General features: G+C 42.8%; 57 protein-coding genes (2 of these 57 only partly in view). 18 read left to right on the top strand and 39 right to left on the bottom strand.

The features are described 5' to 3' along the window. The 17 genes from KQP93_RS01595 to KQP93_RS01515 all read right to left on the bottom strand — a co-directional run. On the bottom strand, nt 1-701 hold the 5' portion of the coding sequence (locus KQP93_RS01595) for a DNA-directed RNA polymerase subunit alpha (RefSeq protein ID WP_004589198.1). Its footprint begins 286 nt before the window's first position; 701 of the gene's 987 nt are visible here — the first part of the coding sequence; the start codon lies at nt 699-701; its stop codon lies beyond the left edge, outside the window. Nucleotides 702-725: 24 nt separating this feature from the next. After that, nucleotides 726-1,346, bottom strand: a complete 621-nt coding sequence (gene rpsD / locus KQP93_RS01590) for a 30S ribosomal protein S4 (protein WP_036974007.1) — start codon at nt 1,344-1,346, stop codon at nt 726-728. 21 nt (nt 1,347-1,367) lie between these two features. Continuing rightward, the gene (rpsK, locus tag KQP93_RS01585; protein ID WP_036974009.1) at nt 1,368-1,754 is read right to left on the bottom strand and encodes a 30S ribosomal protein S11; all 387 of its coding nucleotides are present in this window, start codon (nt 1,752-1,754) and stop codon (nt 1,368-1,370) included. A gap of 13 nt (nt 1,755-1,767) precedes the next feature. Further along, a complete protein-coding gene (gene rpsM / locus KQP93_RS01580) occupies nt 1,768-2,124 on the bottom strand; it encodes a 30S ribosomal protein S13 (RefSeq protein ID WP_036974011.1) in 357 nt (118 codons plus the stop codon). A gap of 128 nt (nt 2,125-2,252) precedes the next feature. Further along, a complete protein-coding gene (rpmJ, locus tag KQP93_RS01575; protein ID WP_002959476.1) occupies nt 2,253-2,366 on the bottom strand; it encodes a 50S ribosomal protein L36 in 114 nt (37 codons plus the stop codon). Between the two features lie 22 nt (nt 2,367-2,388). Beyond that, complete coding sequence (gene secY, locus KQP93_RS01570) at nt 2,389-3,717, bottom strand: preprotein translocase subunit SecY (RefSeq protein ID WP_036974013.1); 1,329 nt, start codon at nt 3,715-3,717, stop codon at nt 2,389-2,391. Nucleotides 3,718-3,727: 10 nt separating this feature from the next. Continuing rightward, entirely contained in the window at nt 3,728-4,162 is a 435-nt protein-coding gene (gene rplO / locus KQP93_RS01565; RefSeq protein WP_054554386.1) for a 50S ribosomal protein L15, read from the bottom strand. Nucleotides 4,163-4,166: 4 nt separating this feature from the next. After that, on the bottom strand, nt 4,167-4,349 hold the full coding sequence (gene rpmD, locus KQP93_RS01560) for a 50S ribosomal protein L30 (RefSeq protein ID WP_016710201.1): 183 nt from the start codon (nt 4,347-4,349) through the stop codon (nt 4,167-4,169). 3 nt (nt 4,350-4,352) lie between these two features. After that, nucleotides 4,353-4,859, bottom strand: a complete 507-nt coding sequence (rpsE, locus tag KQP93_RS01555; protein WP_036974018.1) for a 30S ribosomal protein S5 — start codon at nt 4,857-4,859, stop codon at nt 4,353-4,355. A 9-nt stretch (nt 4,860-4,868) separates the two neighbouring features. Beyond that, nucleotides 4,869-5,219 carry a 50S ribosomal protein L18 gene (gene rplR, locus KQP93_RS01550; RefSeq protein ID WP_036974021.1) on the bottom strand — a complete coding sequence of 117 codons (351 nt, stop codon included), beginning with the start codon at nt 5,217-5,219 and terminating at the stop codon, nt 4,869-4,871. Between the two features lie 9 nt (nt 5,220-5,228). Next, nucleotides 5,229-5,762: a 50S ribosomal protein L6 gene (gene rplF, locus KQP93_RS01545; protein WP_054554387.1), complete on the bottom strand. Its 534-nt coding sequence runs from the start codon at nt 5,760-5,762 to the stop codon at nt 5,229-5,231. A 13-nt stretch (nt 5,763-5,775) separates the two neighbouring features. Further along, entirely contained in the window at nt 5,776-6,168 is a 393-nt protein-coding gene (rpsH, locus tag KQP93_RS01540; protein ID WP_054554388.1) for a 30S ribosomal protein S8, read from the bottom strand. A 21-nt stretch (nt 6,169-6,189) separates the two neighbouring features. Beyond that, nucleotides 6,190-6,495 carry a 30S ribosomal protein S14 gene (gene rpsN / locus KQP93_RS01535; protein WP_054554389.1) on the bottom strand — a complete coding sequence of 102 codons (306 nt, stop codon included), beginning with the start codon at nt 6,493-6,495 and terminating at the stop codon, nt 6,190-6,192. 10 nt (nt 6,496-6,505) lie between these two features. Next, a complete protein-coding gene (gene rplE / locus KQP93_RS01530; RefSeq protein WP_054554390.1) occupies nt 6,506-7,045 on the bottom strand; it encodes a 50S ribosomal protein L5 in 540 nt (179 codons plus the stop codon). A 16-nt stretch (nt 7,046-7,061) separates the two neighbouring features. Further along, nucleotides 7,062-7,376: a 50S ribosomal protein L24 gene (gene rplX, locus KQP93_RS01525; RefSeq protein ID WP_054554391.1), complete on the bottom strand. Its 315-nt coding sequence runs from the start codon at nt 7,374-7,376 to the stop codon at nt 7,062-7,064. A 10-nt stretch (nt 7,377-7,386) separates the two neighbouring features. Beyond that, nucleotides 7,387-7,755 carry a 50S ribosomal protein L14 gene (rplN, locus tag KQP93_RS01520; protein WP_010378257.1) on the bottom strand — a complete coding sequence of 123 codons (369 nt, stop codon included), beginning with the start codon at nt 7,753-7,755 and terminating at the stop codon, nt 7,387-7,389. 275 nt (nt 7,756-8,030) lie between these two features. Then, nucleotides 8,031-9,974, bottom strand: coding sequence for an AsmA family protein (locus KQP93_RS01515; protein ID WP_217875589.1), 1,944 nt, complete (start codon nt 9,972-9,974; stop codon nt 8,031-8,033). 238 nt (nt 9,975-10,212) lie between these two features. Here KQP93_RS01515 and KQP93_RS01510 point away from each other — a divergent pair, with 238 nt between their 5' ends. The 4 genes from KQP93_RS01510 (at nt 10,213) to KQP93_RS01495 (ending at nt 13,130) form a co-directional block, all read left to right on the top strand. After that, the gene (locus KQP93_RS01510; RefSeq protein WP_217875588.1) at nt 10,213-10,638 is read left to right on the top strand and encodes a hypothetical protein; all 426 of its coding nucleotides are present in this window, start codon (nt 10,213-10,215) and stop codon (nt 10,636-10,638) included. Nucleotides 10,639-10,646: 8 nt separating this feature from the next. After that, the gene (locus KQP93_RS01505; RefSeq protein WP_217875587.1) at nt 10,647-10,847 is read left to right on the top strand and encodes a helix-turn-helix transcriptional regulator; all 201 of its coding nucleotides are present in this window, start codon (nt 10,647-10,649) and stop codon (nt 10,845-10,847) included. 151 nt (nt 10,848-10,998) lie between these two features. Continuing rightward, nucleotides 10,999-12,165 (top strand): hypothetical protein, encoded by a 1,167-nt coding sequence (locus tag KQP93_RS01500; protein WP_217875586.1) that lies wholly within the window; start codon nt 10,999-11,001, stop codon nt 12,163-12,165. Between the two features lie 287 nt (nt 12,166-12,452). Then, nucleotides 12,453-13,130 (top strand): TorF family putative porin, encoded by a 678-nt coding sequence (locus KQP93_RS01495; protein ID WP_058586183.1) that lies wholly within the window; start codon nt 12,453-12,455, stop codon nt 13,128-13,130. Nucleotides 13,131-13,194: 64 nt separating this feature from the next. Here KQP93_RS01495 and KQP93_RS01490 read toward each other — a convergent pair whose 3' ends face one another. Further along, complete coding sequence (locus tag KQP93_RS01490) at nt 13,195-14,091, bottom strand: aldo/keto reductase (RefSeq protein WP_217875585.1); 897 nt, start codon at nt 14,089-14,091, stop codon at nt 13,195-13,197. A 166-nt stretch (nt 14,092-14,257) separates the two neighbouring features. Here KQP93_RS01490 and KQP93_RS01485 point away from each other — a divergent pair, with 166 nt between their 5' ends. Genes KQP93_RS01485 through KQP93_RS01470 form a run of 4 tightly spaced genes read left to right on the top strand, consistent with a single transcriptional unit; the run spans nt 14,258 to nt 18,119 of the window. Continuing rightward, entirely contained in the window at nt 14,258-14,965 is a 708-nt protein-coding gene (locus KQP93_RS01485) for a YIP1 family protein (protein WP_217875584.1), read from the top strand. A 49-nt stretch (nt 14,966-15,014) separates the two neighbouring features. Next, entirely contained in the window at nt 15,015-16,181 is a 1,167-nt protein-coding gene (locus tag KQP93_RS01480; RefSeq protein ID WP_217875583.1) for an efflux RND transporter periplasmic adaptor subunit, read from the top strand. Continuing rightward, nucleotides 16,181-16,888 carry an ABC transporter ATP-binding protein gene (locus tag KQP93_RS01475; RefSeq protein WP_063702351.1) on the top strand — a complete coding sequence of 236 codons (708 nt, stop codon included), beginning with the start codon at nt 16,181-16,183 and terminating at the stop codon, nt 16,886-16,888. Before KQP93_RS01480 ends, KQP93_RS01475 begins: the two co-directional genes overlap by 1 nt. Further along, complete coding sequence (locus tag KQP93_RS01470; RefSeq protein WP_217875582.1) at nt 16,881-18,119, top strand: ABC transporter permease; 1,239 nt, start codon at nt 16,881-16,883, stop codon at nt 18,117-18,119. Before KQP93_RS01475 ends, KQP93_RS01470 begins: the two co-directional genes overlap by 8 nt. Here the strand turns inward: KQP93_RS01470 and KQP93_RS01465 are convergent, their stop codons facing one another. Together KQP93_RS01465 and KQP93_RS01460 are read right to left on the bottom strand one after the other, a co-directional pair. Continuing rightward, on the bottom strand, nt 18,120-18,443 hold the full coding sequence (locus tag KQP93_RS01465; RefSeq protein WP_217875581.1) for a Bor family protein: 324 nt from the start codon (nt 18,441-18,443) through the stop codon (nt 18,120-18,122). Continuing rightward, nucleotides 18,440-18,754, bottom strand: coding sequence for a Bor family protein (locus KQP93_RS01460; RefSeq protein WP_054554401.1), 315 nt, complete (start codon nt 18,752-18,754; stop codon nt 18,440-18,442). Before KQP93_RS01460 ends, KQP93_RS01465 begins: the two co-directional genes overlap by 4 nt. A 175-nt stretch (nt 18,755-18,929) precedes the next feature. On the opposite strand from KQP93_RS01460, the gene KQP93_RS01455 reads away from it, so the two are divergent. From KQP93_RS01455 to KQP93_RS01445, 3 genes are read left to right on the top strand one after another with little or no spacing between them, the layout of a single operon-like run. Next, nucleotides 18,930-19,784 (top strand): endonuclease/exonuclease/phosphatase family protein, encoded by an 855-nt coding sequence (locus tag KQP93_RS01455; RefSeq protein ID WP_217875580.1) that lies wholly within the window; start codon nt 18,930-18,932, stop codon nt 19,782-19,784. 8 nt (nt 19,785-19,792) lie between these two features. Then, entirely contained in the window at nt 19,793-20,155 is a 363-nt protein-coding gene (locus tag KQP93_RS01450; RefSeq protein WP_254907702.1) for a DUF5329 domain-containing protein, read from the top strand. A gap of 29 nt (nt 20,156-20,184) precedes the next feature. After that, nucleotides 20,185-20,862 carry a nitroreductase family protein gene (locus KQP93_RS01445; protein ID WP_217875578.1) on the top strand — a complete coding sequence of 226 codons (678 nt, stop codon included), beginning with the start codon at nt 20,185-20,187 and terminating at the stop codon, nt 20,860-20,862. Here the strand turns inward: KQP93_RS01445 and KQP93_RS01440 are convergent. The 3 genes from KQP93_RS01440 to KQP93_RS01430 are packed head-to-tail and all read right to left on the bottom strand — an operon-like array spanning nt 20,855 to nt 25,503. Continuing rightward, complete coding sequence (locus KQP93_RS01440; RefSeq protein ID WP_217875577.1) at nt 20,855-21,916, bottom strand: efflux RND transporter periplasmic adaptor subunit; 1,062 nt, start codon at nt 21,914-21,916, stop codon at nt 20,855-20,857. The genes KQP93_RS01445 and KQP93_RS01440 overlap by 8 nt on opposite strands. Then, nucleotides 21,906-25,193, bottom strand: coding sequence for an efflux RND transporter permease subunit (locus KQP93_RS01435; RefSeq protein WP_217875576.1), 3,288 nt, complete (start codon nt 25,191-25,193; stop codon nt 21,906-21,908). The genes KQP93_RS01440 and KQP93_RS01435 overlap by 11 nt, the downstream gene beginning before the upstream one ends. Before the next feature lie 7 nt (nt 25,194-25,200). Beyond that, nucleotides 25,201-25,503, bottom strand: a complete 303-nt coding sequence (locus tag KQP93_RS01430) for an ArsR/SmtB family transcription factor (RefSeq protein WP_217875575.1) — start codon at nt 25,501-25,503, stop codon at nt 25,201-25,203. A 133-nt stretch (nt 25,504-25,636) separates the two neighbouring features. On the opposite strand from KQP93_RS01430, the gene KQP93_RS01425 reads away from it, so the two are divergent. The 3 genes from KQP93_RS01425 to KQP93_RS01415 all read left to right on the top strand — a co-directional run bounded on the left by KQP93_RS01425 (nt 25,637) and on the right by KQP93_RS01415 (nt 28,024). Continuing rightward, on the top strand, nt 25,637-25,825 hold the full coding sequence (locus tag KQP93_RS01425) for a YgaP family membrane protein (RefSeq protein ID WP_054562832.1): 189 nt from the start codon (nt 25,637-25,639) through the stop codon (nt 25,823-25,825). A gap of 1 nt (nt 25,826) precedes the next feature. Then, nucleotides 25,827-26,171 carry a rhodanese-like domain-containing protein gene (locus KQP93_RS01420; RefSeq protein ID WP_217875574.1) on the top strand — a complete coding sequence of 115 codons (345 nt, stop codon included), beginning with the start codon at nt 25,827-25,829 and terminating at the stop codon, nt 26,169-26,171. A 62-nt stretch (nt 26,172-26,233) separates the two neighbouring features. Continuing rightward, entirely contained in the window at nt 26,234-28,024 is a 1,791-nt protein-coding gene (locus tag KQP93_RS01415) for an alkaline phosphatase D family protein (protein ID WP_217875573.1), read from the top strand. Here KQP93_RS01415 and KQP93_RS01410 read toward each other — a convergent pair. The 6 genes from KQP93_RS01410 to KQP93_RS01385 form a co-directional block, all read right to left on the bottom strand. After that, entirely contained in the window at nt 28,021-28,563 is a 543-nt protein-coding gene (locus KQP93_RS01410) for a PH domain-containing protein (RefSeq protein WP_217875572.1), read from the bottom strand. The genes KQP93_RS01415 and KQP93_RS01410 overlap by 4 nt on opposite strands. Before the next feature lie 99 nt (nt 28,564-28,662). Further along, nucleotides 28,663-32,979, bottom strand: coding sequence for an alpha-1,6-glucosidase domain-containing protein (locus KQP93_RS01405; RefSeq protein ID WP_217875571.1), 4,317 nt, complete (start codon nt 32,977-32,979; stop codon nt 28,663-28,665). A gap of 22 nt (nt 32,980-33,001) precedes the next feature. Continuing rightward, nucleotides 33,002-35,896: a TonB-dependent receptor gene (locus tag KQP93_RS01400; protein WP_217875570.1), complete on the bottom strand. Its 2,895-nt coding sequence runs from the start codon at nt 35,894-35,896 to the stop codon at nt 33,002-33,004. Between the two features lie 186 nt (nt 35,897-36,082). Then, nucleotides 36,083-36,700 (bottom strand): LysE family translocator, encoded by a 618-nt coding sequence (locus KQP93_RS01395; protein ID WP_063702377.1) that lies wholly within the window; start codon nt 36,698-36,700, stop codon nt 36,083-36,085. Further along, a complete protein-coding gene (locus KQP93_RS01390; RefSeq protein ID WP_217875569.1) occupies nt 36,700-36,879 on the bottom strand; it encodes a DUF4177 domain-containing protein in 180 nt (59 codons plus the stop codon). The genes KQP93_RS01395 and KQP93_RS01390 overlap by 1 nt, the downstream gene beginning before the upstream one ends. A 1-nt stretch (nt 36,880) precedes the next feature. After that, complete coding sequence (locus KQP93_RS01385; RefSeq protein ID WP_217875568.1) at nt 36,881-37,285, bottom strand: DUF3224 domain-containing protein; 405 nt, start codon at nt 37,283-37,285, stop codon at nt 36,881-36,883. 77 nt (nt 37,286-37,362) lie between these two features. Here KQP93_RS01385 and KQP93_RS01380 point away from each other — a divergent pair, with 77 nt between their 5' ends. Beyond that, entirely contained in the window at nt 37,363-39,135 is a 1,773-nt protein-coding gene (locus KQP93_RS01380) for an ABC transporter transmembrane domain-containing protein (RefSeq protein WP_217875567.1), read from the top strand. A 61-nt stretch (nt 39,136-39,196) separates the two neighbouring features. Here the strand turns inward: KQP93_RS01380 and KQP93_RS01375 are convergent, their stop codons facing one another. Then, complete coding sequence (locus KQP93_RS01375) at nt 39,197-39,829, bottom strand: OmpA family protein (protein WP_054562840.1); 633 nt, start codon at nt 39,827-39,829, stop codon at nt 39,197-39,199. 80 nt (nt 39,830-39,909) lie between these two features. Next, a complete protein-coding gene (locus KQP93_RS01370; RefSeq protein ID WP_217875566.1) occupies nt 39,910-40,689 on the bottom strand; it encodes a substrate-binding periplasmic protein in 780 nt (259 codons plus the stop codon). 122 nt (nt 40,690-40,811) lie between these two features. Here KQP93_RS01370 and chrA point away from each other — a divergent pair, with 122 nt between their 5' ends. Continuing rightward, on the top strand, nt 40,812-41,948 hold the full coding sequence (chrA, locus tag KQP93_RS01365; RefSeq protein ID WP_217875565.1) for a chromate efflux transporter: 1,137 nt from the start codon (nt 40,812-40,814) through the stop codon (nt 41,946-41,948). On the opposite strand, the gene KQP93_RS01360 is transcribed toward chrA, so the two are convergent. The 4 genes from KQP93_RS01360 to speA are packed head-to-tail and all read right to left on the bottom strand — an operon-like array spanning nt 41,945 to nt 46,924. Beyond that, a complete protein-coding gene (locus KQP93_RS01360; protein ID WP_217875564.1) occupies nt 41,945-43,195 on the bottom strand; it encodes a mechanosensitive ion channel family protein in 1,251 nt (416 codons plus the stop codon). The genes chrA and KQP93_RS01360 overlap by 4 nt on opposite strands. Further along, nucleotides 43,192-44,115 carry an acetyltransferase gene (locus tag KQP93_RS01355; protein WP_217875563.1) on the bottom strand — a complete coding sequence of 308 codons (924 nt, stop codon included), beginning with the start codon at nt 44,113-44,115 and terminating at the stop codon, nt 43,192-43,194. The genes KQP93_RS01360 and KQP93_RS01355 overlap by 4 nt, the downstream gene beginning before the upstream one ends. A gap of 28 nt (nt 44,116-44,143) precedes the next feature. Next, nucleotides 44,144-45,022: an acyltransferase gene (locus tag KQP93_RS01350; RefSeq protein WP_217875562.1), complete on the bottom strand. Its 879-nt coding sequence runs from the start codon at nt 45,020-45,022 to the stop codon at nt 44,144-44,146. A gap of 21 nt (nt 45,023-45,043) precedes the next feature. Next, a complete protein-coding gene (gene speA, locus KQP93_RS01345; RefSeq protein WP_175078909.1) occupies nt 45,044-46,924 on the bottom strand; it encodes a biosynthetic arginine decarboxylase in 1,881 nt (626 codons plus the stop codon). Nucleotides 46,925-47,122: 198 nt separating this feature from the next. Here speA and speE point away from each other — a divergent pair, with 198 nt between their 5' ends. After that, nucleotides 47,123-47,986 (top strand): polyamine aminopropyltransferase, encoded by an 864-nt coding sequence (speE, locus tag KQP93_RS01340; protein WP_217875561.1) that lies wholly within the window; start codon nt 47,123-47,125, stop codon nt 47,984-47,986. A 54-nt stretch (nt 47,987-48,040) separates the two neighbouring features. On the opposite strand, the gene KQP93_RS01335 is transcribed toward speE, so the two are convergent. From KQP93_RS01335 to KQP93_RS01325, 3 genes are all read right to left on the bottom strand, one after another. Then, nucleotides 48,041-49,642: a methyl-accepting chemotaxis protein gene (locus KQP93_RS01335; RefSeq protein ID WP_217875560.1), complete on the bottom strand. Its 1,602-nt coding sequence runs from the start codon at nt 49,640-49,642 to the stop codon at nt 48,041-48,043. Nucleotides 49,643-49,716: 74 nt separating this feature from the next. Further along, nucleotides 49,717-50,946, bottom strand: coding sequence for a hypothetical protein (locus KQP93_RS01330; RefSeq protein ID WP_217875559.1), 1,230 nt, complete (start codon nt 50,944-50,946; stop codon nt 49,717-49,719). Then, entirely contained in the window at nt 50,933-51,550 is a 618-nt protein-coding gene (locus KQP93_RS01325) for a methylamine utilization protein (protein WP_217875558.1), read from the bottom strand. The genes KQP93_RS01330 and KQP93_RS01325 overlap by 14 nt, the downstream gene beginning before the upstream one ends. Nucleotides 51,551-51,710: 160 nt before the next feature. On the opposite strand from KQP93_RS01325, the gene KQP93_RS01320 reads away from it, so the two are divergent. After that, nucleotides 51,711-53,753, top strand: a complete 2,043-nt coding sequence (locus tag KQP93_RS01320; protein WP_217875557.1) for a glycoside hydrolase family 97 protein — start codon at nt 51,711-51,713, stop codon at nt 53,751-53,753. Nucleotides 53,754-53,873: 120 nt separating this feature from the next. Here the strand turns inward: KQP93_RS01320 and KQP93_RS01315 are convergent, their stop codons facing one another. Next, nucleotides 53,874-54,315, bottom strand: partial view of a cysteine desulfurase-like protein gene (locus KQP93_RS01315; RefSeq protein ID WP_217875556.1) — the 3' portion only. Its footprint extends 797 nt past the window's final position; only the last 442 of its 1,239 coding nucleotides appear in the window; its start codon lies off the right edge, out of view — the gene reads right to left on this strand; its stop codon occupies nt 53,874-53,876.

The following is a 54,315-nucleotide window of genomic DNA, read 5'->3' as shown; positions in this document are numbered from 1 at the left end:
AAATCTACGAATGCATCTAATTGCTCAGCTAAGATAGTAGACGCACGGCGGATCGCTTCTTCAGGATCTAAAGTGCCGTTTGTTTCCATATCAATGATTAACTTGTCTAAGTCTGTACGTTGCTCAACACGGGCTGATTCAACCGAGTACGCAATACGTTCAACTGGGCTGAATGATGCATCAAGCAGCAGACGACCAATTGGACGCTCATCGTCATCAGAGGATAAACGACTAGATGCCGGCACATAACCGCGACCGCGCTCAACACGAATACGCATGCTGATCTCGCTGCTATCTGTCGTAAGGTGACAGATAACGTGATCTGGGTTGGCGATAGTTACATCACCATCGTGCTGAATATCAGCCGCAGTCACAGGGCCTACACCAGATTTAGTCAGGGTCAGAAAAACTTCATCTTTGCCTTCTAAAGTTACTGCTAGACCTTTAAGGTTTAACAGAATTTCAATGATGTCTTCTTGTACGCCCTCTTTCGCGCTGTACTCATGCAATACACCGTCGATTTCTACTTCAGTTACTGCACATCCAGGCATAGATGATAACAGTATACGGCGTAAGGCATTACCCAAAGTGTGACCGAAGCCACGCTCTAATGGTTCTAAAACTACTTTAGAACGCGTTGGGTTGATAGCGTCGATATCGACTAACCTTGGTTTTAGGAATTCGGTAACAGAACCCTGCATTTTATCCTCTCTTAACTCTTAACTTTACTTAGAGTAAAGTTCGACGATTAGTTGTTCGTTAATGTCCGCAGACAGATCTGAACGCTCAGGTAGGCGCTTGAAGCTGCCTTCCATTTTCTTACCGTCAACTTCAACCCAAGTCGGCTTTTCACGTTGCTCAGCCAACTCTAGAGCAGCGATGATACGTGCTTGTGTTTTTGACTTCTCACGAATTACAACAGTATCTTCTGGAGTAATTACGTATGAAGGAATGTTCACTACACGACCATTAACTAAAATCGCTTTGTGGCTTACTAACTGACGTGCTTCAGCGCGTGTGCTAGCAAAACCCATGCGATATACAACATTGTCTAAACGTTGCTCTAAAAGCTGTAACAAGTTTTCACCTGTATTACCTTTAAGGCGAGCAGCTTCTTTGTAGTAGTTACGGAATTGCTTTTCTAATACACCGTAGATACGACGTACTTTTTGCTTTTCACGTAGCTGTAAACCGTAATCAGATAAGCGACCTTTACGAGCGCCGTGCTGACCAGGTGCAGTCTCAAGTTTACACTTAGAGTCGATAGCTCTTACGCCGCTCTTAAGGAACAGGTCAGTACCTTCACGACGACTCAGCTTGAGCTTAGGGCCCAAATATCTTGCCATGTTATTTCTCCTAACCTATTGTTAAACGCGACGTTTCTTCGGTGGACGACAACCATTATGAGGGATTGGCGTCACGTCAGTGATGTTGGTGATACGGTAACCAGCAGCATTCAAAGCACGTACAGCAGATTCACGACCTGGACCTGGACCTTTGATGAAAACTTCTAGATTTTTTAAACCGTATTCTTGAGCAGCAGTACCTGCACGCTCTGCAGCAACCTGAGCCGCGAATGGAGTAGATTTACGTGAACCACGGAAACCTGAACCACCTGCTGTTGCCCAAGATAGTGCATTACCTTGACGGTCGGTAATTGTTACAATAGTGTTGTTGAAAGAAGCATGAACGTGAGCCATACCATCAGCAACTTGCTTTTTAACCTTCTTACGACGAATTGGTGCTTTAGCCATAATCTACCCCACCTTATTTCTTGATAGGCTTGCGAGGACCCTTACGAGTACGCGCGTTAGTCTTAGTACGTTGACCACGTAGTGGTAACGAACGACGGTGACGTAGGCCACGGAAACAACCAAGGTCCATAAGGCGCTTGATATTTAATGTAACTTCACGACGAAGGTCACCTTCTACAGTGTACTTGCCAACTGCTTCACGCAATACGTCAAGTGTTTCGTCTGAAAGTTCACCGATTTTTGTGGTCTCGGCGATACCAGTCGCTGCTAAGATAGCCTTAGAGCGAGTCTTACCTATGCCATAAATAGCAGTTAAACCGATAACTGCGTGTTTATGATCAGGGACGTTAATGCCAGCGATACGGGCCACTAACACATCTCCTATATTTGAATTTGGTAATCATCTGTTTGAAAAGCCCGTAAGGATACTCAAACGAAGACCAAATCACAACTAAAAACACAGGCCGAGTAAATAACTCAGCCTGCACGACTGTTTAATTAGCCTTGCCTTTGCTTGTGCTTAGGCTCACTGCAAATTACGCGTACTACACCAGCACGTTTAATAACTTTACAGTTACGGCATATTTTCTTAACGGAAGCACGTACTTTCATTGCTCAACTCCGTAAAATGACCTTATCGACCGTAGCCTTTAAGGTTTGCTTTTTTCAGCACAGAATCATACTGATGTGACATCAGATGCGTCTGTACTTGTGCCATAAAGTCCATGATTACAACAACGATAATCAAAATTGATGTACCGCCGAAATAGAATGGCGTTTGCCATGCCATAGTCATGAATTCGGGCACCAGACAGATAAAGGTTATATACAAAGCACCTGCCAATGTCAGGCGTGTCATCACTTTATCAATGTATTTAGATGTCTGCTCACCTGGACGAATACCTGGGATAAATGCGCCAGATTTTTTCAGGTTATCTGCTGTTTCACGCGGGTTAAATACCAACGCGGTGTAGAAAAAGCAGAAGAAGATAATAGCCGCAGCTAAAACCATCGCATATAAAGGTTGACCTGGAGTCAACGTTGTAGCGATTGCTTGTAGCACATCAGCGACCGGACCTTCACCCTGGCCGAACCAGCTTGCAATTGTACCAGGGAACAGAATTATACTGCTAGCAAAGATTGGTGGAATAACACCCGCCATGTTTACTTTCAGTGGTAAGTGCGTGCTTTGAGCAGCAAATACCTGACGACCTTGTTGACGCTTTGCATAGTTAACGACGATACGACGTTGACCACGTTCAAAGAATACAACTAGGTAAGTAACAGCGAATACGATTACAGCAATCAATAACAGTACAAGTACATTCAGATCACCTTGGCGCGCCATTTCGGCTGTCGAACCAATAGCAGACGGCAGGTTAGCTACGATACCAACAAAAATCAGAACTGAGATACCGTTACCGATACCACGTTCTGTAATTTGTTCGCCCAACCACATTAGGAACATAGTACCAGTTACTAAACTCACTACAGCAGTGAAGTAGAAACCGATACCTGGGTTAACAACTAACCCGTCCATCATGCCCGGTAAGCTGGTAGCAATACCGATTGATTGGATTGTAGCAAGCACAAGCGTGCCGTAGCGTGTGTACTGGCTAATTTTCTTACGCCCTTGCTCACCTTCTTTCTTAAGCTCTATAAACGGCGGATACATATGCGTTAATAGTTGCGTAATAATCGAAGCCGAGATGTACGGCATAATACCCAGTGCTAACACTGAAGCTCGCTCAAGCGCACCACCGCTGAACATGTTAAACATTTCAACAATGGTGCCCTTTTGTTGCTCGAAGAAATCGGCAAGTACAGCGGCGTCAATCCCAGGGATCGGCACGAATGAACCTAGACGGTAAATAATGATAGCACCTAATACAAATAGTAATCGACGCTTCAATTCCGAAAGCCCACTTTGTGCACTTTTCATATCTTGACCTGGTTTAGCCATTAGTACTTCCTTAGTCTTCTACCTTGCCTCCGGCAGCTTCGATAGCTTCGCGAGCACCTTTAGTCACTTTAAGACCTTTAACGGTAACTGCGCGTGAAACTTCGCCAGATTTAACTACTTTAACGAACTGGATGTTCTTTTTAACTAGACCAGCTGCTTGTAACGCGTTTACGTCTACTACATCGCCTTCAACTTTAGCGATTTCAAAAAGGTTAACTTCAGTAGATACTAATGATTTACGTGAAGTGAAACCAAATTTAGGTAGACGACGTTGCATAGGCATTTGACCGCCTTCGAAACCAACGCGAACTTTACCGCCAGAACGTGATTTTTGGCCTTTATGACCACGGCCACCAGTCTTACCAAGACCAGAACCAATACCACGACCTAGACGTTTCTTTTCAGTTTTTGCACCAGCAGCAGGTGAAAGTGTATTCAAATGCATCGAATTAACCCTCAACCTTTACCATGTAAGAAACTTGGTTAATCATACCACGCACACATGCTGTGTCTTCTAACTCAACAGTGTGATTGATACGACGTAGACCAAGACCGCGTAATGTAGCTTTATGCTTCGGTAAACGACCGATAGAGCTCTTTACTTGTGTTACTTTTACAGTTTTATTAGCCATGGTTTACCCCGTGATTTCGTCAACGCTAAGACCACGTTTAGCAGCGATTGACTCTGGAGAGTTCATGTTCTCAAGAGCAGCAATCGTTGCACGAACGATGTTGATCGGGTTAGTTGAACCGTATGCTTTTGACAATACGTTCTGTACACCAGTTACTTCTAGTACTGCACGCATCGCACCACCGGCGATGATACCTGTACCTTCTGAAGCAGGCTGCATGTATACTTTAGAACCCGCGTGGCGACCCTTGATTGGGTGCTGTAGCGTGTTACCGTTAAGGTCTACACTGATCATGTTGCGACGTGCTTTTTCCATTGCTTTTTGAATAGCAGCTGGAACTTCACGTGCTTTACCATAACCAAAACCTACTTTACCTGCGCCGTCACCAACTACTGTTAGTGCAGTGAAGCTAAAGATACGACCACCTTTAACCACTTTAGACACACGGTTTACCGCGATTAGCTTTTCAGCCAAATCAGGCTGTTGTTGCTTTGCTTCTACGTTAGCCATTGTCTACTCCTAGAATTGCAGACCGGCTTCACGCGCTGCATCAGCAAGCGCCTTCACACGGCCGTGATATTTAAAGCCACTGCGATCAAAAGCAATCTTTTCGATGCCTTTGTCAGCTGCACGTTCAGCAACCGCTTTACCAACTGCTTGAGCAGCTGCAACGTTACCTGTGCCTTTAACTGTTTCGCTAATTGCTTTTTCAACAGTAGAAGCAGCAGCCAGTACAGTACCCTCAGCAGTAACTACTTGAGCGTAAATGTGACGTGGCGTGCGGTGGATAACAAGACGCGTTGTGCCTTGTTCAATATAATTTCTACGAGTGCGTTTAGCACGACGTAGACGAGCTGTTTTTTTATCCATCGTCTTACCTTACTTCTTCTTAGCCTCTTTACGGCGTACATTCTCGTCCGCGTAACGAACACCTTTACCTTTATAAGGCTCAGGTTTACGGTATGCACGGATGTTAGCAGCTGTTTGACCAACTAACTGCTTGTCTACGCCCTTAACTAGAACTTCTGTTTGGCTTGGTGTTTCAATCGTAATACCTTCTGGTACTTCGAAATTCACTGGGTGTGAGAAACCAAGAGTTAAGTCTAATACTTTGCCCTTAGCTGCTGCACGGTAACCAACACCTACTAACTGAAGTTTCTTCTCGTAACCTTCATGCGTACCAACAACCATGTTGTTGATTAGAGCGCGAGCAGTACCTGCTTGTGCCCATGCATTAGCTACGCCTTCACGAGGTAAAGTTGTAATAACGTTGTCGTTAACTTGTACTTCAACAGCGTCGTTGATAGTACGAGTTAATTCACCGTTTTTGCCTTTAACTGTGATGTCCTGGCCTTTTAATGTAACTTCTACACCGGCAGGAACATTGATTGGTGCCTTTGCTATGCGAGACATAGTTCCCCTCCGATTAAGCTACAAAGCCAATGATCTCACCACCAACGCCGGCACTACGTGCTGCGCGGTCTGTCATTAGGCCTTTAGAAGTTGATACGATAGCGATACCAAGACCACCCATTACCTTTGGTAATTCGTCACGTTTCTTATAGATACGTAGACCAGGGCGGCTAACACGCTGGATATTTTCAATAACAGCTTTGCCTTCGAAATATTTTAAATCGATAGAAAGCTCAGGCTTCGCTTCACCGCTTACAGCGTAATCTGCGATATAACCTTCATCTTTTAATACTTTAGCTACTGCTACTTTCAGTTTTGAAGTTGGCATCGTTACTGATACTTTCTTCGCTGACTGACCGTTACGGATACGTGTAAACAAATCCGCAATAGGATCTTGCAAGCTCATAGTCTTACTCCCGTGATACTATTACCAGCTAGCCTTTTTAAGGCCAGGAATTTCACCGCGCATAGCTGCTTCGCGAACTTTGATACGGCTCATGCCGAATTTGCGAAGGTAACCATGTGGGCGGCCCGTAACGTTACAACGATTACGTTGACGTGAAGAGCTAGAATCACGTGGTAAAGCTTGTAGCTTTAATACCGCGTCCCAACGATCATCGTCAGATGTATTAACATCACTGATGATAGCTTTTAGTGCCGCACGCTTTTCAGCGAACTGAGCAACTAATTTCGCACGCTTTGCTTCGCGCGCTTTCATAGAATTCTTTGCCATAACCCTACCCTTATTTCTTGAATGGGAAGTTAAACGCTTCTAACAACGCACGGCCTTCATCATCTGTTTTCGCAGAAGTAGTGATTGTGATATCCATACCGCGAACACGGTCTACTTTATCATAATCGATTTCTGGGAAGATGATTTGCTCACGTACGCCCATGCTGTAGTTACCACGTCCATCAAAAGACTTAGCACTTACACCACGGAAGTCACGGATACGTGGGATAGCGATTGAAACCAAACGCTCAAAAAAGTCCCACATACGCTCGCCACGTAGGGTTACTTTACAACCAATTGGGTAACCTTCACGCACTTTGAAGCCTGCAACTGATTTGCGTGCTTTAGTGATTAGAGGTTTCTGACCAGAGATTGCTTCTAGATCCGCAACAGCGTTATCTAGGATCTTCTTGTCAGCTAGAGCTTCGCCCACACCCATGTTTAATGTGATCTTTTCGATCTGAGGGACTTGCATGACAGAGCTGAAACCAAACTTCTCTTGAAGTTCAGCAACTACTTTGTCTTTATATACTTCATGCAGTTTCGCCATCATTCTACTCCAACTATTAGATAGTTTTACCAGTAGATTTAAAGATACGTAATTTCTTACCATCTTCAATCTTGAAACCTACACGATCTGCTTTACCCGTTTCCGAGTTGTAGATCGCAACGTTTGATACGTCGATAGACGCTTCTTTCTCAACAATACCGCCAGCTTGGTTCAACTGAGGAACAGGCTTTTGGTGCTTCTTGATTAAGTTGATGCCTTCGACAAATACTCGACCAGATTCAGCAACAACTGAAAGCACTTTACCGCGCTTACCTTTGTCTTTGCCTGCTAGTACGATTACTTCGTCATCACGACGGATTTTTGCTGCCATGATAGACTCCTTATAGTACTTCTGGTGCTAGTGAAACGATTTTCATGAACTTTTCAGTACGAAGTTCACGAGTCACAGGGCCGAAGATACGAGTACCAATTGGCTGTAAGTTATCGTTTAAGATAACAGCCGCATTGCTATCGAAACGGATCAAAGAACCGTCCGGACGACGAACGCCTTTTTTAGTACGCACAACTACCGCGTTTTTAACATCACCTTTCTTCACTTTACCGCGAGGAATAGCTTCTTTTACAGAAACTTTGATGATATCGCCAACCGCTGCATAGCGACGGTGCGAACCGCCAAGGACTTTAATACACTGCACTTTGCGAGCGCCGCTGTTATCAGCAACGTCCAGCTGAGTTTGCATTTGGATCATGTTAATGACCTCCGGTGTAGAAATTACAACACGCCTTAATTTTGTTTAAAATCAAGACATTTCGGTTAAATTCCACTCAAAAAACAAGCAAGTTGTCTCTTAAGGGCGGGCAATTGTAGCAGCAATGGCAAGGAAGTGGTAGGTTATTTTTTAATTAATTTGGAATTAATCGCAATGCCTGCATTGAGGAATTACAGCAGCTTGCTGGTTTGTTATTGATTATAAAACAAACAGGGCGCAAATGCGCCCTGTTTTTGACTTTAATTAAATTTTTATTAATTACCAAATAGACCTTTTAATTTGTCTTTGATTTTATCTTTAGCTTTTTCTTTGACTTCTTCTTTAGCCGCATCACTGACATCTAAGCTATAACCAACATCATGGAATGGGCCTTTAATACGCAGTGGAATTTTAAAGCCGGTACTGTCATCGGTCGTGCCTTGCCCTTCGATTGAATCAACAACGCCTGTTACTAAGCGATAGTCTACATTCGTCATAGGTAAATCAACTTTACCTGAGCCTGTAATGCGAATAAGCGGGCTAAGTAGTGATAGGTCTTTATTTTCACCAACACCGTTAGTGAATACAAAACTGCCCTGCAATGCTGAGAAGTCTGTTTGCTGTGAGTTATCAAAACCAGTATCTAAACCTTCTGATACTGCGCTTAAGTTACCTTTGATAAGCTCTTTTGCTTTACGAACCATCTCTGCAATGTTGGCCCCTTTTACCGCACCATCAGCAAACTCAAAGCCTAACTTACCATTTAAAGCATTTATAAAGCTCTTTTGGCTTTGACCTGTGGTCGTTAGATCCCAATTTAGAGAGCCTTTACCCATTAACTTATCGAAACCAGCCGCATCAGTCAGTAATGGCTGCGCATCAATTGTATCTAAAGAAAAGTTAGTACTAATTTTATAAGGTGTTTGCTTGGCGTTAACGGTTATCACACCTTTACCATTGCCCTCATAAGCAACAAACTTGTCTAGACTGATTTTAGCCACGGCATTTTTTAGGTTCACCGTTAACTGGTTTTCACCAAGGGTAATATCATTGGCTTTTAATCCACTTGAACGCACGACTACATTTGCATCAAGTGCATTTAAGCCACTCATATCAATTGCAGTATCATCCCAAACAATTGGTTGTACTGGCGCATCTGCTGCAGGCTCTGCTTGTTCTTCTTTAGCTACGCCCTCTGGTAGGTAAGGGTTTAAATCAAGCATGCCTAAATCAATATCGGCATTCACAGCTAAACGGTCACCAAGCTTAATATCGCTTTTACCTTTAATTTGCAGCTCATCTAGGGTGGCAAGTAGCTCAGTAAGCTTAAACTGCTGTCCTTTTAGGTGCATCGAACCTTTTATATTAAAGGCATTAAACGCATTTTCTTTTGCATTAAGCTCAACACCTTGCCAGCTCGCAATGTTTTTAACAGAGTCACCACTGACAGAAAGAAGCCCTTGCACGTCATTACCCATTTCTGCAATTGCACCTTTAAAATTCAAATCGACTAAGCGTGAATCAACCTCAGCGCTTACATTAAAGGTTTCGCCTTCAATCGCTTTAACAGGTGTATCTAGCGTGACATCTAAATCAAAGCGCTCACCCATATAGGTAATACCGCCTTTTAATTCTAAAGTCTTGCGAAGAGAAGGTAATAAGATGGCTAATTCTAAATCGCTTATCTGTTGCTTTGCCCCGGTTTTACCATCTAGATAAGTGAAAGTACCACCGTAGATTGCCACTTCACCAAGTTCGATGTCAAAGTTATCTGGTAAGTTAACAGCGCCAGAACTCTTTTGCTGCTCTGTCTTTGGTTGCTCAGCAACCGCATCAAATAGTTGCCAGTTTGCTTTACCATTTTTATCGGTTTCTAACAAAATCGTTGGTTCGTTAATCACAAATTTATCAAGCTTAAACTCACCGCCAAATAACGACATCCACGGGATACGGATAGCAAGTTGCTGCATGCTTGCCATATCTTTTTGCGAGCCTGTTTGCATATTGGCAAAGTGCACATCATTCAATTCAAGTTTTAATGATGGAAATACCGACAGCTTTTTATCGCCATTAATAGTCAGACTACGACCTGTGGTTTGTTCTACTTGCTCCGATACTTTATTAAATATCGCGTCTGTAGGTATTAGGAATGGTGCAGCGACTACCAATGCAATCAGTAATACGAAAATGACACCAACGATTTTCAGTAAGGTTTTCATAATCATCCTTAAAAATGGGCAAACAATGTTCTTATCATAGCGGGAGTTAGGCGCAATTGCATTGCCCAACACATAAAAAGGTTTGTAAACAAGCTTAGGTACAAGAATATGAATCAGCGCTGAAACATTTTGATACCTATAGGTTACAAAAAGTTCTTGACCAAATGATACCCTAAGGTTACATTGATACCTAGAGGTTACAAGAATATAAGCTAAACACTTCCAGAGGATGGACTTTATGAAACAACTAGATATTAAAACTGAAGAAAAATTTATGAGTCAGAATATATGGCTTAGTTTAAGCACAGGCATGGTTTTTTTACTTCTAAGTATTAACTCACTATCTAAGCATGATGTAGAGGAGAGTCTATTTGTTGTAATGAGTGTTTTATTTTATGTGGTTTTAGTGATTATTTACCTCATTAAGAGTGGGTTTCCGTTAAAAATGTATTTTCAATACGCTTATAAAGATGAATTTCTAAACACCATAGACACTAGTGCACATAAACATACTAGTTTTGCAATTGTACTTTGTCTTCTTGGTGTTTCTTATATAAACAATGCAATACCCAGCGAAGTTTCGCATGCAGCTATGGCATTATTCTACCTAGGTATCATGCTCTGTATATATGGCGCATCACTACTATGGCAAAACCGTGATTAGGAAATAATGTGCAAAATAATATCGCTAAATTCCGCAAAGAAAAGGGGTTATCGCAGCAAGAACTTGCTGATGCCATTGCAGTATCACGTAAAACCATTAGCACAGTTGAAACAGGCCGCTTTATACCCTCGGTGGTTATCGCGTTAAAAATCGCTGCTCACTTTGAACTCAGTGTTGAGCAATTATTTACACTCGATGACAATGATTAATAAACCAGCTCAGTCGCAATCTTACTTATAAATTATCAGTAAGATTGCATCATTTCATTACTTCGGTATGATGCACGACCCTGTTGTTTTTGCACCCTGTGTACTAAAATTAAACAACCCAATTTAGTCAAAACTGGAGTATCGATTAAGCATGAAGAAACTGCTTATTTCACCGTCAAAAATGGCGCTTGGCGAGCAAGAAAGTCAAATTTATCAAAATATCCTCAAGCAAGCCTCTGATATCAGCTTAAACCTTATGGCAGTTAAAGTAGAAAACCACCCTGAAGACTTTTTAGGATGGTGCTATGAGCTATTAAGTGCAAGCCGTGATCGCATTAACTACGATCTATTAGAAGATAAGCAATTACCGACACTTAAAAAACTTCATGACTTATTAATTTCTGCCATTAGCTTTTTGCAGTTAAAAACATTAAGGGTTGCGCCATGGCCTGTTATCGCAGGCTTTATTGAGCAGCATAAAGAGCTTGTAGCCCTTGATGAGCAACTACGCTTAGCTAATTACATTGCGGCAATTAAATCGCAATCACTAAAAGAGATGATCCCAGAAGACCGTTTAGCGTTTTCAGGTAAACACAGTGCCTCGCTTGATCCAAGCAGCTATAACTTCGACGTTGAATGGTTTGCTTCTACTAAGAACGCGAAAGGTTTCCACCAAATGTTGAGTGATTTACCTGGTGCGTTCGATGAGGCGCTTGTACACATTCCACTTGAGGGTGAAGTAACGCAAGAACATTATCAGCATTTTATGGTTGCTTACTTCATGGCATTTAATGGCAGCGATGAAAAGCCAACACTTGCTCCCGCTACTCGCTTGCTTGCGATGCGCCGACCTGACGTGTTTACACCAATCGTAAATAGTAAACTTGATGCACTTTGTGCAGCCCTTGGCATCACAAAGCTAAATAACCGCGATTTTGAGCGCTACTGGCAAGATGTTGTTGAAGCGATTCATAGTATGCCTTGGTTCAAAATGGCCAGTGCAGCAAATGAGCTTGAGCAATCTCTAGTCGAAATCAAAGCCCTATTACCTAGCTTCTTTTATTATGCTGATAAAAGTACCGCTGATAACTCAAACTATATTAAGTTGTTAAACAAACCTAAGAGCACTTCAAGCTCAGCAGGTAAAAAGACCGTACGCCGTGGTAAAGAGTCAGCTGAGATACTGGTAGACCGTGCACTAGCAAGCGATGATATCCCTGAACATATCAAAGCTAAGCGCGACTCAATCATCAGTGAAGTTGAAAAAGGCCGCAGTGTTGAAGAAACCATTACGCTAATGCGTGCAATTTTCGGCTAAGTTACTCTCAAATAAGCAAAACCCGGTTGCTTCGCAATTGTGCAACCGGGTTATTTTTTGCACCACACATGTGCGCATTAACAATTCAAATAACCACCCTTTTTATAATTAAACAAGTTTAAAAGCCTGTTTTAAAAGCCTTTAAGCATAAAATATCCCGTTCGAAATTAACTTGGCACAACCAGTGCAATGTCGTATCCAGACAACACATAAAAATGTCCTCAAATAATATCCAGACTGCAATCTGAAAATGGGACAAAATCAACATAACAACAGGATACAGAAACATGCTAAAACTAAAAAAAACGGTCGCAGCAAGCGCCATTGCGCTATTAACTTTAAGCTCAACATATAGTTATGCAGAAGTAACAGCTAATGCAGCAGCCACTTCTAACTACTTGTGGCGTGGTCAAGAACAAACCGGCGGTGATGCTGCAATCCAAGGTGGTATCGATTACGCAAGTGAATCTGGCTTTTATGCGGGTACTTGGGTATCGAATGCTAGCTGGGCTGACGACATGACTTACGAGCTAGACCTTTATGCTGGTTTTGGCGGTGAAATCAATGAAACCTTTAGCTACGATGTTGGCTACATTTATTATGCATACCCAGATGCAGCGTCTTACACAGATGCAGACTTTTCAGAAATCTACGGTAGCATTAGCATGGGTAGCTTCACCTTTGGTGCAGCAGTCCTAGCAACATCAGCAGCAAGCGGTGACGGTACAGATTTTGGTGATTCACTTTATTTAAATGCTGACTACAGTTTCCCGGTTGGCAGTACCGGTGCAGAAATGGCCCTTCACTTAGGTCATTACTCAGGGGATTTCATTGGTGATGATGACATCATCGACTACGGTGTTTCAGTGTCGAAAGACGGCTTTACTTTCGGTCTTTCAGACAACGACATTGATGGCTCAGATGTAAAAGTGTACGTCGCTTACGCGGTTGATTTCACTTTATAAAGAATGTGTTACTTGCTGCAACACGAAGGGCCGTTAAGGCCCTTTTCTCGTTTTGGGCTATTCGTTAAGGCACACTATGACCGGTTGAGCCTTGCCAAATGCGATACCATTGTTCACGGTTCATAGTAAGCTGCTTAGCTTCAACAGCTGATTTAACACGCTCAATATTACCCGTACCAAGTACCACAGACGGTGCACTTGGGTGCATTAACAGCCAAGCATAAACAACTTGATCAATGGCTGTGGCGCCAATTTCAGCACCAACCTGCTCCAACACTGCACGTAAACGCACCGCTTTTTCATCATCACTTGAGAATATAAGACCCCCAGCTAATGGTGACCAAAGCATAGGTTTGATATCGAGCAATTGGCATTGGTCTAAGCTGCCATCATCAAGCGCTTTCATTTCGTAAGGTGAAAACTCAATTTGATTGGTCACAAGCTCAAAGTCTAAACGCGACTGCAACAAGCTAAGTTGCGATGGGGTAAAATTAGATACACCAAAGTCAATCACATCACCATTTGCTTTTAGAGTATTAAATGCTTCTGCCATTTCATCGGCGTTCATCAAGTAATCAGGGCGATGGATAAGTAATACATCTAAACGATCGGTGTTAAAGTTTTTAAGTGACTGCTGTGCTGAGGCAATTATATGCGCGGCACTTGAATCATAATGGTTTGCTTTGCCTTGCAATCCTAGGCTTGCAAACGCAGGCTTAATACCACATTTAGTGATTATTTTGATTTCATTACGAATACTTGGTTTTAGTTTAAGTGCTTTACCAAATTCGGCTTCACAACCGTATTCACCGTAAATGTCAGCGTGATCGGTATGTGACACACCCATTTCAATTGCATTTTCTAAAAAACTTAAGCATTGCTGGGGCGTTACCTGCCAATCTAACAATCGCCAGAACCCCAATACCAACTCATCAATACAACGACCTTTGCTATTCACCATAACGACCTACTATTCCTACTATATTCGACTCAAATTAATCTTTTAACCATATCACAGATTTACTAATCACAGCTGTTAACATACAGTTACAAAACAAATTGCTAATTTGTTACTAAACAGGATATTTTAGTACCTAAAACAAATGTTATAAAACAAGGAATAAAAAATGAAATCTTCAAATGTCATGACGGCTTTGGTTGATATTTTTATCAGCCCAAGCAAAGCCTTTAATGGTTTAAAAGAAGCAAAAGGTTGGTCTTTTGTTGCCTTTATTTTACTTGCCGGCATTCTCGCTGCCAGCATGTTTGCTTTTTACAATAAAGCTGACCCGCAATTTTTAATCGATCAACAAGTCGCAGCTGCAGTTGATGCCACTATTGCTGAGCAAAAAATGATTCGCCAAAGCATGGAGCAAACCATAGATATGCAAGTTTGGTTTGCTATGTTTGGTAGCATTATTGGTTTAGCTATTATCAATGCCCTAATGGCAGGCTACTACCTATTTGTATCTAAGCAAGATCCAGAAGCTAACTATGGCTATGGCGCGTGGTATGGCTTTGGCGTGTGGACCATGATGCCTTTGGTTATTTATTATTTAGGCATTTTAGTCTTAGTGCTTACAGCAAGCACTAACCAAATTTCACAAACACTAATGAGCTACTCTTCAATTAACCAACTTTTAATTGGTTTAGAAATTGGCCATCCACTCTACACCTTATTGGAAAGTCTAAATATCTTTTCTATTTGGAGCATTTTGATCGCTGCTATCGGTTTAAAGAGCTGGACTAATTTCACTTTCAATAAAGCGCTACTGTTTGCAGCCCTACCAAGTATTGTTATTTACGGTATTTGGACTGTAATCGCTCTCGTTTAATACTGCTTTGAGCGGCGATATGCCGCTCTAAACTCCCCAAGGAAGAAAGATGAAAAAAGCCATTATAATTGGCCTCGCTGTTACAGCATTTGTCGCTTTACTAGTATCAAAACAGGTCACCAGCAATAAAGAAGCGCCAGAAATGCATATTGCTGAAGTTGAACAAGGCAATATTGCCGATTCAATTTTAGCCTCTGGTAACCTAGTCTTTAATACCCAAGTGCAACTGCGCTCAGAAGTGACAGGCCGTGTAGCGAAAGTGTTTGTCGAGGAAGGTGAAAGTGTCACTGAGGGCGATATTCTTATGCGCCTAGATACGACCGCGTTTGAATCTGAAGTTGCCCGCAATAAAGCCGTGCTTCGTGCGACCGAAATCGATATTAAGCATAGCGAAACTCGCCTGAAAAATATCGAGCGCCAATTAAGCCGCCAAAAAGAGCTTTATGAAGTTGGCCTTGCTGGCCAAGAAGTATATGAAAACCTACAAAATGCCCGCGATTTAGCAAAAATAGATATTGAAGCAAAACGTGAAGCTTACAACCAAGCCCAAGCATCTCTATTGATTGCTGAAGACCGTTTAAATAAAAGTGTGTTTCGCGCTCCAATGAGTGGCCTACTTGCCTCGGTCAATATTAAAGAAGGTGAAACCGTTATTGCGGGAACAACTAACATTATCGGCTCAGACTTGATGCTAGTAGCTGATCCAAGCGCAATATTAGCCGAACTTCGAGTGGATGAAACCGATATTGCCGGTATCAAATTAGACCAACATGCAGATATCTATGCCGCCGCTTACCCAAATCAACCTTTCACTGGCAAAGTAATAAACATTGGCACATCAGCAAAAAATCAAGCCGGTTCTCAGGGCTTATCATTTAAAGTCAAAGTACTGCTTGATGCCACTGACCGCCAGCTTTATGCCGGAATGAGCTGCCGCGCAGAAATCGCCACAAGCATTGCCGAAAACGGCTTAAAACTGCCTATTGAAGCTATTCAAAAAGAGGATGAAAGCTATTTTGTCTGGAAGCTTAACGCCGATAATACAGTAACTAAAACAGCGGTAACGGTAGGTATTTCTTCAGATATCGAACAAGCACTAACCAGCGGTGTTGCAAAAGGAGATCGTATTGTTATCGGCCCAGCCAGACCTCTTAGCTCACTAAAAGAGGGTAATACGGTAGCCGTTAAAAACAGCCCTGAAAAAGGTGCTAACTAATGTCTGCGGTGATCAAGCTCAGTAATATCAATAAACAATACAAAATGGGCGAACAAGTTTTCAAAGCCCTTGATGATATTAATATTGAAATTGCACAAAATGAGTATGTTGCCATTATTGGCCCTTCAGGCTCAGGTAAATCAACCCTGATGAACTTGCTTGGCTGTTTAGATACTCCCACCAGTGGTGACTACTATTTAAAAGATAAGCTAGTAAAGCGCATGACCGAAACGGAGCTTGCTCATCAGCGTAATGAAAGTGTTGGTTTTATTTTTCAAAGCTTTAACTTGTTACCAAGAGCATCCGCCCTTGAAAATGTCATGCAGCCTTTAGTGTATCGATTTATTTCTGCCAAAGAGCGAAAGCAACAAGCGCTCGAATCATTACAACGGGTAGGCCTTGGCGATAAGGTAAATCATCTTTCGAGCCAGCTTTCTGGTGGCCAACGTCAACGTGTCGCTATTGCTCGCGCATTGGTTACTAAACCCCATATTCTACTTGGGGATGAGCCTACCGGTAACTTAGATAGTAAAACCACCACTGAGATCATGGCGCTGTTTGATGAGCTTCATAACGAAGGGCACACCATTATTTTGGTTACTCACGAACAAGATATTGCTGATCACTGCCAACGGGTTATTCGTTTAGTTGATGGCAAGGTTGTCAGTGATACCCGTAAAGGCGAAGGAGCAAGACAACATGTTTAAATCTGCTATCGCTATAATGGAAGGCACAAAAGCCGCATTAATGGCAATTAAAGCCAATGCAATGCGCAGTGCCCTTACCTGCTTGGGCATTATTATTGGTGTTGCTGCGGTTGTAACCGTAGTGGCAGTAATGCAAGGGTTTACCAAGCAAATTAATGATCAGCTTGCTGATATGTCTCCCGATGTCACCAATATCAAACCTTACACAAGTATGGAAAAAGGAATGGTGGGGCAACAAGCAAAGCTGACCTACAATGACTTCTTAACCCTAAAAGCACGCGTAAAAGAAGCCGAAACCTTTACTGCTGTAATGCTAACTTGGCGCTTTTCTGGTGCGGCTGAGTATGGCAATAAGAGCCATGCTTCAAGGGTGATGGGCACTGAGCAAAACTACCAAAAAGCTTACCGTATCTACCCAGAACTCGGGCGGTTTATTCGCGCAGAAGATGATGAAAAACGCCGTAGAGTGGCGTTTATTGGCCCTTCAATTATCGATAAGCTTAACCTGCCTGAAAACCCTGTAGGTGAATATATTAAACTCGGTGGTGAGTGGTTTCGCATTATTGGTGTTGCCGAAAAACAAGGTAGCTTCTTAGGTTTTGACCAAGACGATTACATTAATATTCCGATAAGTACCATGAGTGCGCTAGAAGGCGGCAGTGTTGATACCAATGTACAAATGATGTTTCGTTTAAAAGACGATGCTAACGAAACCCAAGTACTAGGTAAAATTCGCCGCATCTTACGTCAATTACATAAACTGAAGGACGGTGAAGATGACGACTTTGAATTTGAAACCGCCGAAAAAGCCCGTGCTAACATCGATAAATTTACCGGAAGTGCTACCGCAATTACCGCGGGGATAGTGGGTATTAGCCTGGTGGTTGGTGGTATTGGTGTGATGAATATCATGCTGGTTTCGGTAACAGAACGTACACGTGTGATTGGTACTTTAAAAGCATTAGGGGCAACACCTGGCTTTATAATGCTGCAATTTTTAGTTGAAGCGGTGGTGCTATCACTGTTTGGTGGTTTAATTGGTTTAGCGATAGGGTATGGTGCTGCGGCACTAATTTCAGTCTTAGTGCCGAGCATGCCAGATGCCTACATACCGGGTTGGGCGATTCTGCTGTCATTTGGCTTTACTTCATTGATAGGTATTGTGTTTGGCTTAGCGCCCGCTATTAAAGCGGCACGCTTAAACCCAATTGATGCACTGCGTTATGAATAACTAGTCTGGCTTATAAGGTACTTGAGCGCAGCTTATTTCAACTGTTTTCGGGTACCAAATAGGCCCTACTTGATTTACTGCAGCTTCAGCTAGACCATTGGTGAACGACTTATAAGTGTGAACAGTTTGCCATTCGGAATCAGGGCACTCCTCAGATAAGTCGACAGGCTTTGAACCTTCGTAAAGCGCTGCGGCAAAGTTATGATGCCATTGCTCTGTTGCTGGCGCTTTATTAGCTTGAGCGGCACTGCCATTATCAAAGTAGATATTTGTGCAACCACTTAAGGTGGCAACTAACACAGCTGTTACTAGTAGGCTTTTCATAGTTGTTGCTCCTGTGCTTGTTGCTCACACCATACTTTTACTGTGTGAGGAGCATAAATTCCGAGTGTAACGAGTCCTAATGCGCCATCAGCGAATGTTTGTTGCGATTGCATTTGGGCAACTTTTTTATCTTGGCAAATAGCCTTTACATCAACGCGCTCTTCACCAACGAGGCCCCACAAAAAGAATGGGCGGCTATCTTGGTAATCAGCTTTAGTGGCTAATTTATTGGTTGTTTTTTCTGGCACTATGGTGACTGATGAACACGCTGTCACCGATAAGGCGAGCAGCATACAGGCCATTTGTTTCATGATTAGTTCCTTTGTCTGAGTTGTTAAGCTCAGTAAGTATAAGAATATGAGTACTCATTTTGGGTAAGAAAGCGTATAGAAATTGTAGAAAATACTACAGTTTCTAACATTTAGTCTTTGAACTAAACTGAGGCTTACAACGACTAACTCTCAAGGAAAGTAACTAAAGGTCATTATGACGGCATATCTGCGTATATTTTTATTACTTGTGTGTTTGGGTGCGCTGTCTTGGTATAGCTTTTCAAGCGATCCTGGCTCTGATGAGCAACAAGGTATAACCAAAACCGCTGTGAACCTTGCTAATTGCCAACAGCAATTAGCGCAAAGCCGCATGCAAACTTATGCTGAACATTATATTTTGCCCTATCAGTTCAAGTTATTGAGCTGGAATATCTACAAAGCACAAATAGATGGCTTACTCACAGATTTGCAAAAGCTAAATGCCGATTCTGATATTGTGTTACTACAAGAAGCTATCGAAGAACCAGCGCTTACAAAGCTCAAACCCTATTGGCGCTTTGCTAAAGGGTATAAGAGTGGCAGCGTGCAATCTGGGGTTATGACACTCAGCCGCTGGCCCGCTGCGGTGCATTGTACACTCACCCATAAAGAGCCTTGGCTACGTAGCCCAAAAGCCACCAATATTGTTGAGTATGCGCTGCCAGAACAACAGTTATTACTGAGTATTAACCTGCATGCCATTAATTTTACGATTGGTGTTAGTGACTTTAAACAACAGCTAGACGATGCCGCCGCCATTATGCGAACGCATGAGGGCCCTATCGTGTTTGCCGGTGATCTCAATACCTGGAGTGATGAACGCCAAGCCTTATTACAGCAAACATTGACCCAGCTAGGTTTGCACGAAGCTATTTATTTAGATGATAAGCGCACCAAAGCATTTGGATTAGCACTTGACCAAGTATGGGTGCGTGGTGTCAAAATAGAAACAACCGTTGTGCCTGAGCTTGCAAGCTCTGATCATAACCCAATTATTGCAACCCTGACGATAGAGCATCAAACGCTATGAGATTATGTATGAGAAGATATTGGTTTATCGCGTTAATATTATTGAGCATTAGCCAATTCAGTGATGCAGCCACCCCAGAACAAGAGATAAATCACCTCATTGATTTTGTGGCTAAAAGCGATGCCGTATTTATTCGCAATGGTACAGAGCACTCAAGCCAAGATGCTGCCGAACACCTTGCTATGAAGTATCAAAAAGCAACCCGCTATGCAAAAACTGCCGAAAAGTTTATCGAGAATCTGGCGAGTAAAAGCTCATGGAGCGGTAAGCCCTATAAAGTAAGACTCAGCAATGGGTCGTTACTCAATGCAAAAGATTGGTTGAGCAATGAATTAAAAGAGTACCGCCGAAACCAACATATTCATAATTAAAATCATCAACACACAAGAAGCGAAAAGCCATGCAAGAACACAAAAATCAGCCACTCAATGACTTTATTGAGTACCCTCATAACGAGATGCTAAAACGCGCCGAAGAGTTTTTAGCCGTGAGTCAGCGTCGCCACAGTATTCGCAGCTTTAGCGACCGCCCAGTGCCAAAAGAAATAATCGAAACCTGTATTAGAGCGGCTGGCACTGCACCGAGCGGTGCCAATCATCAACCTTGGCACTTTGTAGCAATACACAGCAGCGATGTGAAAAAACAAATTCGAGAAGCCGCTGAAAAACTAGAGCGTTCATTTTATGAAGGTCGCGCGGGTGAAGAATGGTTAGATGCCTTAAAACCACTTGGCACCGATGCCAGTAAGCCCTACCTTGAACATGCACCTTGGCTAATTGCCGTGTTTAGTCAAAAGAAAGGCGGTATTTCTGCCGATGACAAAAATACCAATTACTATGTTCATGAATCTGTTGGCCTAGCAACCGGCTTTTTAATCCAAGCACTACACAGAGCAGGCCTTGCAACTCTCACACACACACCAAAACCAATGAGCTTTCTAACCGAAATTTGTGGCCGTGATAAAGATAATGAGCGCCCTTACATGCTGCTAATTGCAGGCTACCCAGGCACAGATGCAACCATCCCTGAGCATGCCTTAGTGAAAAAGTCGCTAGACGAAATAGCGACTTTTATTTAGTTTTAAAATCAACAGCCAGCACATCACCTGGGTTTAAACCTGAAACGATGTGCTGCTGGCCATCGACCATTTCGCCAAGGCGCACATAGCGGCGCACTATCTGATTATTTTCAAGTAAATAGACCATGCTCAATTGGCCGTATTGATGCACCCAGCTTGAGTCAATCAACACCCCTTTTTCAGTGGCGAGCGGTAATTGTAATTGTGCATAAAGCCCAGGCATTAACCCAGTTTGGGCATCTGTTTCTAAACGGATTTCCATACTACGCGCAGCACTATCAGCAACAGGCACAATTTCTGTCACTGTGGCAGGCATTGATGTTGATAAAGCCGGTAGTTTAACCATTAGAGTTTGACCAACATTCAGCTTAATTGCTTGCTGTTCTCTGACATTAAATGCTAATTGCAATTGCTGTGGGTTATACAGTGCGAGTAATGGCGTGCCAGGAGTTGCGGTATCGCCAGGTTCTGCAAAACGCTCTACCACAACACCTGAAATTGGCGCTTTAATTTGCGTAAAACTCAGTGCAACTTGCGCTTGTGTTTGCTGCTGCTTAGCAATCGCTAAGTTCGCCGTTAAATTATCGAACCTTGCTTTTGCATCGTCGTATTCACTAACAGATACCAAACCTTGCTTGTATAAATCGTTAATACGCTTTAGTTGTTTCTCAGCTTGAGTCAGCGAGGCATTAATCGCATTTATTTGTGCTTCGCTTTGAGCAAGTCCTGCTTTAAAGTCATCTTGCTGTAAGGAAATTAGCACGTCACCTTGTTTTACAGTATCGCCAGCGCGTACATTTAAACGCTCAACTTGTGCCATTACACGAGAAGAGATTTGCGTATTTTGTTTTGCAATCACGGTGCCCGGTACAATTTCATCACGAGCAATATCTGCCAGTGTCACTGTCATTAACTGACCAGTATAATCATTTGCCGATGGGTTTTTCATGCCTGCAGCTTGCTTATCAGAAAAACTGCCCGCCATGTAAAGTACCGCCACAATGATCACTGATAACGCGACAATTGAACCAATAAGTTTTGATTTACCCTGCATGAGCTTGTTCCTCTTTGGCTGCATCCTTTGCAAACACTAAATAATAAACCAGCGGCACAACAAATAATGAGAACAATGTTGATGCCACAATACCAAAAATAATTGCAATCGCTAGACCGCTAAATACCGGATCTAGGGTGATCACCAAGTTACCTAATAAGGTGGTTCCCGCTGTGAGTAACACAGGGCGCATACGCACGGTGCCTGCGGCAATTAAAGCCTGTTTAATTGCCATACCTTGGCCGCGAGCTTGGTTAATAAACTCAACTAAAATAAGTGAGTTACGCACCACAATACCGGCAAGTGCAATCATGCCTATCATGGCTGTTGCGGTGAATAGCACCGGCTCTGGAGCACCAGCAATGCTGCGCTCTCCAAATTGATTTAATAGCCAAAAGCCCGGCATGATCCCTATTACGGTTAATGGAATAGCCGACATGATGATCAGTGACAAACTGGCAGAGTTTGTTTGAATGCGTAGGATGATGAAAATTGCAGTAAGCGCAAACGCAAAGGCAATCCCCATATCTCTGAATACATCAATGGTAATTCGCCATTCACCTTCACCACTAAAGGTCACGTCAGTGCCAGCAGGTAATTGCCAAGCTTGGCTACCACCATTGTTGAAAAAGTGCCTACTTTGCCAATCAGTTTGGCTAAATTCGTCAGCGCTGATGCCGAAGTCGGCATTAACGTCAGCAATAATTTCAGCGGGTGTACGGCCATTTAGCTCAGCCATAACATACACAACATTACGCTGATCTTTACGCATAATTGGTATGGCAACGTCTTGATGCTGAAATTCACCTAACTCAGAGAGCGCCACCAGCGGCCGCGGTGCACTTTGCAGCCCAAATTCATCACTGGTTTTTGCAAGCTCCCTATCACCACGGACTTGTAATGCCAGCAATTGAGCAAATTGGTTACGATCTTGATAAGGCAGTTGCAGTTTTATATCGACAGGGTCTGTTTCGCCGCTAACATATAACACCCCAACATTTTGCCCATGCGAGGCAATGGCTAAGGTCTGGGCAATATCTTGCGTAGACACCGCCGACAATGACGCTTTACTTTTATCAGTAACAAAACGTTGTAACGGCGCATTGGCAGCAATACTGGTATCAACCTCAACCACATGCGGCTCTTGCTTTAACCTTGCAGCAACAGCAAGAGCTGCTTGATAGTGCGTGTCTGTATCAACAAATGGCTCACTGTAAACTTCGGCCACTAAGGTACTTAAAACCGGCGGACCTGGTGGCACTTCAACCACTTTAATAACAATGCCATCGGTTGCCAGTGGCGCTAATGCGGCACGCAAGCGCATGACCACGCCATGAGACTGATGATCACGCTCAGTTTTATCAAGCAGTAATACTCTGAGCTCAGCTAAATTAGCAGCTTCACGTCGATAATAACCACGCACCATACCATTAAAGTCCATGCTTGATGGCTGACCAACATAGGCTGCCGCCTCGCTTACTTCATTTAATTGCCAAGTGATGGTTTGTACTTGTCGAGTGAAAGCGGCGGTTTGCTCAAGGCTCGTGCCTTCTGGCATATCGATTAAAACTTGCAACTCGTTTTTATTATCAAACGGTAATAGCTTTAAAGGTACTGCACGCATTACGGGTAACATGGCACTTGCGACAAACAAAGCTAATGTGGTCCATAGAACGAGTTTGGCACGGCCTTTAGACTCAAGTAATGGTGATAATATGCGCTCGTATAAGCTATGGGGATTAGCTTCTAGTTGCATGCTGTCATCGACTGGCGCTTTCAGTAATTTCATGGCCAACCATGGCGTGACAAAAAATGCCACTATGGTCGAAACCATCACACTGACCGGTACATTGAATGCCATCGGTGCCATGTACGGCCCCATCATGCCGGTGATAAACGCAAGTGGGATAAATGCTACCATAATGGTCAATGTAGACATAAAGAGCGCCACACGTATTTCGCTCATGGCATCAACTATGCGCTGTTTCTTATCACCTTTTTTCGTTAAAAAACGACTTATGTTGTCTATCCCCGTGATCGGATCATCAACCAATAAACCTAAAGAAAGGATTAGTGCAAACAGTGTGACTCGGTTAATTGTATAGCCAAAGGCAAAATCAAGTGTCAGGGTGATGCCGTAGCAAATAGGTACCGCTAGCCCCACCACAATCGCTGGTCGCCAACCTAAAAATACGCCAACAAAAATAACCACGGTAAATACCGCAAACACTAAGCTCGAGGTAAGGTTATTTACTTTTTCATTCGCTGTTTGGCCATAGTCACGCAGTATGGTGTAGCCCACTTCATCTGGTAGTAGATTAGCCGACAAGCTATCCATCATGCTATGCACTTCGTTGGCTACAGCTACCGCATTGGTGCCTGCTTGCTTAGCGACACTAATGGTGACTAAAGGAAGTTGTTGTTGGTTATCTGAATGAGCCAGCCATTGATAGCTTTGCGCTTCGCTTGGACCATCACTCACCTGGGCCACATCGCTTAGATAAACACTCTTACCGTTTACCACGTTGACAACAAGCCGTTCAATCGCAGATTGAGAGCGTAAAACATCACCTACTTGTAAGGCAATTTGCTGCTTACCTTCAACAACACTGCCCACATTCACCAATTGGTTAGATACGCTAAGCGCATAATACACATCAGTTAGGGTTGTTTGATGTGCTGCAAGAGCACTTGCATCAAGGTTAATCGTTAATTGACGGGTTCTACCAGCAATTACTTTTACTTCGCTTGTATTTTCGATGCGCTGTAAACTGTTAGCGATTTCGTTAGCGAAGCGAGTTAGTTGATAATCATCGTAAAGTTTTGGATCTTTACTAAATAATCCCAGCATTACTATTGGCACATCGTTCACTTCAACCGGACGTATTTGCCATGAGCTGATCACTGACGCCATCGTGTGTTGATAGCTATAGAGTTTAGCGTAAGTGTCGAGAATGGCTTGCTCACGATCGTGACCGACTTCAAAGCGAAGAGTAACAACAGCAGCATTACTTTGTGTGGTTGAGTAAATATGCTCAACGCCCGTTAACTGCGCCAATAACTTCTCCAATGGTTCAGTTACTAGCCTGGCTACTTCTGGCGCTTCAACGTTTGGCGCTGCCACATATATATCAAGCATAGGAACCACAATTTGCGGTTCTTCTTCACGAGGGGTTTGCTTTAATGCCATTAAGCCAAGCAGCACCGACATAATAAAAATAATGACGGGGAGGCGACCGCTCAAGCTGTTTTTTACTGCATTATCGATAGCACTCATTGCTTAACTACCTTTTGCAAAATAAACCATGAAGTGTTTCAAGGATTGCCATTACACTTTTATCGACCACGCGATAATAGATAGTTTGGCTTTCACGTCGAGTCGCGACTATCTGAGCTTTTCTCAGCGCCGCTAAGTGTTGCGATAATGCTGACTGCGCTAACGGCACAGCTTCGTTTAATTCGCTCACGCTCATTTCACCATCTTGAAGGGAACATAAGATCATCAAGCGATTTTTATTCGCCAAAATCTTTAGCACTTGCTCTGCTTGTTCCACATTGTCGGCCATAGCCGCAAAATCGATGTTCATAATCACACTACTCTATATTCTTAAAATACCGCTAAAGTATAGATTGATATATTAGAAAAGTCTAATATTAGAATTTACTAATGTAGTATTATCTAATATATTAAATACATCACTCTGTTATCGAGGTCTTATTATGAAACTAAATGACGCGCTTCGCTTAATTGCTGGTGTAATGATCTGTATTTCATTGTTGCTACAACAGTTTCACAGTCCGCTGTGGATTTGGTTTACGGTATTTATTGCTCTAAACTTAATTCAATCGGCATTCACTAAGTGGTGCCCAATGATCACCATTTTACGCAAACTTGGCATGGAGGATTAGTATGCTGACCCCAATTCCTGACTTAATGAAAATTATTGCCCCAAACCAGCGCCGTATTAGCGCTGACCAAGCAAAGCAAGAATTAAGCGAAAACCACGGTTTATTAATAGACGTACGAGAACCTGCTGAGCACGCAACTAAAGCAGCAACAGGTGCAATTAATATCCCGCGTGGTGTACTTGAAATGAAATTATTGGAAATTGAAAAAGATCCTGCAAGACCCATTTACTTACACTGCGCAAGTAGTGCCCGCGCCACACTCAGTGCCGAAGCTCTGACTCGTGTTGGTTACGAAAATGTCACTGTAATCACCTGTAATGCCGAACAAATTTGTCAGGTGTTTTAACTTCATAGAACAGTAACACTGGTCGGATAAGCTCGTACTTTTCTACTTATAGGTACAGAGCAATGACTTTTACGCGCAGACGCTTTTTAAAAGCATCGGCGGCTGGTTTTGGAGCCGCCGTTTTATCTTTTGGTTTAACGGGCTGTAGTCTTAATGACGATGATGACGAAACCACAAAGCAAACCCCTGTCAGCTTTGATCACGGTGTTGCCAGTGGCGACCCGCTCGCTGACAGTCTAATTATTTGGACTCGCATAACCCCTCTTGAAAACGTCACGAGTGTTAGCGTAGTTTGGCAAGCCTCAACAGATGCTAACTTTACAACCATTAGCCATGATGGCGAAACACAGGTAAGCGATGCAACCGACTTCACCTTAAAAGTTGATCTGCAAGGTCTCGATGCCAACACCACCTATTACTACCGTTTTATAAGTAATGGTAAAACCTCACCCACTGGAGCAGGTAAAACACTTCCAACCGACAACATAGAACAAGTAAAATTTGCCGTTGTCTCTTGCGCTAACTATCCTGCAGGCTACTTCCATGTGTATGGTGAAATAGCAAAACAAACCGATTTAGATGCAGTACTGCACTTAGGTGACTACATCTATGAATATGGTAATACAGGTTATGCCACTGAAGATGCCGCCGAGCTTGGCCGTTTATTACCTGATGACAATAGCGATGAAATCATTTCTTTAGCGGATTATCGCAAACGTTACGCCCATTATCGTAAAGACGATAACTTGCAAGCTGCCCATAGTCATTGTGCATTTATTACTGTTTGGGACGACCATGAAATAACTAATGATACATGGCGCAGTGGCGCTGAAAATCACAACGACGGCGAAGGTGAATTTAGCGAGCGCAAAATGCATGCGTTACAAGCCTACTTTGAATGGATGCCTATCCGTAATGTTGCCGATAAAGAACGTATTTATCGACGCTTTGAGTTTGGTAATTTAGTGTCGTTACACATGCTCGATACCCGTGTTTTAGCTCGCGACGAGCAAGTTAATTATGCGGATTTCGACTTAACCAGCAGCCAAGGACAAACTGACTTTGTTGCAGCAATTAGCTCACCTACTCGTGCTCTATTAGGCAGTGAGCAACTTACATGGCTGACTGATGGTTTAACGACAGCAACAACACAATGGCAAGTACTTGGGCAACAAGTTCTGATGACCAAAATGCATTTGCCATTCGAGATTTTACAGTTACTAATGAATATTCAAGTGACTCAAGCAAACGGTGCTGATCCATCTGCTTTACTTGCTCAAGCAAATACCTTATTTAGTGAGCTTGCGCAAATTAAAGGGCGCGTATTAGCTGGCGATCCAACGGTGACTAGTGAGCAGCGAGCACGCGTAGAAACAACAGCGCCTTATAATCTTGATGCATGGGATGGCTATGCTTATGAACGAGAGGTAATACTTGGGACTGCAATTGCAGCGCAAAAGAACTTGGTGGTTTTAGCGGGTGATACGCATAACAGCTGGGCAGGACAATTAATCACTGATGCCAGTAACCCTGTTTCTGCTAAAGCTGCAGCTGGTGTTGAGTTTGCAACATCTTCGGTTTCTTCTCCAGGTCTTGAGAACTACTTAGCGTTAAATACGCAACCTAGCGAAGCTGTCGCACAAATTGAGCAAGTTATTGCATTGTTAGTTAACGACTTAACTTACAACAACTTAGTTGAACGCGGTTACTTAACGGTCACCTTTACTCAGCAGCAAGCGCTTGCCCAGTGGCATTATGTAAGTAGCGTTAAAACAGCCGATTACACACTGCTTAACGAACGTAAAAAAGCGCTCAGTGTACAAGCTGGTAGCTCTACTTTACAAATGGCTTAACGCTTTTCATCTAATAGCGTAACTAACATTTGCTCAATGTTTTTTACGCTATAAGTAAGTGAGCGCAGCAGTTCTAACTGAGTATCTTCAGTTTGATGTTCAACCTTAGCACTGCTGCTTTGAGTCATTTCATCTTTTTGTTTCAAGATTGCCTCGCGAAACGTCTCAGCATCAACCACTCCGAGCAATGATACCAATGCACCTTGTCCTGATTGACCTGCCGTTTCAAAGCTCAGTCGATAAAGACCAAATTGACGCATTAAAGGACCTTGGCTAAGTGCCACATCGGTTATTTTTTCAAGTGGGATAGATTTTTCTTCTTTAAAGAAGACACCGCGTTTTACCACTAACTTACGCGTTAACAACGTGGCTGACATCGCCGCTAAAATACGCCCTGCCACCAGCCAGATTATTAACGCAACTATGGGAATGAAAGGGATCCCTACCATACTAATCACACAGGTAAAAATACCCAGTAATAACCAATATTGTTTTACTTTTGGATCAAAGCTAGCACTCGTTAAACTGGTTTCTGTCATCATAGGCTCCTTGATAGAGAGTTATGACAATATACAAACTTTTCATTAAATACAAAAAAAACCGAGCAAAAGCCCGGCTTAAGGGTACTGCAGGGAAAGCTATTCCACTGCTTCAACCGTCACTGTTAGTTTACTCAGATCAGGTCCTTGCACTGTAAAACGATAATCGCCAGCAGCTGCAATACTCAGAGCGATATTGGCGCCAACCGCTTCTAGTAAAGCCGCTTCGCCAAGCACAGCAACAGGGGCATCACCACTGCCACCGTAATCCACCGTATTCCAGTCTTCAGAAGCGACTTTAAACTCATAGTCATCGGCTTCTAATGTCATGGTAGTAATGTACATCGCATCACCAGCATAAATCAGTGGGTTATCTGTGCTCCAATCATTTACGCTACCACGTAAGTACACTTGAGTTTCGCCAAACATTTCTGCATTGAATACAGTCATAAGTGGTTCTTCAAGGTTACTGGCATCAAAGACAAACTGATATTGACCATCACTTGCAATATCCATTGTCATGTTTGCGCCTTTTACCGCGAGTAGTTTTTCAGTACCCACTGTAACCGCTGCACTACTTTCACCTGAGCCATAATCCACCGTGTTCCAATCCTCAGAGGCCACTTTGAACTCATAGCTACCCGCAGTTAATTGTTTAGTGAAGGTATAAACACCTTTACCTTGATACATTAACTCGTCACTGGTACCCCAATCGTTTAAGCTACCGCGTACATAAATTGACGTACCAACAAATGGCTCTTCATTATAGATCTTAAGTACTGGGTTATCGGTGTCTGTGGCATCGAATGAGAACACATAAACAGCATCCATTGCCGCCGTAAAGGTCATATTGGCACCACTGCGTGTTAGCGGCTCATCTTCGCCTTCGATCACTTCAGCAACATCAGCAGAAAGCGCACCAAAATCAACAGTAGACCAATCTTCAGAAGCCACTTTAAATTCATAGCTACCGGCTGTTAGAGGAATCGCAATTTTGTACTCGCCATTACCTACATATTCAAAGCTATTTGCCGTACCCCAGTCGTTTAACGAGCCACGAATATAAACTGTTGTGCTACCAAACGGCACAATATCTGGCGCACCCACAGTCGCATCGGCACTTAGGCCTTCGCCTTGAGCATCACCTTGTGGTTTCACAAACACAGCAACAGTATAAGGCGGAACATTAAAGGTACCTTCGCCTTCACCAGCCATAAAGCTTGCCGCTGACATACTTGAGTCAACACTCGCTTTTAAAACAGGGTGAAGCTCAAAACCCGCAGCCGTTGATACTGTATGCGATAAGCTTTGATCCGTACCGTTCATCACCACGACAATGGCATCGTATTGGCTATCTAGGTCAGTCAACCCAACGCCATCATCGATACTCATCACGACTAAGCCTTGCTGTTGACGCTTACCAATATTGTGGAAGCCAACGCGGTCTAAAATGTCTTGCTCTGTGGTTAAACTAAATAATGGGCTGGCACTACGAATTGCTAAGAATTCAGTAAATACATTACTTGCGTACTCAATGTCGCTTGCCATCGCTTGTGCATTAGGATTTGCTGAGATAGGCGCAATTTCGCCCCACTTCGCTTGGTTATCTTGCGCAGGTGGCAGGCCTACATTCCAGTTATTGGTATCCATACTGAAATCAACAAAGTTGAACCAATCACCAGAATCATAACTATTACGATCCATTGATTTAGAACGCAGCATATCAGCACCCATTTGCATAAATGGAATACCTTGGCTCATCAGCGGCATAGCTAAAGCCATATTGTGAACACGCACACGCTCTTCAATACTTAAGTTAGTGCCATGTTTATATTGCAGCTGATCCCATAGTGTTTCGTTATCATGCTTAGAGACATAGTTAATGCTGTCAGCCGGGTCAAGAGCGTAAGCCGCTGGCTGACCACTCCAGCTAAAGCTACTGCCTTTTGCTGAATTACCTTTAAAGTCTTTAAGAATGTAGTTTTGTAAGTTACCTGCCAGTGATAAACGCAACGTATCTTGCTCAGATAAATTGCCATCTGTGACATTATTACTAAAGAACGCACCACCACGAATTGCTTCACGTATACGGTCATTAAAGGTACCTACTTCAGTACCTGCCATATCCATTTGTTTAGCTTGCACAAATAAACGGTTATCAGCGACTTCACCAAAGTTCCACCCTTCACCGTAGAAGTAAGTATCTGGGTCAACCGCTTGCACTGCACTAAGCGCGGTCATAATTGACGCTTTTGGCATATGCCCCATCACATCAAAACGGAAGCTATCGTAACCAAAGTCACGGGCTAAAATCACCATAGAATCAGCAACAAACTTATCCATCATGACATGTTCTGTTGCTGTATTTTCACAGCAGGTTGAACGCTCGATATCACCAGAGGTTTCGTTGTATCTGTGGTAATAACCCGGAACGAGTTTATCGAACACTGATTTATCCCAAACACCTGATGAGGTCGTGTGGTTGTAAACAACGTCTAGCACGACACGTAAACCAATTTCTTGTAAAGACTGGATCATCGCACGCGTTTCTTTGACTCGTGCAATACCTTCAGGTGATGAAGCGTAAGAGCCTTCAGGTGCAATAAAATGATGCGGATCATAACCCCAGTTAAAGCTATCAACACCACGCATTGCATTGGCAAGTGCTTGAGCATCATCAGAACCTGGTAGATATGACGTCATTAAATCAACTATCAATGTGCTCTTATCTTCGGTTTTACATGCATCGGCATCATCCTCAATGCGGCTACATAAATCAGCTAAGGTTGCAGTAATATCTACACGCTGACTGGCATCTTCATCAATGGTGCCAATATCTGTCAGTGGTAGTAAATGGAAATGGGTTAAGCCATTATCTGCCAGCTTTTTGAGGTGTTGCATTGGTGCGCTATCAAGCTCAGTAAACGCAAGATACTTACCACGGTTTGCTTCACTGACGGTTTCATCACGCACACTAAAATCACGTACATGACCTTCGTAAATGACCGCTTGCTCAGGGTAATCAACCGTTGGCACCATACGCTCATCCCAGCCGGTCGGTTTAGTATCTTCATCATCAAGGTTGATCAGTTGGCTATATAAACCATTTGTTGAAACGTTTAATGAATATGGATCTGTGCTCCATAAGCTTTCAATTTGCTTAGTCGTTGGATGATAAACATCAAACATAAAGCGGTAGTAATGGCGATCGTGACTAATATCGACATTGCTAGACCAAATACCCGTTGCGCTATCAAAGGTCATCACAAGTTGTTCAAGCTCTGTTTTATCAGCATCATAAAGCGCTAATTTCATATTGCTTGCCGTTGGAGCCCATACCGATACATCAATGCCATTATTGGCGTAATGCACACCAAGTTGTGCTTCATTAGCATCACTTTCGCCACTGGTATATAAGTCATCGAGGGCTTTAGCGGCTTGCACATAAGTGGCTTCTGTTAGCTTGCCATCAGCATCATAGCCTGCCACAACCAGTTGTTGTTTAATAAGCTCTTTTGCAGCGGCTGCATCCCAGTTACCTTGGTATGCATTCCATCCAGCAAGGTGCGGCACTTTAGCGATTTGTTCATCGCTTAAAGAAGTCGATGTAAGCTCAACCACTTGACCATTTAACTCGCCGGTATCTTCATCGACAGCTAAATCTGCACTGTTTGATGAGTGTAATTTAATGATACTTGTCAGCTCATTACTTGGCTGATAAATCACAGTAGATAAATCAATCCAATGCGCTGAAGCACCAGAAATACTCACCGGGCGCTCACCTAAGCTTATAATTGGATATTCAAATACTGATGGTTCACCATGAATGGTAAAGTTCATACGTTGGAACTTTTCATCGTCCTGCATCAATGGCATTTTTAAATCGACATCACCAAACGCTTTGCCAGACCCTTCTGTGCCAATATGCACGATAAAGTTAGCACACTCGTTGTAACCCTCTTTTAGTTTTACAATCCAGTACGCACCATAGTTAGGATCAATACCATCGTATTCATGCCCATTGGCCCAATCAGTGGCATCAAACGGCGCTGCGTACGCATCGCAGTCATCGTTATTCCATGAGTGTAATCGATAACCTTCGTAGGCATCATCACTGGTGCGATTATAGAATAAGATGGCTTCGTCATCTGCAGGGAAAACCACAGGATCAGGCAAAGTGGGATCAGCGCCTACCACGCAGCTTTCATTATTCTCATCGGGTACTGTTGGTGCCGGACAACTAATCGGTGGTGGATCAACACACTCAGTCCCCGCTTCATTAGGAATTTGCGGTACGCTACAGGTCAATAAAACTTGCCCAGAATCTATATCGTTACTAGCGCCACCACCACATGCAGTTAGCAATACCATGCTACATGCAATCAGTAAGCGGCTAAAATTAGCTATTATTTTCATATTATTATCTCCAGCTTACTGATCAATGGTTATAGGTAAAACCTAGATAAAACTGACGACCAAAGAATTGCGTGGTGCCTGTTTTACTGGTTGTTCCAAAGTAGCTTTGTGTTGGTTCATCGGTTAAGTTATTCACTTGTAATAACATGCCGAATGAATCTGTGAACTGATACGACGTTTGGAAATCGACAACCGTTTCTGCATCAAAATTCACCACTTGCTCATTGACAGCAACTTGCTCTGAAACGAAATCATCGCGATAACGCACATTCAAACGTGTTTCAAAGTTTTCATAGCTGTAAAAAAGTGTGCCGTTAAAGACATTGTTTGAAAGGCCAGGCAAGTCTTGCGACACAGAATCACCACCTAAATCGGTAATAGATTGCACCTCACTCTCGGTATACGAGTAACTGGCGTTAATACCTAAACCTTCAAACGGCGAGGGTAAGAAAGAGAAAACTTGCGTATAGGCAAGCTCAATACCACGAATATAACCGCCTTTGGCATTGTTAACCGCAGTTGTGTACACCCCATTTGTGGTTTCGATTTGCTCACCACTGACAGGGTCAACAATGTATTCTGGTACGTTAAAACCATTACCTTTAAAGTCAAAGTTCTCTATGGCTACCGTATCTATGAATGAGTCGATATTCTTATAGAACGCAGCAACAACCAGTGCACCATCGGTGTCTTCAAAGTATTGCTCGTACGAGATATCGTATTGATCAGCATAGAAAGGTTTTAAGAATGGGTTATTGGTACTTGAACCGTTAATTTCGCCGTCATTGTTAACCGATGCACTGGCATCGCCCGCTAAACGGTTAATCGGAGCACGCGCCATCACTTTTGCCGCAGCAAAACGAATTTGTGTCGCGTCACTTACTTTAAAGTTCAGGTTTAATGAAGGCAGGTAGTCTGTGTATTTAATGCCTAAAACGCTTGGTGCATAAAGGTCGTTAACAATGCCATTGTCATCCACAATATACTGCGCACCGAGTTGCGGATCGCCACCGACGTTTTCAAGTACCGTCGCTGACTGGTCTGTATCTACTCGGCGAATACCAATATTACCTGTAATTGGTAGAGTGCCAATTTCGGTATCAATGTTAAGCATCAGATAGGCTGATACCACTTCTTCATACACTGAGCCACTTTGTAACATGGTCCATGAGTAGTTAGTGGTATAGCCTTGTGCATCAGGCTCACCATCACCATCTAAATCCACAACACCATCGGCATTACCCCAAGTCTGTACTGGCTGAGGAATACCATTTGGGAACCATGCGTTGAGTGCTTTATCTAAATCTATCGCTAGGTATGATGGGAAATAGCTAAACTCACCTTGCCAATCGACCACGGTGGCCATGTCATCGGTAAGGCGAAGCGGTGGTTGAGTCGAAGAAAATGCACCATCGTTACCGTATTCAAATACAGAGCGATTATTGCTGTACTCACGGTCTGAATAACGCGCGCCAAATTCAATTGAGCTAAACCAGTTATTCTCTAACTCATACTTAAAATCGAGTCGAAATGCTTTTACTTCATCTTCATTTTCATACGGATAAATACCGTATTTACTCACCATAACCCGGTCAATATCGCTAAATGCGTCGGCTTGGTTAAAGCCTACGTCAGGCAAGTTTAATCCGTTCAATTGATAGTTAAGCGATACATTGGTATCAAACACAGGGTTCTCAGCAGTGGCATCTTCTGCAACCAATGCCCAAAGTAAACCATTACGGAAATTACTCTTAGCACGTGAAAGCGACACGTCAGCATTGACATTCAAACGCTCGGTAATTTGCCAATCGGCATTAATGCCATAGCTGTCTACTTCATCAAAGTCTTGGTTATCATCATTAACGATTTCAACACGGGTAAAGCTATTTGATGTGCGGTTAATCGCACCACCAATCACCGCATTACCGTCAAGCACTGGATTAGCATAAACTGCAGACGGACCACCAAACTTAACCCGAAAACCACGGGCAAATGATTCGCTATCAAAACGCGATAAAAACGCATCACCCTTTAATTTAAAGTTATCGGTTGGCGCCCATTCAATTGAGGTTAAATAACCATTACGGGTTTCTTCACCACCTAAGTGCTGAAGCTCAAAACCTTCACTGATGTATTCATTAGCAGGATTATCTGCAGGGCCATCGGTATCATTTGCTAGCCCATCAACGTCTTTATTACCGTTATATGCTAAACCGATAAACTGAGTCGCCACACTTGGTTGGAATAAGCGCGCGTAACCCAGTGCGACACCTAGCGTATCGTCAAGAAACTTACCTTGGTAAGAAAAGCTAATACGGTCGCCATACTCCGTGGCATCAAATACCTCTGAAGCACGGTCGTTATACATACCACGCACATTGGCAGTAAATTTGTGTGGCTGGTCATTATCCAATGGGCTTGCGGTTTGTAGCTCTACCGTACCCGCGACGCCCCCTTCAATAAGTGATGCTTTTGGCGACTTGTAGACCGCCGCCGAACTGATTAGCTCAGACGGGTATTGGTCAAACTCAATACTGCGACTACCACTAGTAGATACTTGCTCTCGACCATTTAATGTCGAAAAAACAAATCCACCAGATAAACCGCGAATGTTGATTTCGGCAGCTTGACCACCGGTACGTACCGCCGAGATCCCCGGTAGACGCGTTAATGCATCAGCCATAGATACATCAGGCAATGCCCCTAAGTCATCAGCTGATAGTTGCTCAGAGACAGTGTCGCTAAAGCGTTTTTGATTTAATGATTGAATTAAGCTGCGACTAAAGCCGCGCACTTCGATTACTTCTAGCTCAGGATCGATTTCCTTTGCTGATGTGCGTTCTTCTTCCGTCGCCGCTATTGCACTATTTGCTGCCACTAAAGCCAGCATAAGCGCACTTAGCTTGAATTTCCCCATTGGATTTCCACCCTGTTGTCGTTGGAGGTGTTTATTTGTGGTTATTGTTGTTGTCAAAAAACAACCAATAAAGTGTAACCAAAAGGTAAATATTGTGTGATGAATACGTATGCAATAGGAGCTTACTGGGGAGAGCAGCGATCACAACCCTTTTTTATTAGTGATGTGATCGCAATATAGAAGGATTTATAGGGTAATAACGACGCGAACAGCTAAGGCAATAAAGATCACCCCTAGCAATTTTTCGAGCCATGGGTTTGTCTTGGTGAAACCAAAACGCTTTTTTGATATGTCGGTTAATAGTGCAACAAGTAGATACCAGCCTGTATCAAGCACAAATACCGTTAAACACATGATTAAACCAACTTGCAAAGTCAGGTTTTCTGGGTCAATAAATTGCGAAAACAACGCTAAAAAGAACACCGCAAGTTTTGGGTTTAAAAAGGCAATGGCAAAGCCATCTTGCAACGCGCTGCGAGGGCTCGGCTTAGTTTGCTCAACATTCAGTGTTTGCGAGCTGGGTTTAGCTAATAGAATACGAATACCCAAATATGCGAGATAGGCGGCACCGCCATAGACCAGTACTTGATAAAGCGTTGGTAACTGAGTCATCAGCGCACCTAAACCAAGTAACGAGGCACACGCATAAAAGCCAACCCCAATACCGTGGCTCAACGCCGCTAACATGCCGTTCTTCATACCGCCATGTAAGCTGTGTTTTAAAACCACAGCTAAACTCGGCCCCGGCGACATTGCCCCCATCACGCAAATTAAAACTAAACTCAACCACTCAGTTAGTGTCATTATTCGTTATTCTCGATTAGTAATAAAACGGATGTTACCTGACCATAAACCCCAGTGGCAGTGGTGATTGTTTTCACTTGCCAGCCAGCTTGACCCAACTCGAACACCCGTTGATTTAATGCATCCATATCGATGCCGCCGAAAAAGCGCTTCTTTTTAAACTCAACTACTTTTTGCATGTTAGTCCATCAGTTGGTATTCAAAGTCATAATGATGAATACCCGATTCAATTCGAATTGCCATTTTACCAGAAAGACCTTCAAGCTCTCCTGCGCCTGAGTCAGGCACCACTTCTAAAATCAATCGATCAGCCCCTTTATCCATAGTGCCAAAATGTTGCAGCACAAAACTGCCTTGTTTACCTTCTAAGCTACCAACAACTTGTTCAATGGCTACATAACCTGCACTGCCCTGAGTTGCAGTCATAGCACTGAGCATTTCGCCTTGGCTTGTTGCCTCTAATGGACCTGAAAACTGTTTATCAATCGACATGCGTCCTAAATTTACGCCATCTTTACCTGTGGCATAGCCACCAATTGGGTTTAATTTTACGGTGAATTGACCACTGATCGTTGTAGATTCCATACTAATCCCTTAATAACTGTTGAATTTTAGAGCATTGATAACCATATCTATACCCTATTCACCAACAAGAATCTAGCATGTCTAACAACAAAGAAAAGGCCGCATTTAGTAGCCTGTTACCGATTTTAGCTTTTATAAAACCCTATAAATGGGTGGTATTTGCAGCCCTTGGCGCCTTGTTGCTTACGGCCGGTGTTAACTTATCACTCGGACAAGGCGTTAAATTTGTTATCGACCATGGCTTTATTGCGGGCTCACAAGCTCAACTTCAACAAGCGGTGATGGTGTTGATTGGTTTAATAAGCTTATTGGCTGTAGGTACTTTTTGTCGCTTTTATTTAATGTCGTGGATTGGTGAGAGAGTCAGTAACGATATCCGTAAAGCCGTGTTTGATCGCATTGTTACACTACACCCCAGCTACTTTGAAGAAAACCGCAGCGGCGAGCTGATGTCGCGCCTGACCACCGATACTACCTTGTTGCAATCTATCATTGGTTCCTCTTTTTCGATGGCATTACGCAGTAGCTTAATGCTGATTGGTGGCTTGGCTATGCTACTTATCACCAACCTAAAGCTAACCCTTGTGGTTGTTGCCTGCGTGCCATTGGTATTACTGCCAATGATGATTTTTGGCCGAAAAGTAAGAAAACTCGCAAGCTCAAGCCAAGATGCTATTGCCGATATCAGCACCTATGCCGGTGAGATCATTCAAAATATTAAAGTCGTGCAAAGTTATAGTCACGAAGGGCGTGAAAAAGCAGCATTTAGCGAAGAAACCAACAAAGCATTTCAAGTAGCGAAGAGCCGAATCAAACAGCGCTCGTTTTTGATTGCAGCGGTTATATTTCTGACCTTTAGTGCTATTAGCGTGATGCTGTGGGTTGGCGGCAGCGACGTATTAGCTGGCACCATGACAGGTGGTGAGCTCGGTGCTTTTGTGTTCTATGCGATTATGGTGGCAATGTCTGTAGCAACCGTTGCCGAAGTGTACGGTGAGTTACAAAGAGCGGCAGGTGCAGCAGCCCGATTATTAGAACTACTCGCCGTTGAAAGCATGATCAAAAATCCAGATACAAATCATGATGCACAACTTGAAGCGAATAAACTTAATCACCCTGCTATCGAGTTTAATGAGGTGTCTTTTCATTACCCTTCTAGGCCAGATAAAGCCGCTTTAAATGCGCTAAATTTACAAGTAAAACAAGGGCAAACTGTTGCTATTGTTGGCCCATCGGGGGCTGGTAAAACAACGCTGTTTGAATTACTACAGCGCTTTTATGACCCAAGCTCTGGGAGTATTTCGCTGGCAGGAATAAACATAAAAGCACTCTCTCTTGATTGCTTACGCCAGCAAATGGGGATGGTGGCACAAAACCCAATTTTATTTAGCTCTGATGTAATGCATAACATACGTTATGGCAATCCAAGCGCCAGCGACGAGCAAGTATACGCTGCGGCCAAATATGCCCATGCCGATGAGTTTATTAATCAACTCCCTGATGGCTATCACAGCTTTTTAGGGGAGCAAGGTGTTAGGCTATCAGGTGGGCAAAAACAACGCATAGTACTAGCGCGCGCAATATTAAAAGACCCTGCCATTTTATTGCTTGATGAAGCAACCAGTGCACTCGATGCACAAAGTGAGTTTCATGTACAAGCTGCCCTTGAGCATCTAATGAAAGACAGAACAACTCTGATTATTGCCCATCGTTTAGCAACAGTTAAACACGCCGATGTGATTGTCGTGATGGATAAAGGAGAAATTATTGCAACGGGTACGCATCAGCAATTGTTTGAAACTAATCCATTGTATAAACAATTGTGCGAACTACAGTTTAATCGAGATTAAGAAGAGAAATGTCAGGTTTGAAAGGGCATATCAAACCTGACCACAAATCTAGATATAAAATCTAACCTTGTGTATTCGGTACGATCTGAATTTCTACGCGGCGGTTTAAAGCTCGGCCATTTGCTGAGTCATTGCTCGCCACAGGACGTGTTTCACCATAACCTCGTGTGCTGATACGCGCAGACATAATTTGGTGATTAACTAAGTAATCTTTTACGCTTTGTGCACGTTGTTGAGATAACGTCATGTTGTAGCTATCTTTACCTGTGCTGTCGGTATGACCTTCAACGCTTAAGTAGGTTTTTTCGTATTTGTTCATTACCTTAGCAATTGCGTCTAGGGTGCTATGAAAGCCAGACGAAATATAAGATTGATCAGTTGCAAAAGTAATATTTGATGGCATCACTAGACGAATATTGTCGCCTTCACGAACCACTTCAACACCTGAACCTGCAAGTTCATCGCGAAATGCTTCTTCTTGCTTATCCATATAATCGCCAACGGCTGCACCTGCTAATGCACCAATAGCCGCACCAATAAAGATACGTTTATCGTCATGGTCACCAGTTGCTTTACCTAGTACTGCACCTGTAGCAGCACCAATCGCAGCGCCTTTACCTGTATTCGTTGTCTCACAACCTGTTAATAGAACGGCTAATACGCCCACTGTTAAAACTGATTTTGTAAAAGTCATGTGTCTCTCCATGGCAATTATTCAAATTGAATTGTTAACAATTATGAATGAACGTCTATGAACAAACTATGAAGAATGGGTTACTTATCGATTGCTACAGCAGTAACCGGCGGTAAGTTATAACTTTTAACCAATTCTGTTAAACGGCCATTGAGGACTAACGTATTGAGTCGCTCTTGAATTTTTTCGGCTAAACCCGAGCTTGCAAACTGTTTACTTAGGGCAATGTGACCATAAATAACATCTTTATAGCGATAAGGCATTTTTACAATTTCTTGTGAAGGTCGCTGCAAAAATACAGACGCATGATCTGCTGTTTCCTCAACAGCAATGACGAGTTCAACACGGTCTTTTAATAACATGTCAAACGCATTATGTTCGCTTAAGGCTTCAATTTTAGTAAGTGTTTTATCGTTATCAAAACGAGGAAAATGCGCAGCACCTCGCATGACCGCAATGCGCTTACCGACTAGGTCTTGGTAGTTATTTATTTTAAGTTCGCTATCAGCTTTTGCATAAAACACAAAAGAAGACGACAGCATCATATACGGCGGGGTAAGAAACTGTATTTTTTGCTCGCGCGCTTCTGTGCGAATAAGCCCGCCCATCACATCTAGCTCATTTTGCTCGAGCATTTTTAAACAACGAGAAAACGGGCAAGCGACATATTCAAGCTTGATTGGTAAGGTACGCTGCATTTCACGCATAATATCCACTATTGCGCCACTGACTCTACCATCTTCAGAGACCATGCCATAAGGAGGCGCATGATCAACAGCCACCACAACTTTCTCAAAAGAGGTTGCAAGTGCAAAGTTGCTGCAAAGTAATAACAATAAACTGTTAATATAGCGTTTCATAGTGATACTCATAACTACGTTCACTCGTTCTCTATATTGTAGACGGCCTTGTGTCATAAAAACCACAAAAATGTCATACAATTTTGTCATAATAGAAACATCATCCTGTAACGGCAACAGTAATGTTATTTATCATCTTTAAACAATTCTTTTTATTAGGCTGTATGAGCTTTGGCGGTCCTGCGGCACATCTTGGTTATTTTAAGCGCCACTTTGTTGATAATTTAAAATGGCTCACTGCTGAGCGCTATGCGCAACTGATTAGCCTAAGCCAAGCATTGCCAGGCCCTGGTTCAAGCCAAGTTAGCTTTGCAATGGGGGTTGAAAAAGGAGGGATACTGGGAGGCCTGTGTGCATTTGTTGGCTTTACCCTGCCCTCATTTTTAATTATGTTTTTTCTAGCTCTCAGTGCTCACCAATTTGGTGATATTTACTTTGCGGTAATTGCCGGGCTTAAACTCTTTGCTGTGGTGATTGTTGCCGATGCGACCTACAGTATGGCAATGAGCTTTTGCAAAAACCACTTACACAAGCTTATCGCGGTATTGAGCACGATTGCACTGATTGTGTTCTCACAGCTATCAAGTCAAATTATAGTGCTGATTGCAGCTGCAGCCATAGGTTGGTTTTATCCTCAGCTTAAACTGCCAGAGAACCAAGAACATAAACCTGTGAAAATTGCTTGGTTACCACTTGGTTTATTTACCGTCTTGTTACTGATTAGCTTTTTACCTTTAGGCGAAGGGTTTTCTTTGTTTGCCCCATTTTACCAAACTGGCGCTATGGTCTTTGGTGGCGGCCACGTTGTGTTACCCATTTTACAAGCTGGCGTGCCGAGCCTTGAAACCGAGCAGTTTTTATCTGCTTATGCCAGTGCTCAGGCCATACCTGGACCGATGTTCACTATCGCCACATACTTAGGCGCACAAGTGTCTCCAAATACGCCACTTTTAGGTGCGATTGTCGCAACCATCATGATTTTCTTGCCGGGCTTTTTATTGATGTTAGCCTTTATGAAAAGCTGGCTACAACTGGCTGATAAACCTCGCTTTGCGGGCAGTATTGCAGCGCTAAATGCCGCTGTTGTGGGTTTTTTAGCTGCCGCCCTTTATTCACCTATTTGGCAATCGGCAGTGCAAAACCTGTGGCAAGTAGCTTTAGTCATTGCTGCATTTACGTGGCTAAGAATGGCAAAGCCACCTATTTGGTGGCTATTGTTAGGCTTTATTGCACTGAGCGTACTGGTTGGTCAGCTTTAAGTTTTTTCGCGCACAGGGTTAGCAACCTTGATACTTGGTTTTAGCCCTGTTTGAGCTTCGCTTGTACTTAACTGCCCAGTAACACTTTGATATGGTCTGAGTCCAAAGATTGGTAGCACAGCAAGTAGATGATCCATAATCTCTGCTTGCAAGTGCTCGTATGAAATCCAGCGCTTATCTTCACTAAAGCAGTAAAACTCAATAGGTAAGCCGTGATTCATCGGTTGTAGCTCACGCACCATTAAGGTTAAATCACGATTAATTTTTTCGTGTTGTTTTAAGTAACCTTCAGCATAACGACGAAACAAACCAAGGTTTGTCACCGGATCGGGCAAGTTTGAAACACGAATATAGTCGTTAAGTGGAATAGCAGCATCAATTTGCTCTCGAAACGCATCATCAACCAAACGAATACTGTTCATATCAATGTTTAAAGCACGCTTGATACGACGACCACCCGACTCTTGCATACCTCGCCAGTTTTTAAATGACCCAGCAACTAACATGTAGGTCGGAATAGTTGTAATAGTGTTATCCCAGTTACGTACTTTTACCGTGTTTAAGCCAAGGTCGATAACCTCGCCATCCGCGCCATAACTATCCACTTGGATCCAATCACCATAAGTCACTAATCGGTTAGCTGCAATTTGAATACTGGCGACAAAGCCCAAAATGGTATCTTTAAATACGAGTAAGGTCACCGCCGCTATCGCACCAAAGCCGGAGAGGATATAAGTTGGTGACTTTTCGAGCAGAATACTCACAATGAGGATGGCGCAAACCATAAAAGTGATAAGTTTTACAACTTGGATCAAACCCTGAATCGGAATATCGCGGGCAAAATCAAGTTGGTTATAAATGCCACCTGCTATGCTCACCACACTACTTAAAATGAAGCCACCATAAATGATCAATGCAACTTGGCCTACAGTTTTCAAAACCAACGCAGCAACATCATGAACGGGGTAAACATAATCAAAAGTTGCCAAATACAGTACGCAGCACAATATCCCCGCAAAACGCCGATTCAGTTTATTGAGCATTGGAGTAAGCGCACCAATGCGCTCTGGAGACAGACGTGTAACAACCTTTTGAATACCCGGTAGCAGCAGTCGACGGGTAAACATATAAATTAATAGTAATGAGCCAACGCCAATCGCTGTAGCCGTTAATGCACTTAACAGCGCCGCGTCTTGCATTGATTCAAACCAAGGCATCACCAGCTCTTGCAGGTGAGTTTGCTTCATGGTGCTTCAACCTCTTTATTGATGTTGGCAAGGTACTCAGCTTGCTGGGCTTGATGATAAGTTAGTAGCTGAGCATCTTTTTGCAACCATAACCCATTAATATGTTGTTGAAAAGCCGTTCTAAATGCACGGTCATGCTGATAATCACCAATCATCTCTGCGCTAATTGCTTGTACGTGTATTTCAACTTTGATCACATTAAGGCGGCCACGCATCAGGTTACGGCAAATATGGTCGCCCTCGCCCTGGTAAATAATCGAGGTATTTAATATTGCATCAAACTGATCACCTAATACCTCAAGGGCAAATGCAATACCGCCCGCTTTAGGTTTTAAAAGATAAGTAAACGGACTATTTTGCTTTTTGTGTTTTTGGCACGTAAAGCGCGTGCCTTCAACAAAGTTGATAATGGTTGTCGGGTGATTACGGAAGTCGCGGCAACTGCGCTTAGTACGTTCAACATCGAGGCCTTTCAGCTTAGGATTTTTTGCCAGTTGTGCTTTGCTAACACGTTTCATGAAAGGCATACCCATGGCCCACGCACCGGTGCCAATGAATGGCACATACTTCAGCTCATCTTTTAAGAAGAATTTTGGAGCAGGTAAAACATCAATCGCACTGAGAACAACAATGTCTAGCCAACTCATATGATTAGAGATAAGTAAGTACCAACCATCTGTACTGACTTTACCTTTAATTTCAACATCTATTGTGGGGCAACCTAACCACAAAGCTAAGCGGTTACCTTTACACCAACCGCGATAAGCCGTATGAAGAATATCGCTAACCACTTTAAATGGCAGTAATAATTTAAGCACACCAAACAGCAGCACAAGCGTGCCCCAAATAATTACATTAGCAAACAAGACAATGCTAACTAGAACGCCTGTTAACCAATTTGGTAAAAATTTCTTTAACATATGTGTGCTCTCGACTGCGTTAGCAATACTACTGCGTTTTTGCTTCTAACTCAGCTAGCTGCTGATTTTTTTCATTCCAAATGCGGTTTAATTCAGCTTGAAAGTTAACTCTAAACTCAGCATCAGCTGTGTAATCACCGATTAAATTAGGGCTTACTTCCATCACTTCTACTCGCACTTCGACTTCTTTTACACGACCACTGGCAAAGTCCACAAAACTAGGAATTCCACCAGGGTAATGAATAGTGACATTAACCACTTTAGAAATTTGTTCACCCATTGCTTGCATAACAAACGCAACACCACCCGCTTTTGGCTTTAATAAGTGCTCAAAAGGACTGTTTTGGCGCGAGTGCTTTTGCGGTGTAAAACGCGTACCTTCAACAAAGTTAACGATACTTACTGGCATTTCTTTGAACTTTTCGCAGGCTTTACGCGTTGTTTCTAAGTCTTTACCACGCAATTTAGGGTTTTTCTTTAACTGAGCTTTACTCGTGCGAGTCATAAATGGGAAATCCAATGCCCACCAAGAAAGACCTAAAAAAGGAACATAGATCAGTTCTTTTTTCAAGAAAAAGTTTAAAAACGGTATGCGGCGATTGAACACGCGTTGCATAACAACGATATCTACCCAGCTTTGATGATTTGCGATCACCAAGTACCAGTCTTTCGCTTTTAGTTGCTCAAGACCTGTCACGTACAGCTTATATGAAGCAAAAATGTTTTGGTTGATGCTGTTACAACTCACCCACATAGTGGCGCATTGCTTAGCTATCCAACTCATTACTTTTTGTAGAGGCTTAATTGGGATCAGTTTAATCACGCCACAAATAAAGATGGGCACAAACCAAAAAAGTGTATTGAGGGTGTAAAATATAAAACTGAACACACAACGGATCATGGACATTACTACTTATTCCTTTAATGCTTAATCTTCAAAATACGTATAGCCAGCAAGGCCTGCATTTAGTTCTGACAAATATTGTGCCTTAGATTGCTCATCAATTGCCAGTGAGTTAACCCGTTTTGCAAAGTTTTCAGCAAGAATGTCGCTATCATAATCAACAAACTTTAATACGTCCTTAACGCTGTCACCTTTAATCGCGTTAGTCAGCTGATAGCCTGCTTCAGTAAGCTCAACATGCACTGAATCTGTGTCGCCGAATAGGTTATGTAAATCACCTAAAATTTCTTGATACGCGCCCACTAAGAACATCGCAATGTGGTATTGTTGGCCTTGCTTGTACTCAGGAATAGGTAAGCTGCTCTCAATGCCGGTACCTTCAACATAGTTACGAATTTGCCCATCAGAGTCACAGGTAATGTCTTGAATAATAGCCCGTTGCGTTAATGGCTGATGAAGGTTTTCTACTGGCATCACAGGGAAAAGTTGCTGAATCCCCCAGACATCAGGCAGTGATTGGAATAATGAGAAATTAACGAATAGCTTATCGGCCAGCTTTTCGTTTAAATCATCTAACACTTCACGGTGGGCACGGGCATTTTCGCTCAGGGATGCACGAACGCGGTGTAAAATGGTGAAATACAGCTGCTCAAGCTTTGCCCATTCAAGCATAGTGAGTAGGCCATGCACATATTGGTCATGAGCTTCACTAAATAGATGCATTGCATCATGATAAATTTCTAGCGCCATACGTGGTGTTAAACGCTGTAAGCACTGCCACATTTCATCTAACACTAATACGCTGTCAGCCTCAGGCGCCGTTGGATTCGCATGGTTAGGTGCACGCTCAACATCAATAACATCTGTAATTAATACTGCGTGGTGCGCAGTTAACGCACGGCCAGATTCAGTAATAATGGCTGGGTGCTTAAGATCATGTTGTTGGCACACTTCAGCAAATGCATTCACAACATTACGTGCATATTCATCAACACTGTAGTTCATTGAACACGAACTACGTGAACCAGACCCTTCATAGTCAACACCTAAACCGCCACCAACATCAACTGTATTAAGTGGCACGCCTAACTGCGTTAACTCTGCAAAATGGCGGGCACATTCACGCAGTGCTCGATGAATATCACGGATATTGGCAATTTGAGAGCCGATATGGAAATGCACAAGTTGCATTAAATGGAGTTTATTACGTGACTTAAGTAGCTCAACCGCAGAAAGTACTTGGCCAGCAGTTAAACCAAATTTGCCTTTTTCACCACCGGTGTTTTGCCATTTTCCTTTACCTACCGAGTTTAAGCGAATGCGAATACCGATTGATGGCTCAATACCTAAGTCATCAATTTCAGCCAATAAGGTGGTTAGTTCAGAAAGTTTTTCTACAACAATATGAACCTTATGGCCCATGCCTTGACCGATACAGGCTAAACGTAAAAATTCACTGTCTTTGTAGCCATTACAAACAATGGTAATTGGCTCTTGTGCTACACCTAAAATCGCCATAAGCTCAGGCTTTGAGCCGGCTTCAAGGCCTACTAAACCACTTGGATGGGCAAGTAATTTACTAACCACAGAGCGCTGCTGATTAACCTTGATTGGGTAAACACAGGTATAACTACCTTGGTATTCACGGGCATTACATGCTTTGGTAAAAGCACTCGTTAGAGTATCAACACGATTTTGTAGAATGTCGGTAAAGCGAACCAGTACAGGTAAAGTAAGACCTTGCTTTTTGAATTGCTCGGTTAGTTCAGATAAAGACACCGCAGCTTTAGTTTGATCGCCATCTGGGTAAGCCACCAGCTCACCTTGTGCGTTAATGTCAAAGTAACCGTCACTCCAATGAGCAACATTGTATGTATCGCGTGCTTTGTCTAAACCCCAAGTCATGGCAATGTCTTCTGTAATTTCATTAAATATAAACGCACATTTTAATACGCCAGGGCTGACCACGCTAACAAAAATTGCGCTATATGCCAAAGTGATAAAAAATATTCGCTATACTGATTAAAATTTGATTGAGCAATTGGTCAAGCACTGGCAAAATTGCCCCCCTTTTTTACCATTAACCAAAAGTGTATAAGCAAGATGGCTAATTTAGATCAAAACAACTGGTTCACTGAAATTAGTGACCGTGATGGTAGTGCCTTTTCATTACGCATTACTAAAAAGCTTGATGAACAGCAATCGCCATTTCAAAAAGTAGAAATGTACGAAACAACTGACTTCGGTAATCTAATGATTATTGACGGTTGTACTATGGTAAGTAGCCGTGAAAACTTTTTCTATCACGAGATGATCAGCCATCCGGCATTGCTTGCACACCCAAATCCAAAAAATGTGGTGATCATTGGTGGTGGTGACTGCGGTACTTTACGCGAAGTTTTAAAACACCCAGGTGTTGAGAGCGTAACGCAAATTGATATCGACGAAGTTGTGACGCAAATGTCGCTTAAATACTTCCCTGAGTTGTGTGAATCAAATCAAGATCCTCGCGCGACAGTGATGTTTGACGACGGCATCAAGTACATGCGTGAAGCAGCGCCAGAATCAATTGATGTAGTAATTGTTGATGGTACAGATCCAGTAGGTCCGGGCGAAGGTTTATTCAACCACGCTTTCTATACTAGCTGTTTAACTGCCCTTCGCCCAGGTGGCATCCTAATTCAGCAAAGTGAATCACCACTTATGCATATGCCACTATTAGTAGAAATGCGTGATGCGATGACAGAAGTGGGTTTTGTTGACCTACAAACGCTGCCTTTCCCACAGCCAATTTACCCAAGTGGTTTATGGTCAGTGACCCTTGCTCGTAAGTCAGAAGCGTTCGCAGGGTTTCGTGAAGATGATGCAAATGCACTCGCGCAAAGCACAGAGTACTATAATGCAGGTATTCACCACGGCGCATTAGCGACACCAAATTATATGAAACGCGCTTTTGAGAAAAAGTAAGCGTTTTAGCTAGATGTAAAAAAGGGCTCATTGAGCCCTTTTTTGTTGCTTTAATTAGACTTTAAATCGATTCACTAAATGATTGAGCTCATCAGTGAGTTGGTTCATACGATTAGCCACTTCTTGTGTTGAACTTGCTAAGCCGCCCCCTTGTTGGGTTTGATCGTTTAAGTCTGATAAGTTTTGGCTAATTTCATCTGCTACAGCAGTTTGCTCTTCAGTCGCTTGCGCTGTCTGCATCGCCATATCATTTACCTTAACTGATGACTCTTGCATTGAGTTAAGCACATCATTGGTTTGTGTGAATGACTCAACCGCTTCATCAGCATAGCGCTTACCACTGTTAATAGCTTGCAGTGACTGCTCAACGCTGGTTGCAAACTGCTCCACCATAGTTTGAATGTCATTAGTACTCTCTTGCGTGCGAGTTGCAAGGGTACGAACCTCATCAGCTACTACCGCAAAACCTCGCCCTTGTTCTCCGGCGCGGGCCGCTTCAATTGCTGCATTCAGTGCAAGTAGGTTAGTTTGCTCGGCAATAGCACGAATAACTTCAAGCACTTTAGCAATGTTGTCTGAGCTTTGTTGCAACTCAGTTGAACGCTGGCTGGCATGTTCCATGTTGTCTGACAGCGCAATAATTTTACGGCTTGAATTATCAACCGCAGCTAAGCCTTGTTTAGCTAGCTGCTGAGAATTATCAGCTTCATGAGATGAGTTTTGCGCCACATTAGCCACTTCGCGACTTGCTACACTCATTTCATGTACAGCACTCACTATCGACTCAGACGCTTGGCTGAGCTTTTGGTTAACTTGATGGTTTTGATTTGCAAAGTTATCTAAATCGTTACCTAAATTATGTAGCTCTTTCGCTTGCTCTAAAATATCTTTGATTAACTGCTGCAGATTATCTAAAAAGCGATTAAACGCGGTTGCTAACTCGGCAAATTCATCTTGCGTTTTAACATTGATACGACCTGTTAAATCACCATCTCCAGAGGCTATTTCGTTAATCCGCTCTGTGACAAAGTTAATTTGCTTTGTAAGCTGACGCGGCACAAAATAACTAAACCAACCAGCAACAGCTAAAACCACTGCGATCATCACCATAAGCATCACTTTAAAGCCCATTACTTTATCCATCAGCTTTTCAGTTTCTGCTTGCGAGGTTTTGTCTGCCGCTTCTCCGGCTTTATCTAAAATATCACGTAGTGCCGAAAAGCTTTGCTCCGACGCTTGTTGTTGCGCAGCATTTGCTGGGTTATCAATGTAAGCTGTTGATGCTGCATACCAAGCATCAAATGCGCTATCAAAGTTACGAAACTGACCGGTCACCTCAGAATATGGCGACATATAAGATAAATATTGCTTGAAACGGTCTTTAACTTGCTCAGCATTTTCTTGGTGATCAGTAAGTTGGCCTTTATCTCCATTCATTTGGGTCACCAGGTGCAGCTCTGCTACTTTGGCTTGGTATAAGTCTCGGTCAGCATTAACAACCACAGAAACCGCATTTAAGAAACGCTCTGACTGTGCATCAATCGCTTCTTTTTGAAGGTTAATTAGATAGGTATAGCCAGCAATTAAAATGACGATAGCAATGCCGAGTAGCACAATAGGCAAAGAACTTTTGACGCGAATGCTTTGTAACTTCATACATTATCCTAATTTAAATTCTAATCAGCACGTTCATTAGAATGTTAGTAGAAAAACTGAAAAAGTGTATGAAATTAAAAGTGCCAACTCGCTGAAAGTTGCAATTGCTGCTGCGAGTTGTGCTCATTAAATCCCATACCAGGTCTATTTTGAGCGTCACTGCTCAGCACTGAATATTCAGCACCTACTTGCCACTTAGTTGACAGTTGATAACGCCAACTTGCGGTTAAAGCTTCTCCACGACTTTGGTTAGGATCAAATTGCCAATCATCATGATCGCTAACCTTAAAATAATCATACCTAATTGTGAGACGATGCTGGTCTAACTTGTGACTTAATAGAACAAAATGACTATAAAAATCATTGTCTACTCCACGATTAGCACCCATCGCAGTTTTACCATCAAGGATCTGCACAATGATGCGGGTTTGCTTATTAAACTTATACAACCATGCCGCGCTTAAAAAGCGTGTATCCCATGCGTATTGACCAGTACGGGTATTCAAAGCACCTGGATCGCCATTGTTGTCATAATAATAAACACGTAATTGAGATTTTTTTTGATAATCCCAATGTGCACCGACGTAATAACCAAAGCGCCCATCTACTTCTTCGAAAGGCTCCACATACTCAGCTTGCTTATCTAACTGCGTCCACTCAAAAGAATGTGGAATAGCAAAATCGATTTGTTCGTTGAACGTGGTTTGCCTGTCATGCATAGCGAACCCTCGCCATGACAGGAGTGTTCCAGCTGGATCGTTACCTTTAAAAACCGCAGCAAAGCCTTCAAAACTATGGTTACTTCTAAATTTTCTACCTGGGCGCTTAATGCTTGCCTCTAAACCAAAGGCACGCACCTCTTCGCCTATCCAAGTATTAATTGCAGAGTTAGTGTAGTTATAAGGTGACATCCAACCACTTTGCGGGTTTTCAAGTGACATTTTTGGATAAAAGCCACCGGCTTTCACTGCCCACTTGTAACGACTTGCAGTGAGCGGTTGATATTGTAAATAAGCCTGACTAAAGCCAACAGTTAGTTCAGGATCAGGATGGGCGTTAAGCACTGTATGCGCAGACCAATCACTCGTTAACTCAAAACGACTACTCAGCATAGCTTGGGATATCACAACACCATCATGCTCTTGGTCATAACGGTATAAGCCTATTCCTTTACGCTGATAGCTCGCTAGTTGGTCACCACGCACAGCCGAAACAGTTACCAGCCCATCATGCTCAGCAAATGCCACTGCGGGCAACCCAAAAACACTCGCCAATGCTAAGGTTTGCCATTTACTCATAATCATCAAACTCGTCGCTGCTTAGTTCTAGTTTTGGTAATAAGGCTTGTTTTAACTGGTAGCTCAATGGCTTTGCATTGTTCGTCATCTCAATAGTTTCTGGTGTGCTGATATCATTAAATCGATCATGCCAAACAGCCAGAGTAAACTTACCTTCAGGTAAGCTTAACTCAACCATACCTTGCTTATCTGTTTGCCCATAAATACCACCATCTACAACCACAATGTAACCCAGCATCCAGTCATGAATGTTACAGCCAAGCTCGACAACACCTGTTTGTGCAAAGTTAACCGGTTTTTCTGGTTTATCGTGGTAAAGCTTTAACTCAAACTGCTTTGTTTTAGAAAATGAATAAACGTGGTGCATGATTGAATCAAGGTTAGGAAACTCAACATTAGCCCCTTGTGGCACTGCCAGCACATGAGGCACAAAGGCACGTTTTTTTTGGCTCATAGTGTAATGACTATCAAGCGCTGTAACTTGTTTTGAACCTTTAAGCCAAACCACGGCATTTTTGACAGGTTGATTCTGCTTATCAACTATCTGTATTTGCTGTGCCAATAAACATTGACTAAACAATAGTAGTAGCAACAGGGTTATTCTTGTCATTTTGCTAAACCTTTTTAGGTGCTGGGCTGGATATCGCCGCGTTCACTTTGTTGAATACGTATGCAGATCTCTCGTATTAACCAGCAAGTCACTTTATGCTTTAAGGATATATGTGAATACATGACAACAATCCATAACCATAAGCCGCCAAGGAACAACAATGCGATTAACTGCCTTAATGTTAGCAGCCTTTTCAGGTACTTGCCTAGCACAAACCACAACCGTCAGTTCACCTGATGGGCAGATCAAAGTAACTATCTCAGATGAGCAACACACACCTAGCTACGAAATCAGCTTTGCAGGTAAACAAGTCATTGCTAACTCTTCGTTAGGCCTTGTTTTTAAAAAACAACCAGCAATGAGCGAAGGTTACAAAATTAGCAGCCAAACCACTGATTCGGTAAAAAGCAGTTGGGAGCAACCTTGGGGTGAACGCCAAACTGTGGTTGATAACCATAACGAAGTCGCTGTGACCTTTAAAAAGCCACAGCCACAAGGTGGCACGTTTACAGTACGTTTTCGCGCTTTTAATGATGGTGTAGGCTTTCGATACGAATTACCAAAACAAGCTGGCTATGATGATGTAGAAATCACTAAAGAGCTTACTGAGTTTGCTATTACAGACTCAACAGATGCAACAGCTTGGTGGATCCCCGCTCGTGGATGGAACCGTTATGAATATGTTTATAACACCACCCCACTTCATAAAGCAGCACTTGTGCACACACCATTTACTATAAAAAATAAAGAGGGTGTGCATATCAGTATTCACGAAGCTGCTCTTGTTGATTATGCAGGCATGGTTTTAAATCAACGTCGTGATGGTACTTTCCAAGCCGATTTAACACCTTGGTCAGACGGTGTAGCGGTTAAAAAGCACGGCGCATTTAATACTCCTTGGCGTACAATTCAAATTGGTGATGAAGCCGTTGATTTAATCAACTCAGATATCATCTTAAACTTAAACGAACCAAATAAACTGGGTGATGTATCTTGGGTTAAACCGGGTAAATACGTAGGTATTTGGTGGGGTATGCACATCAATGAAAATACTTGGGGTAGCGGTAAAATTCATGGTGCAACCACTGCAAACACTAAATATTACATGGACTTCGCTGCTAAATATGGCTTCGATGGCGTGCTAGTCGAAGGCTGGAATATTGGCTGGGATGGCGACTGGTTCTATAACGGTGATGTATTTAGCTTCACACAACCTTATGACGACTTTGATATTGAAGAGCTGACACGTTACGGCAAAGAAAAAGGCGTACAATTAATTGGTCACCACGAAACGTCGGGCAACGTGACCAACTACCGTAACCAAATGGAAAATGCATTTGCATTATACGAAAAATCAAATGTAAGCCAAGTTAAAACAGGTTATGTCGCCGACGGTGGTAACATCAAGCGTATCGATGAAAACGGCATTGTACGCAAAGAGTGGCACGATGGTCAGTTCATGGTTAATGAATACCTACACAACGTAAAACTTGCTGCAAAACATAAAATTAGTATCAACACGCATGAGCCTGTGAAAGATACCGGCCTACGTCGTACATACCCGAACTGGATTGCTCGTGAAGGTGCCCGTGGTCAAGAGTTTAACGCTTGGGGTACACCGCCGAACCCACCAGAGCACATTCCAATGCTTGCTTTCACGCGTATGCTTGCAGGCCCAATGGACTTTACGCCGGGTATTTTTGATATGGGCTTTAACGGTTTAGGTGCTGATACCAACCGCCCACAAACGACCCTAGCGAAGCAATTAGCGCTATACGTTGTAATGTACAGCCCAATTCAAATGGCCGCAGATTTACCACGTAATTATTTAGCGAAGCCAGATGCATTCCAGTTTATTCAGGATGTACCAACTGATTGGCAACAAAGCATTGCACTACAAGGTGAAGTAGGCGATTACGTTGTATTTGCACGTAAAGAACGCAAGCGTGATCAATACTCAGGTAACGACTGGTATCTAGGTGCTGTTACAGACGAAAAAGCCCGCACATTAGAAGTGAAGTTAGACTTCTTAGATAAAGGTAAAAAGTTTGAAGCGCAAATCTACCGCGACGGTGACAAAGCTGAATGGGTAAATAACCCTTACGACTTAAAAGTAGAAAAACGCATAGTGACTGCTGATGATAAGCTAACGTTAAAGCTTGCCACCAGCGGCGGCACAGCGATTCGTTTTAAAGCGATGTAAGTAACTAGTTACTAAAAATTATGAAAAGCGCGGCATTTGATGTCGCGCTTTTTTATAGCAATAAAAAAGCAGCCCACTCGGGCTCCTTATAACTTAAGATTTGAAGCTAACAACTCAGCTTTAATCTGCTAGTAATTGATCAAATAAATCAAAAACTTTATCAAGCTCTTCAATAGTGTTGTAGTGCATACAACCAATGCGTACCACGCCGCCGGTTTCTAATACACCTAGCTGCTTACATAAGCCTTGGGCGTAGAAGTTACCGTCCCACACACAAATATGTTGCTTACCTAAAAACTCAGACACAACACGTGGCTCGATGCCTTCAAAAGTTAAAGCAAAAGTCGGTGTGCGGTAAGCTACACGTTCTAGATCATCAATACCAAATAAATTGATGCGTGGGTAATCAGCTAAACGAGTTAAGAAATGCTTACTTAATGCCATTTCGTGTTGTTTAGTAATAGCAAATGCAGCCGCGAGTTTTTCTCGGCGTGAATAACTGTCATCAAACTCACTAATTGCAGCAATGTAATCAACCGCAGCAATTAAGCCAGCTAGCGCT

Origin of the sequence: Pseudoalteromonas shioyasakiensis (genome assembly GCF_019134595.1) — a bacterium.
Taxonomy (GTDB): Bacteria; Pseudomonadota; Gammaproteobacteria; order Enterobacterales; family Alteromonadaceae; genus Pseudoalteromonas; species Pseudoalteromonas shioyasakiensis_A.
This window is presented reverse-complemented; position numbering and strand designations above follow the sequence as displayed.

Bases quoted from the DNA above. Each gene is read 5' to 3' on its own strand.
- rpsD (WP_036974007.1), bottom strand. From the start codon at position 1,346: ATGGCAAGATATTTGGGCCCTAAGCTCAAGCTGAGTCGTCGTGAAGGT.
- rpsK (WP_036974009.1), bottom strand. From the start codon at position 1,754: ATGGCTAAAGCACCAATTCGTCGTAAGAAGGTTAAAAAGCAAGTTGCT.
- rpmJ (WP_002959476.1), bottom strand. From the start codon at position 2,366: ATGAAAGTACGTGCTTCCGTTAAGAAAATATGCCGTAACTGTAAAGTT.
- secY (WP_036974013.1), bottom strand. From the start codon at position 3,717: ATGGCTAAACCAGGTCAAGATATGAAAAGTGCACAAAGTGGGCTTTCG.
- rplO (WP_054554386.1), bottom strand. From the start codon at position 4,162: ATGCATTTGAATACACTTTCACCTGCTGCTGGTGCAAAAACTGAAAAG.
- rpmD (WP_016710201.1), bottom strand. From the start codon at position 4,349: ATGGCTAATAAAACTGTAAAAGTAACACAAGTAAAGAGCTCTATCGGT.
- rpsE (WP_036974018.1), bottom strand. From the start codon at position 4,859: ATGGCTAACGTAGAAGCAAAGCAACAACAGCCTGATTTGGCTGAAAAG.
- rplR (WP_036974021.1), bottom strand. From the start codon at position 5,219: ATGGATAAAAAAACAGCTCGTCTACGTCGTGCTAAACGCACTCGTAGA.
- rplF (WP_054554387.1), bottom strand. From the start codon at position 5,762: ATGTCTCGCATAGCAAAGGCACCAATCAATGTTCCTGCCGGTGTAGAA.
- rpsH (WP_054554388.1), bottom strand. From the start codon at position 6,168: ATGAGCTTGCAAGATCCTATTGCGGATTTGTTTACACGTATCCGTAAC.
- rpsN (WP_054554389.1), bottom strand. From the start codon at position 6,495: ATGGCAAAGAATTCTATGAAAGCGCGCGAAGCAAAGCGTGCGAAATTA.
- rplE (WP_054554390.1), bottom strand. From the start codon at position 7,045: ATGGCGAAACTGCATGAAGTATATAAAGACAAAGTAGTTGCTGAACTT.
- rplX (WP_054554391.1), bottom strand. From the start codon at position 7,376: ATGGCAGCAAAAATCCGTCGTGATGACGAAGTAATCGTACTAGCAGGC.
- rplN (WP_010378257.1), bottom strand. From the start codon at position 7,755: ATGATCCAAATGCAAACTCAGCTGGACGTTGCTGATAACAGCGGCGCT.
- KQP93_RS01515 (WP_217875589.1), bottom strand. From the start codon at position 9,974: ATGAAAACCTTACTGAAAATCGTTGGTGTCATTTTCGTATTACTGATT.
- KQP93_RS01510 (WP_217875588.1), top strand. From the start codon at position 10,213: ATGAAACAACTAGATATTAAAACTGAAGAAAAATTTATGAGTCAGAAT.
- KQP93_RS01500 (WP_217875586.1), top strand. From the start codon at position 10,999: ATGAAGAAACTGCTTATTTCACCGTCAAAAATGGCGCTTGGCGAGCAA.
- KQP93_RS01495 (WP_058586183.1), top strand. From the start codon at position 12,453: ATGCTAAAACTAAAAAAAACGGTCGCAGCAAGCGCCATTGCGCTATTA.
- KQP93_RS01490 (WP_217875585.1), bottom strand. From the start codon at position 14,091: ATGGTGAATAGCAAAGGTCGTTGTATTGATGAGTTGGTATTGGGGTTC.
- KQP93_RS01485 (WP_217875584.1), top strand. From the start codon at position 14,258: ATGAAATCTTCAAATGTCATGACGGCTTTGGTTGATATTTTTATCAGC.
- KQP93_RS01480 (WP_217875583.1), top strand. From the start codon at position 15,015: ATGAAAAAAGCCATTATAATTGGCCTCGCTGTTACAGCATTTGTCGCT.
- KQP93_RS01475 (WP_063702351.1), top strand. From the start codon at position 16,181: ATGTCTGCGGTGATCAAGCTCAGTAATATCAATAAACAATACAAAATG.
- KQP93_RS01470 (WP_217875582.1), top strand. From the start codon at position 16,881: ATGTTTAAATCTGCTATCGCTATAATGGAAGGCACAAAAGCCGCATTA.
- KQP93_RS01465 (WP_217875581.1), bottom strand. From the start codon at position 18,443: ATGAAAAGCCTACTAGTAACAGCTGTGTTAGTTGCCACCTTAAGTGGT.
- KQP93_RS01460 (WP_054554401.1), bottom strand. From the start codon at position 18,754: ATGAAACAAATGGCCTGTATGCTGCTCGCCTTATCGGTGACAGCGTGT.
- KQP93_RS01455 (WP_217875580.1), top strand. From the start codon at position 18,930: ATGACGGCATATCTGCGTATATTTTTATTACTTGTGTGTTTGGGTGCG.
- KQP93_RS01450 (WP_254907702.1), top strand. From the start codon at position 19,793: ATGAGAAGATATTGGTTTATCGCGTTAATATTATTGAGCATTAGCCAA.
- KQP93_RS01445 (WP_217875578.1), top strand. From the start codon at position 20,185: ATGCAAGAACACAAAAATCAGCCACTCAATGACTTTATTGAGTACCCT.
- KQP93_RS01440 (WP_217875577.1), bottom strand. From the start codon at position 21,916: ATGCAGGGTAAATCAAAACTTATTGGTTCAATTGTCGCGTTATCAGTG.
- KQP93_RS01435 (WP_217875576.1), bottom strand. From the start codon at position 25,193: ATGAGTGCTATCGATAATGCAGTAAAAAACAGCTTGAGCGGTCGCCTC.
- KQP93_RS01430 (WP_217875575.1), bottom strand. From the start codon at position 25,503: ATGAACATCGATTTTGCGGCTATGGCCGACAATGTGGAACAAGCAGAG.
- KQP93_RS01425 (WP_054562832.1), top strand. From the start codon at position 25,637: ATGAAACTAAATGACGCGCTTCGCTTAATTGCTGGTGTAATGATCTGT.
- KQP93_RS01420 (WP_217875574.1), top strand. From the start codon at position 25,827: ATGCTGACCCCAATTCCTGACTTAATGAAAATTATTGCCCCAAACCAG.
- KQP93_RS01415 (WP_217875573.1), top strand. From the start codon at position 26,234: ATGACTTTTACGCGCAGACGCTTTTTAAAAGCATCGGCGGCTGGTTTT.
- KQP93_RS01410 (WP_217875572.1), bottom strand. From the start codon at position 28,563: ATGACAGAAACCAGTTTAACGAGTGCTAGCTTTGATCCAAAAGTAAAA.
- KQP93_RS01405 (WP_217875571.1), bottom strand. From the start codon at position 32,979: ATGAAAATAATAGCTAATTTTAGCCGCTTACTGATTGCATGTAGCATG.
- KQP93_RS01400 (WP_217875570.1), bottom strand. From the start codon at position 35,896: ATGGGGAAATTCAAGCTAAGTGCGCTTATGCTGGCTTTAGTGGCAGCA.
- KQP93_RS01395 (WP_063702377.1), bottom strand. From the start codon at position 36,700: ATGACACTAACTGAGTGGTTGAGTTTAGTTTTAATTTGCGTGATGGGG.
- KQP93_RS01390 (WP_217875569.1), bottom strand. From the start codon at position 36,879: ATGCAAAAAGTAGTTGAGTTTAAAAAGAAGCGCTTTTTCGGCGGCATC.
- KQP93_RS01385 (WP_217875568.1), bottom strand. From the start codon at position 37,285: ATGGAATCTACAACGATCAGTGGTCAATTCACCGTAAAATTAAACCCA.
- KQP93_RS01380 (WP_217875567.1), top strand. From the start codon at position 37,363: ATGTCTAACAACAAAGAAAAGGCCGCATTTAGTAGCCTGTTACCGATT.
- KQP93_RS01375 (WP_054562840.1), bottom strand. From the start codon at position 39,829: ATGACTTTTACAAAATCAGTTTTAACAGTGGGCGTATTAGCCGTTCTA.
- KQP93_RS01370 (WP_217875566.1), bottom strand. From the start codon at position 40,689: ATGAAACGCTATATTAACAGTTTATTGTTATTACTTTGCAGCAACTTT.
- chrA (WP_217875565.1), top strand. From the start codon at position 40,812: ATGTTATTTATCATCTTTAAACAATTCTTTTTATTAGGCTGTATGAGC.
- KQP93_RS01360 (WP_217875564.1), bottom strand. From the start codon at position 43,195: ATGAAGCAAACTCACCTGCAAGAGCTGGTGATGCCTTGGTTTGAATCA.
- KQP93_RS01355 (WP_217875563.1), bottom strand. From the start codon at position 44,115: ATGTTAAAGAAATTTTTACCAAATTGGTTAACAGGCGTTCTAGTTAGC.
- KQP93_RS01350 (WP_217875562.1), bottom strand. From the start codon at position 45,022: ATGTCCATGATCCGTTGTGTGTTCAGTTTTATATTTTACACCCTCAAT.
- speA (WP_175078909.1), bottom strand. From the start codon at position 46,924: ATGACTTGGGGTTTAGACAAAGCACGCGATACATACAATGTTGCTCAT.
- speE (WP_217875561.1), top strand. From the start codon at position 47,123: ATGGCTAATTTAGATCAAAACAACTGGTTCACTGAAATTAGTGACCGT.
- KQP93_RS01335 (WP_217875560.1), bottom strand. From the start codon at position 49,642: ATGAAGTTACAAAGCATTCGCGTCAAAAGTTCTTTGCCTATTGTGCTA.
- KQP93_RS01330 (WP_217875559.1), bottom strand. From the start codon at position 50,946: ATGATTATGAGTAAATGGCAAACCTTAGCATTGGCGAGTGTTTTTGGG.
- KQP93_RS01325 (WP_217875558.1), bottom strand. From the start codon at position 51,550: ATGACAAGAATAACCCTGTTGCTACTACTATTGTTTAGTCAATGTTTA.
- KQP93_RS01320 (WP_217875557.1), top strand. From the start codon at position 51,711: ATGCGATTAACTGCCTTAATGTTAGCAGCCTTTTCAGGTACTTGCCTA.